The 57671-nt window shown below is 38.6% G+C and carries 44 protein-coding genes and 9 pseudogenes (2 of these 53 only partly in view); 5 read left to right on the top strand and 48 right to left on the bottom strand.

Annotated elements, in window-relative coordinates:
• The 7 genes and pseudogenes from tig to ABKA15_RS01955 form a co-directional block, all read right to left on the bottom strand.
• Positions 1-855 carry the 5' portion of a trigger factor gene (gene tig, locus ABKA15_RS01985; RefSeq protein ID WP_049514177.1) on the bottom strand. The gene continues 429 nt to the left of window position 1, outside the view, so only the first 855 of its 1284 coding nucleotides appear in the window; it begins with the start codon at positions 853-855; the stop codon falls past the left edge of the window.
• Positions 856-972: 117 nt separating this feature from the next.
• Positions 973-1536, bottom strand: a complete 564-nt coding sequence (locus ABKA15_RS01980; protein ID WP_049514179.1) for a TIGR01440 family protein — start codon at positions 1534-1536, stop codon at positions 973-975.
• Positions 1537-1632: 96 nt separating this feature from the next.
• A complete protein-coding gene (locus ABKA15_RS01975; RefSeq protein WP_049514181.1) occupies positions 1633-2100 on the bottom strand; it encodes an ECF transporter S component in 468 nt (155 codons plus the stop codon).
• On the bottom strand, positions 2078-2851 hold the full coding sequence (locus ABKA15_RS01970; RefSeq protein WP_350015370.1) for a bifunctional hydroxymethylpyrimidine kinase/phosphomethylpyrimidine kinase: 774 nt from the start codon (positions 2849-2851) through the stop codon (positions 2078-2080). Before ABKA15_RS01970 ends, ABKA15_RS01975 begins: the two co-directional genes overlap by 23 nt.
• Positions 2841-3590, bottom strand: a complete 750-nt coding sequence (truA, locus tag ABKA15_RS01965) for a tRNA pseudouridine(38-40) synthase TruA (RefSeq protein WP_049514184.1) — start codon at positions 3588-3590, stop codon at positions 2841-2843. The genes ABKA15_RS01970 and truA overlap by 11 nt, the downstream gene beginning before the upstream one ends.
• 464 nt (positions 3591-4054) lie before the next feature.
• Entirely contained in the window at positions 4055-4279 is a 225-nt protein-coding gene (locus tag ABKA15_RS01960) for an IS110 family transposase (RefSeq protein WP_239684966.1), read from the bottom strand.
• Positions 4280-4437: 158 nt separating this feature from the next.
• Positions 4438-5055, bottom strand: a pseudogene (locus ABKA15_RS01955) (IS110 family transposase).
• A gap of 292 nt (positions 5056-5347) precedes the next feature.
• Here ABKA15_RS01955 and ABKA15_RS01950 point away from each other — a divergent pair.
• Entirely contained in the window at positions 5348-9820 is a 4473-nt protein-coding gene (locus ABKA15_RS01950) for a pectinesterase family protein (protein ID WP_053092973.1), read from the top strand.
• A gap of 313 nt (positions 9821-10133) precedes the next feature.
• Here the strand turns inward: ABKA15_RS01950 and dnaJ are convergent, their stop codons facing one another.
• The 14 genes and pseudogenes from dnaJ to ABKA15_RS01880 form a co-directional block, all read right to left on the bottom strand.
• Positions 10134-11273 (bottom strand): molecular chaperone DnaJ, encoded by a 1140-nt coding sequence (gene dnaJ / locus ABKA15_RS01945; RefSeq protein WP_049514186.1) that lies wholly within the window; start codon positions 11271-11273, stop codon positions 10134-10136.
• Positions 11274-11539: 266 nt separating this feature from the next.
• Entirely contained in the window at positions 11540-11710 is a 171-nt protein-coding gene (locus tag ABKA15_RS01940) for a hypothetical protein (protein ID WP_157944423.1), read from the bottom strand.
• A gap of 12 nt (positions 11711-11722) precedes the next feature.
• Positions 11723-13555 (bottom strand): molecular chaperone DnaK, encoded by a 1833-nt coding sequence (gene dnaK, locus ABKA15_RS01935; protein WP_049514188.1) that lies wholly within the window; start codon positions 13553-13555, stop codon positions 11723-11725.
• Positions 13556-13767: 212 nt separating this feature from the next.
• A complete protein-coding gene (gene grpE, locus ABKA15_RS01930) occupies positions 13768-14298 on the bottom strand; it encodes a nucleotide exchange factor GrpE (protein WP_049514190.1) in 531 nt (176 codons plus the stop codon).
• Positions 14299-14358: 60 nt separating this feature from the next.
• Positions 14359-15393: a heat-inducible transcriptional repressor HrcA gene (hrcA, locus tag ABKA15_RS01925; protein ID WP_186832679.1), complete on the bottom strand. Its 1035-nt coding sequence runs from the start codon at positions 15391-15393 to the stop codon at positions 14359-14361.
• A gap of 171 nt (positions 15394-15564) precedes the next feature.
• Positions 15565-15789 (bottom strand): hypothetical protein, encoded by a 225-nt coding sequence (locus tag ABKA15_RS01920; protein ID WP_049514194.1) that lies wholly within the window; start codon positions 15787-15789, stop codon positions 15565-15567.
• A 150-nt stretch (positions 15790-15939) separates the two neighbouring features.
• Positions 15940-16521 (bottom strand): annotated as a pseudogene (locus ABKA15_RS01915) (DUF2812 domain-containing protein).
• On the bottom strand, positions 16521-16835 hold the full coding sequence (locus tag ABKA15_RS01910) for a PadR family transcriptional regulator (protein ID WP_049514196.1): 315 nt from the start codon (positions 16833-16835) through the stop codon (positions 16521-16523). Before ABKA15_RS01910 ends, ABKA15_RS01915 begins: the two are co-directional and overlap by 1 nt.
• A 157-nt stretch (positions 16836-16992) precedes the next feature.
• Positions 16993-17682 (bottom strand): histidine phosphatase family protein, encoded by a 690-nt coding sequence (locus tag ABKA15_RS01905; RefSeq protein WP_049514198.1) that lies wholly within the window; start codon positions 17680-17682, stop codon positions 16993-16995.
• 195 nt (positions 17683-17877) lie between these two features.
• Entirely contained in the window at positions 17878-18513 is a 636-nt protein-coding gene (locus ABKA15_RS01900) for a histidine phosphatase family protein (RefSeq protein ID WP_049514200.1), read from the bottom strand.
• Positions 18514-18712: 199 nt separating this feature from the next.
• Positions 18713-20050, bottom strand: a complete 1338-nt coding sequence (locus ABKA15_RS01895; RefSeq protein ID WP_049514203.1) for a PFL family protein — start codon at positions 20048-20050, stop codon at positions 18713-18715.
• A 12-nt stretch (positions 20051-20062) separates the two neighbouring features.
• Positions 20063-20329: an ACT domain-containing protein gene (locus ABKA15_RS01890; protein WP_049514205.1), complete on the bottom strand. Its 267-nt coding sequence runs from the start codon at positions 20327-20329 to the stop codon at positions 20063-20065.
• Between the two features lie 111 nt (positions 20330-20440).
• Positions 20441-20594, bottom strand: a pseudogene (locus ABKA15_RS01885) (transcriptional regulator); the annotation flags it as partial.
• A 327-nt stretch (positions 20595-20921) separates the two neighbouring features.
• Positions 20922-21224: pseudogene (locus tag ABKA15_RS01880) on the bottom strand (GNAT family N-acetyltransferase); the annotation flags it as partial.
• Positions 21225-21401: 177 nt separating this feature from the next.
• On the opposite strand from ABKA15_RS01880, the pseudogene ABKA15_RS01875 reads away from it, so the two are divergent.
• Positions 21402-23865, top strand: a pseudogene (locus tag ABKA15_RS01875) (LPXTG cell wall anchor domain-containing protein).
• A gap of 244 nt (positions 23866-24109) precedes the next feature.
• Entirely contained in the window at positions 24110-24691 is a 582-nt protein-coding gene (locus ABKA15_RS01870; protein WP_049514206.1) for a TetR/AcrR family transcriptional regulator, read from the top strand.
• A gap of 31 nt (positions 24692-24722) precedes the next feature.
• On the opposite strand, the gene ABKA15_RS01865 is transcribed toward ABKA15_RS01870, so the two are convergent.
• The 5 genes from ABKA15_RS01865 to ABKA15_RS01845 all read right to left on the bottom strand — a co-directional run bounded on the left by ABKA15_RS01865 (position 24723) and on the right by ABKA15_RS01845 (position 34079).
• Positions 24723-28994 (bottom strand): GH32 C-terminal domain-containing protein, encoded by a 4272-nt coding sequence (locus tag ABKA15_RS01865; RefSeq protein WP_350015369.1) that lies wholly within the window; start codon positions 28992-28994, stop codon positions 24723-24725.
• Positions 28995-29700: 706 nt separating this feature from the next.
• Positions 29701-30306, bottom strand: a complete 606-nt coding sequence (locus ABKA15_RS01860) for a CPBP family intramembrane glutamic endopeptidase (protein WP_049514211.1) — start codon at positions 30304-30306, stop codon at positions 29701-29703.
• Between the two features lie 120 nt (positions 30307-30426).
• The gene (locus ABKA15_RS01855; RefSeq protein ID WP_049514215.1) at positions 30427-30894 is read right to left on the bottom strand and encodes a YbhB/YbcL family Raf kinase inhibitor-like protein; all 468 of its coding nucleotides are present in this window, start codon (positions 30892-30894) and stop codon (positions 30427-30429) included.
• A gap of 785 nt (positions 30895-31679) precedes the next feature.
• Positions 31680-32240: an FAD-dependent oxidoreductase gene (locus ABKA15_RS01850; RefSeq protein ID WP_133161046.1), complete on the bottom strand. Its 561-nt coding sequence runs from the start codon at positions 32238-32240 to the stop codon at positions 31680-31682.
• A gap of 150 nt (positions 32241-32390) precedes the next feature.
• A complete protein-coding gene (locus ABKA15_RS01845) occupies positions 32391-34079 on the bottom strand; it encodes a CocE/NonD family hydrolase (protein ID WP_049514220.1) in 1689 nt (562 codons plus the stop codon).
• 122 nt (positions 34080-34201) lie between these two features.
• Here ABKA15_RS01845 and ABKA15_RS01840 point away from each other — a divergent pair, with 122 nt between their 5' ends.
• Positions 34202-34771, top strand: a complete 570-nt coding sequence (locus ABKA15_RS01840) for a TetR/AcrR family transcriptional regulator C-terminal domain-containing protein (RefSeq protein WP_049514222.1) — start codon at positions 34202-34204, stop codon at positions 34769-34771.
• Positions 34772-35015: 244 nt separating this feature from the next.
• Here the strand turns inward: ABKA15_RS01840 and rpsI are convergent, their stop codons facing one another.
• The 15 genes and pseudogenes from rpsI to pnp all read right to left on the bottom strand — a co-directional run bounded on the left by rpsI (position 35016) and on the right by pnp (position 47105).
• Positions 35016-35408, bottom strand: a complete 393-nt coding sequence (gene rpsI, locus ABKA15_RS01835) for a 30S ribosomal protein S9 (protein ID WP_002902303.1) — start codon at positions 35406-35408, stop codon at positions 35016-35018.
• A gap of 19 nt (positions 35409-35427) precedes the next feature.
• Positions 35428-35874: a 50S ribosomal protein L13 gene (gene rplM / locus ABKA15_RS01830; RefSeq protein ID WP_003026230.1), complete on the bottom strand. Its 447-nt coding sequence runs from the start codon at positions 35872-35874 to the stop codon at positions 35428-35430.
• A 181-nt stretch (positions 35875-36055) separates the two neighbouring features.
• Positions 36056-36925, bottom strand: a complete 870-nt coding sequence (locus tag ABKA15_RS01825; RefSeq protein WP_049514224.1) for a DegV family protein — start codon at positions 36923-36925, stop codon at positions 36056-36058.
• Positions 36915-37439, bottom strand: a pseudogene (locus tag ABKA15_RS01820) (NYN domain-containing protein). The gene ABKA15_RS01825 and the pseudogene ABKA15_RS01820 overlap by 11 nt, the downstream one beginning before the upstream one ends.
• On the bottom strand, positions 37436-38164 hold the full coding sequence (rlmB, locus tag ABKA15_RS01815; RefSeq protein WP_049514227.1) for a 23S rRNA (guanosine(2251)-2'-O)-methyltransferase RlmB: 729 nt from the start codon (positions 38162-38164) through the stop codon (positions 37436-37438). The pseudogene ABKA15_RS01820 and the gene rlmB overlap by 4 nt, the downstream one beginning before the upstream one ends.
• A 352-nt stretch (positions 38165-38516) precedes the next feature.
• A pseudogene (locus ABKA15_RS01810) lies at positions 38517-38645 on the bottom strand (GNAT family N-acetyltransferase); the annotation flags it as partial.
• Positions 38646-38675: 30 nt separating this feature from the next.
• The gene (locus ABKA15_RS01805; RefSeq protein WP_049514230.1) at positions 38676-39149 is read right to left on the bottom strand and encodes a GNAT family N-acetyltransferase; all 474 of its coding nucleotides are present in this window, start codon (positions 39147-39149) and stop codon (positions 38676-38678) included.
• A gap of 78 nt (positions 39150-39227) precedes the next feature.
• Entirely contained in the window at positions 39228-39566 is a 339-nt protein-coding gene (locus ABKA15_RS01800) for a type II toxin-antitoxin system PemK/MazF family toxin (RefSeq protein WP_049514234.1), read from the bottom strand.
• Complete coding sequence (locus ABKA15_RS01795; protein WP_049514236.1) at positions 39559-39849, bottom strand: type II toxin-antitoxin system RelB/DinJ family antitoxin; 291 nt, start codon at positions 39847-39849, stop codon at positions 39559-39561. Before ABKA15_RS01795 ends, ABKA15_RS01800 begins: the two co-directional genes overlap by 8 nt.
• A gap of 530 nt (positions 39850-40379) precedes the next feature.
• Entirely contained in the window at positions 40380-41510 is a 1131-nt protein-coding gene (gene ugpC, locus ABKA15_RS01790) for a sn-glycerol-3-phosphate ABC transporter ATP-binding protein UgpC (RefSeq protein WP_049514568.1), read from the bottom strand.
• Positions 41511-41620: 110 nt separating this feature from the next.
• A complete protein-coding gene (locus tag ABKA15_RS01785) occupies positions 41621-42493 on the bottom strand; it encodes a helix-turn-helix domain-containing protein (protein WP_049514570.1) in 873 nt (290 codons plus the stop codon).
• The gene (locus tag ABKA15_RS01780; protein WP_049514571.1) at positions 42480-42884 is read right to left on the bottom strand and encodes a Mini-ribonuclease 3; all 405 of its coding nucleotides are present in this window, start codon (positions 42882-42884) and stop codon (positions 42480-42482) included. Before ABKA15_RS01780 ends, ABKA15_RS01785 begins: the two co-directional genes overlap by 14 nt.
• Positions 42877-44220 carry a cysteine--tRNA ligase gene (gene cysS / locus ABKA15_RS01775; protein ID WP_049514573.1) on the bottom strand — a complete coding sequence of 448 codons (1344 nt, stop codon included), beginning with the start codon at positions 44218-44220 and terminating at the stop codon, positions 42877-42879. The genes ABKA15_RS01780 and cysS overlap by 8 nt, the downstream gene beginning before the upstream one ends.
• A 70-nt stretch (positions 44221-44290) precedes the next feature.
• Positions 44291-44875, bottom strand: coding sequence for a serine O-acetyltransferase (gene cysE / locus ABKA15_RS01770; RefSeq protein ID WP_049514575.1), 585 nt, complete (start codon positions 44873-44875; stop codon positions 44291-44293).
• A gap of 49 nt (positions 44876-44924) precedes the next feature.
• Positions 44925-47105 (bottom strand): polyribonucleotide nucleotidyltransferase, encoded by a 2181-nt coding sequence (gene pnp, locus ABKA15_RS01765; RefSeq protein WP_049514577.1) that lies wholly within the window; start codon positions 47103-47105, stop codon positions 44925-44927.
• Positions 47106-47553: 448 nt separating this feature from the next.
• Here pnp and pepF point away from each other — a divergent pair, with 448 nt between their 5' ends.
• Positions 47554-49353, top strand: coding sequence for an oligoendopeptidase F (gene pepF / locus ABKA15_RS01760; RefSeq protein ID WP_049514578.1), 1800 nt, complete (start codon positions 47554-47556; stop codon positions 49351-49353).
• A 180-nt stretch (positions 49354-49533) separates the two neighbouring features.
• Here the strand turns inward: pepF and trxA are convergent, their stop codons facing one another.
• The 7 genes and pseudogenes from trxA to ABKA15_RS01725 form a co-directional block, all read right to left on the bottom strand.
• Positions 49534-49848 (bottom strand): thioredoxin, encoded by a 315-nt coding sequence (gene trxA / locus ABKA15_RS01755; protein ID WP_049514583.1) that lies wholly within the window; start codon positions 49846-49848, stop codon positions 49534-49536.
• A 15-nt stretch (positions 49849-49863) separates the two neighbouring features.
• The gene (locus ABKA15_RS01750) at positions 49864-50085 is read right to left on the bottom strand and encodes a DUF4649 family protein (protein ID WP_003026254.1); all 222 of its coding nucleotides are present in this window, start codon (positions 50083-50085) and stop codon (positions 49864-49866) included.
• A gap of 162 nt (positions 50086-50247) precedes the next feature.
• Positions 50248-50517, bottom strand: a complete 270-nt coding sequence (gene rpsO, locus ABKA15_RS01745; RefSeq protein WP_003026255.1) for a 30S ribosomal protein S15 — start codon at positions 50515-50517, stop codon at positions 50248-50250.
• A 129-nt stretch (positions 50518-50646) separates the two neighbouring features.
• Positions 50647-51378 (bottom strand): annotated as a pseudogene (locus ABKA15_RS01740) (pseudouridine synthase).
• Between the two features lie 16 nt (positions 51379-51394).
• On the bottom strand, positions 51395-52537 hold the full coding sequence (locus ABKA15_RS01735) for an MFS transporter (protein WP_106388204.1): 1143 nt from the start codon (positions 52535-52537) through the stop codon (positions 51395-51397).
• 178 nt (positions 52538-52715) lie between these two features.
• A pseudogene (locus ABKA15_RS01730) lies at positions 52716-57361 on the bottom strand (antigen I/II family LPXTG-anchored adhesin).
• Between the two features lie 237 nt (positions 57362-57598).
• Positions 57599-57671, bottom strand: partial view of a DUF4832 domain-containing protein gene (locus ABKA15_RS01725; protein ID WP_225620240.1) — the 3' end only. It continues 1214 nt past the right edge of the window; only the last 73 of its 1287 coding nucleotides appear in the window; the start codon falls outside the window, past its right edge; the stop codon is at positions 57599-57601.

Genomic DNA, 57671 nt, shown 5'->3' with positions numbered 1-57671 from the left:
ATCAAAAGCAATTTCTTTTGATTCAGCTAATTCTTTGCGGTATTTTTCCTTTAATTCGTCAAGTGTTTCAACGTCTTCATCAATGTCTTTAGCAAGTTCATCATCTAGTTTTGGAACTTCTTTTTCTTTGACTTCATGAATGGTTGTAACAAACTTAGCATCTTCACCTGCAAGGTCTGTTGCTTGATAGTCTTCTGGGAATGTCACGTTTACTTCTACTGTTTCACCAGCAGCATGTCCAACCAATTGATCCTCAAAACCTGGAATAAATTGACCGCTTCCAAGTTCAAGTGAGAAGTTATCTCCTTTACCACCGTCAAATTCAACGCCGTCAACTGTTCCAACAAAGTCAATCACAACTGTGTCGCCATTAACAGCCTTGTCTTCTTTCAATACAAGCTCTGCCAAATTGTTGCGCTCACGTTCAATTCTTGCGTCTACATCTGCGTCAGATACTTCTTTAGAGACATCAACAGACACTTCTAGATTTTTATATTCACCTAATTTTACTTCAGGTTTTGTAACCACCTCAGCAGTAATGGTCCAATCTTGACCTTTTTCCATAGAAGCTACGTCAAATTGTGGTTGGGCAACAACTTCAATTTCTGCTTCTTTAACTGCAGCTTCATATGCAACTGGAAGAAGGGCGTTCAATGTATCTTGGTAAAGAGCTTCTTCACCAAATTTTTGGTTAAACACCGGACGAGGAAGATGACCTTTACGGAAACCTGGTACATTCAGAGTTTTCTTAACTGAGTTAAACACGCGGTCCAATTCTGGCTTGATTTGTTCTTGACTAATTGTAAATGTCAAAACTCCGCGATTTGTTTCTTTACTTTCAAATGATACAGACATTCTGTCATTTCTCCTTAAAATTTATTGAATACAATCAATTATACCATAAATACACGTTAATTCACAAATTTTCTAATAAAAATTAACGATTTTTCCATCTAATGTCTATTTTTCTCTTTATGCTTTCCGAATTTTATCCTTTTGGTAAGCAGCACGTGCTCCACCGATTAGCTTAGGGCGGCTGGCGAGAGCAGTCACATGCGCTTCTCCGAGTTCTCTCAAAATTGGTCGTACCGGAATTTGGACGTGCTTAATATGCATACCAATTGCCGTATCTCCGATATCTAGCCCCGCTTGAGCCGTGATAAATTCCACCTCAACTGGATCGTTCATATATTTAAAAGCAGCTAACTGCCCGCTTCCACCGGCATGCAGAGTCGGTAGGACGTTGACAATTTCTAGATTTCGTTTTTGAGCCAATTCTCGCTCCACAACCAAGGCTCGATTAACATGTTCGCAGCCTTGAACAGCTAAGTAAAGACCACGCTCGGATAACATATCCAATATGGTTTTGACAATGACTTCTCCTACTTCTTGGCTGGAATTTTTTCCAATATGCCCTCCAATCACTTCACTGGAAGACAAGCCCAGTACAAAAATATCACCAGCAGAAAGGGCTGATTTTTCTAAAACATCTGCTAAAATTGTTTGTGTTTGTTCTCTAAGTTTTTGTAAATTCATGATTTCACCTCGTTTTAATTGTATTATAAATGATTTTTATTGCTTTTACAAACTGAAATTCTTAAAAGTAAAAAGGGCACAACGCCCCTTATTACTTTATTTTTTCAAAATATCCACCAACAGTTTATTCAAGATCACCCCAATAATCATTCCTAAAGTATTTTGGCAGAAGTTAGGAAATATTTCTGGAAAAGCTGCTCCCCAACCATGCATGATTGTGGAAGCAACAGCATACCCCCCTACCATAACAAGCGTCGCCAATACTAAACCAAGATAACGACTTTTCCCTTTAAAACCCGCAAAATAGCCTTGTAGACTATGAAAAATCAGGCTAAAAAACATCCACTGCGGATAACCCGAAATCAAATCAATAAGAAATCCGGCTAAACCACCAACAATTGCTCCTTCTTTTCTGCCAAAATAAAAGGCGGTAAAGAAAATTCCTGCATCAAGGAACGTTAAAATCCCCGTTGGTGTTGGAATTTTTAAATAATATCCCAAAACAACTGTCAAAGCAGTAATCATAGATAAAAGGACAAGTTTATGCGTCTGATTCTTTTTCATATTGAACAACTCCATATTGATCTGAATGTTGGATAGCTTGATAAACAAATTTTTTTGAAATTTGAACAGCATCAAAAGTTGATTTTCCTAGTAATAGCTGACTGGCAATGCTGGAAGCAAAGGTGCAACCCGCTCCGGTATTATTTTTGTCTAAAACAGGCGATTTCAAAATTTGAAATTGTTCTCCGTCATAAAAAACATCTATCGCTTTTTGAACATCTAAGCGATTTCCTCCTTTGATAACAACGGATTTAGCACCCAAGGAATGAAGAAGTTTAGCCGTTTCTTTTACATCCTTCAATGTTCGTAACTCTTTTTGAGCCAAGAGTTCAGCTTCTGGTAAATTAGGCGTGATAATGTTTGTATAAGGAAAAAACTTGATGAGCTCATCTCGAAGTTCCGAAACCTCCACATCATGGGTTTCCTTGCAAACTAAGACAGGGTCTAACACAACGGAAGTCTCTGCATGAGCTTTCACAAAATCCAAAGCCAAATCTGCCACTTCTACATTGGGCAAAAGCCCCAATTTAATAGCTGAGAAGGGTACATCCTTGAGAGAATTGAGCTGCTGAGCAAAGACGGTCGTATCTACAGGAATAACCTCAAAACCTTGCTCTGTCATAGCGGTCAAGCAAGTCACCGCCACAAAACCATGTAGTTGGTTGACCGTGTAGGTTGCTAAATCAGCATGCAGTCCGCCGCCACTAAAAATATCATTCCCTGAAATTGCCAGAATAAGATTATTCTTCATATCGTATCTCCTTTAGATAAAGTCCGTTCGAGGCTGCTGTTGGTCCTGCTAAATGACGATCTTTTTCTGTTAAAATTCTATCAATCTGCTCGACTGGCATTCGACCGTTGCCAATCTTCAGCAATGTTCCGACCATATTGCGGATTTGCTTATATAAAAATCCATTGCCGGAAAAAGTAAAAATCAGAAAGTTGCGTTTTTCATCAAATACCAGCCTCGCTTCTGTAATCGTCCGTATTTTATTTTCCACGCTAGTTCCTGACGCTGTAAAACCTGTAAAATCGTGAGTTCCTTTTAACTTTGTAATGGCTTCCTCCATTAGATTCAAATCAAGTGGATAGGGATAATGCGTTGCATAATGGCGCATTATAGGATTTTTGGGACGCCCGATATCCACTATAAATTCATAGGTCTTGCTGTGTTTGCAATACCTAGAATGAAAATTATCATTCACCTCTTCTACACTGATAAAATCAATATCTTCCGGTGTTTGCGTATCTAGCGCAAAGCGCAGCTTTTCTTCATCTCTTTTTTGCGGCAAATCAAAATGAATAACTTGTCCTAGCGCATGAACGCCACTGTCTGTGCGTCCAGCTCCATGAACGATGACAGGCTTTCCTCTATTGATTTTAGTTAAAGTCTTTTCAATCTCTTCTTGAACGGTTCGCACCTGTGGCTGTCTTTGAAAACCCGAAAAATTGCTGCCATCATAAGAAATAATTGCTTTATATCGTACCATATTTTTATTCTACCATTTCCTAATGCTTTTCTCTAGTCGATCATCAAGAAACTGTACCCATACAGATTTAGCTTAATCATTCTGTTTTCTTGCTAAAGTATTTTTACAATTCATATTATTTGATACTTATTATTTTTTATGATAAAATTATCTCTGGTAATTTTTTATAAAAAGGCATTCTATATTAAAAGTCAAGAGTAAAGTGTAAGAACTTCCTATTTATTTTTCGAGGTATCATCAGAAAATAAGTAGCACAAAAAGACCTGCTAGAAAGCAAGTTTTTGAACTCTTGTATTTTATCGTTTATCTTAGTTTCGCTTCATCAAACGATTGATTGGTTTTGAGCAGATAGAAGATGATGCGGATGAGCTTTTTAGCGATGTGAGATACAGCGACATTGTAGTGTTTACCTTGGGTTATTTTTAGCTTTAGGTAATCCTTGAAATGGGGTGAATAAAGACAAATCAACTTAGCAACCTGTATGAGTGCATAGCGCAAATGGAAGTAGAGATACTTCCTTTTTGGGAGTTTAGCTTAGCAACCTGTATGAGTGCATAGCGCAAATAGGTTGAGCCACGCTTGACCATCCCACCCGTGTTGTCCATCTGCCCCGACTGAAAAATAGCTGGCTCCAGACCGGCGAATGCTTGAAGTTGAGCAGGATTCTTGAAATTATGGATGTTCTTTATCTCCGCCTGGATAATGGCTCCTAAACGATTTCCAATACCTGCAATAGAAGTAATTGGTGAATCTCATTCGAGCATCATGTCGTTAATCTGTTCTTGGACTTGTGCAATCTGTTTGTCGTAATGCCGAATGGTTTCAATCAGTTGTCTCAATTCCAATGTTAAAGCTGATGAAGGTTGCCGATTGTCAGAACCGCTGCTTCTTGTATATTCTTTGCTTTATCGGCTGTGAGATAGCTGATGTTAAGCAAGGAAGACAAGCGAGCCCGCTTGATTTTAGCTGGTGTCGGATACTGAGTTAATAACTCGTAAACATAGTTATTGTGTAGGTCTCCGACCACTGAGTGAAGCTCAGGGAAGACAATATCAAGCAATCGTACATAGAGGTTCTTGTTCTTGGAACGATCCTGTATCAGTCGATTCTGGTAACGTGTCAACTCTTTCAATTCGTTCATTCTCTCATCATTTTGGTAGCGCTCAGGGGTTTCATCCGATCGTAGCTTGCGAGCAATGAGCAGTGCATCCTTGATGTCTGTCTTTGTCTAGGGGTTATAGTGGAAGACAGTATAGCCTAAGTTTCTTAAAAAAGTACTCAGGTTGTAGTTGTAATGTCCTGTAGATTCTAGGGCGATATGAATATCTGTTGTAATAGGAGACAACTGATATAGCTTGTCCTTTAGTTCGGAAAACCCGTGGTGAGAATTAGCGAACTTGAAGTGTTTCATCAGTACTTGACCAATATCCGAGATACAGGCTAGGTCGTGCTTATTCTTAGCCATATCAATTCCAACGTAGAGCATAGTAACTCTACTTCTGATTTATTAGCAGCTGTTGGTTGTCCCACGCACTCTTTGCCTTGTATCCTTACACGAGATAAAACGTCAGAGCGTTATCATTCTAATTACCAATTAGACAAAGAGCTGTGGTTAGAGCCTTTCTATAATCGTCTAAGCGATTGGAGTAACATACTAATCCACAGCGCTGAACTAAGTATAAAACAAATCTAAAAGAAAGGGTTTATACCATCGGGACCTACCCGATAATATAAATATAAGGAGCATTATTAAATCAATGAAAGAAGATAAAATTCGATATAGAGCTTACAAAAAAGGGAAATTTTGGGTGTTCGCCGCCATTGTAACCTCTTCTACTCTTTTGGCTTTTGGCGGAAGAGCTTATGCAGACACTGTCACGAGTACTGAAGATAAGGTATCAATGACTGTCGAAGAACAAACACAATCAACGACAAGCCCTATATCAGATACAACATCTACTGAAGTAACCTCTAAATCTGAAGCTACTGAACTTTCAAGTTCTGAATCTAGCATTTCAACATCAAGTCAGTCAGATCAAATAACAACTGCCGAAACCGTAAATGAGAACGCTAATAAAGTTATTAATAGTGAAAACGAAGCAAGTCTTCAAAACGCATCAGAAACCACTAGGAACTCTAGCGCTAAAAATAGTTGGAGTTTCAATCCTAGCAGTGATGAAAACACCTCTACTGAACTAACTAAAACAGGAACTCTTGAAGGAATAAATGGGAACTATGCTGGTATTGCCATTGATGCCAGCCAAGCCGGTGCTAAGTTTGCTCCTAGACAAACAGATACACAAATCAATGCAGGAACTAAATTAAGCATTCCTGTCAATAAAGCACAGTATGGCGCAGAAGTTACCTTGGTTTTAGCTGGTGGAACCACTAGTTTACACACTCAATTAGGAAACATTGTAAACAGTGGTGGCCCTGTGGTTATTACTCTCCCTAATGGAACAGTCGCAGGTTACCTTGATCTCATTTTCGATCAAACAAGCTATTTAAGTCAAATCAACATTCAATATAAAGAAGCACCTGTTGTTTTCCCCGGGACACCTGAAAATCTTAAAACAGAAAATACCATTTGGGACTTAGCTAACAGCAATCGTCCTAATGCTCAAGGTGATAAGAACCAAATTTTCCAAGGCATTAAAATTGATGCCAGTCAGGACGGTGCCAAGTTTGCACCACGATCAAGTGACACACAAATTAATGCTGCTACCGTGCTTTACATTCCTATCGCAGCTAATCAGTATGGAACAACCCTTTCATTCTCACTTTCAGGAGGAACGACAAGTCTCCATACCGAAACAGATAAGTTAACAAATGTTTCAGGCCTTGTAACACTAACTATTCCAGCTAATGAACATAATCATTACTTAGCCGTTACCTTTGATCAGACAACTTACCTCAATCAGATCCAGCTTTCTTATGACAAAGCTTCAGTTGTCTTCCCAGAAATTCCTGAAAATACAAAAGTAGAAGACACAACTTGGGATTTAACAGCTACAGGCGGACAAAGACCAGAAGCACAAGGAAGTCAGACCGAAAGTTACCAAGGTCTTAAAATTGATGCCAGCAAGGGAAAATTCAGCCCACGTAACACAGATACACAGGTCAATGCCGGTACTATTCTTTATATTCCGGTAGTGGCTGATGCTGCTGGAGCTACCCTTTCCATCAAGGGAAATAACTATAACAACCTTACCGTTACTTTGGATGGACAAGAGATCCAATTAGGCAGCGATATTATTATAAACACGGAAACAACTAGATATATTCCTTTAGTATTTAGTAGTAAGGATGGTTCTGGCAGTGCTTATTTGACATCTATTGATCTTGATTATGCTAGTGATAATACCGTTACTTCACATACAGTGACTGTCGGGAAAAATAGACAATATCAATCCATTCAAGCAGCACTGGATAATAACAAATCATCATTAAAAGATCGTTTAATCCTTGAAATTGACCCAGGTGAATACCGTGAAAAAGTTACGGTTAACCTACCTGGTGTAACTTTCAAAAATACTGATACTACTGGTAAAAACAAGGTTATCATTCGCGCTTCTTACTACTCATCAAATAATTTTGATGCCAACGGTGTTTTTCATCCGAAAGACGCCTATGACCTTGGGACAGACCAGAGTGCGACCGTCATTATCAATGCTAGCGGAACAGGCTTTTCAGCCTATGGCATTACTTTCCAAAATGATTATAATATCACAGATCACCTAGGTGAAAATGAGCAAACACCCGCTGTCGCCTTCAATTCTAAAGCCGATAAAATTACTATTCACGATTCAAGTTTTATTGGACGCCAAGACACCCTCTACTTACAAGGAGATGGCAATCGTGTCGTTATCGTTAACAGCTATATTGAGGGAACCGTGGATTTCATCTTTGGAAATGCTGACGCTTATATCAAAGATTCTTATATCTACATGACCTATTTCCCAGGTCGAAAGAGCGGTTACTTTACAGCACCAAATACCGCCAAAGGATACACTGGTCTTGTCTTTGATAATAGCACCTTCGGTGTTTCAGAAGATTATCCTAGTAAATCAAATATCTACTTAGCTCGTCCTTGGCAAACAGAAATTGCAACACAAACAAAACGTAGCGCCGATGGTTCTACAAAATTGATCAACTACGATCAAAACACCAAAAATCCAACCTACCTGAATACCTCTTCGGCAACAACTATTATAAATAGCAAAATTTCAGAACGTGTCTCAGAACAACGTTTCAGTCCTTGGACACGTAAGGATAATAAGGGTAAATTGATCGATGTCACCTATCACCCTGATGTTCGTTTTGTGGAATTCAACAGTCAAACTTTAAATGGAGAAGCTATAACTCCTCATGATATTAAACTCGGTCAAATCTTAACTGGTGATGAGCAAGCTTACCGCCAACAAGTGCTGCAAGAAATGAAGATTGGCAAGCAAGTTAGTAGTTGGGACGCTGATTTGGCTTCTTATGGTCAAGGTAACATTCGTCTTATTTACTTCGATGAAACAAGCCAGCAAATCCTAGCTAGTCAAGAACTTTCTGGTGATTATGGCAGCCAAGAAACCTATCACACAAGTGACAGCATTCAAAAATATCTAAATCAAGGTTATGTCCTTGTAAGTGATGCTTATCCAAGTCAAGGTCTTACTTATTCACGTGCCAATAAAGGCATGACCTACAAAGTCCGCTTCCAGCATGCCACTAATACCGTTTTAGAAGAAAAAGTGGTGACACAAACTATTCATTATCTCTATAAAAATGGAGAAAAAGCATTGGAAGATCTCGTTAATAGTTTAAGCTTTAACCGTACTGTAACAACTGATCAAGTGACTGGACAAATCACTTATGGAGCTTGGCAAGCCTTAAATGGCACTAGTTTTGAAGCTGTAGTCTCTCCAGCTATTATCGGTTACACAGCTAAGGAAAAGCAAACCAATCGTCTGAAATCTATTACTGCTGATTCTGCTAATAGTGAAGTGACTGTTACTTATCTTCCTAATACTGTAACAGCCCGTGTCATTTTCATTGATGATACCAACAATAAGGTATTAACTACTCAAAAACTTTCTGGTAAGTTTGCTACAAAAACACCTTATCAAACGCATGACACTATTCAAAAATATGAAGCTAAGGGGTATATTTTAGTTAGTGATAATTATCCAACTGAAGGGCTTATTTACAATCAAGAAAATGCTTCCTATGAAGTCCACTTGTCCCACAGTTACACCACTAGCGATGAGACCAAAACAGTCACACAAACCATTCGCTATAGTGATGAGAAAGGAAAACAAGTAGCCAACGATCATGTCGCAACTTTAAACTTTAAACGTACTGCAACTAAAGATAATGTCACTAAAAAAGTAACCTATAGTGATTGGATAGCCATCAATGGTAGCCGCTTTAGCGTTGTCTTTTCCCCAATTATTACAGGTTATACTCCTCAGCAGAGTCAAATCAATCCAATTGACAACATTACTGCCAAAACAGCCGATATGAAAATTAATGTGACTTACACCGCTAACATACAAGAAGCTAAAATCTACTATATTGATAACCTGACGCATAAAGTCATCCTCACCAAAACCCTAACTGGTAAATTCAAAACTAAGAGTAGTTACCATACAGCAACTGATATTAAGGCTCTTAAAAACCAAGGCTATATCGTAGTTAGTGATCATTATCCTAAGAATGGCATTATCTATGATCAATCCGATGTCATTAAGGAATACCAAGTTCACCTAAATCATGGAAAAATTACTGTTTCAGCTAAAAAACCAGGAAAACCCGGTAGTCCTCTTTTCTCTGGAAGCCAAGTTAAATGGCCAGTCGGAACAGATAAGAACTCTCTAACTAAAACTGTTACACGTACCATTGAATACCGGTATAGTGATGGTAGGCAAGCTGCCAAGAGCAGAGTCGAAACGATTACCTTTAATCGAGAACTTGTTTTGGATAGTGTCACAGGACAAATTATTGAAGATAAGGGTTGGAAAAGCAGTAAAAGCGGAAATACGTTCAAGTCAGTAACCTCACCTAAAATCAAAGGTTACAGCGCTGACACTAACACCGTTCAAGCCACTTCTAATATCACTGCAACTACTGATGACATAACACAAACCGTTACCTATTCAGAAGTTTCCAAAACTCCTAAAACATCAAAAACTAAAAAGAGCAAGAAAGTTAAGGCAGTTAAACATAAGAAACATTCTTAATACTGATTTTATAAAAGAGAGAAAATAGATGTCAGCTAAAAAAGTTATTGTAACACTCTTTGAAAATCAAAACTATACGTCATTGACTTCAGCTTACCGTACGCCAGTACTGCCTACGCTTTGTCATCTAGTCTATTTTTGATTTTCTTTGAGTATAACTTTCTCACTGGTCTATTTTCTTTCTCTTGTTCATTTAGTGAAACAAAAAATCGAGACTGGTTTTAGCCAGTCTCGATTTCTATTTTAAATTTCTAAAGATAAAATATCAGACAAGAAAACAGAATTTTGTAATTAAAAATGAAATCCTATTCTCTTATTTTTCGTCAAAGGCATCCTTGACCTTGTCAAAAAAGCCTTTTTTCTTAGGGTGAACTGGATTCATACCACTGGCCTTAGCAAAATCTTGCAAGGCTTCTTTTTGAGCATCATTCAACTTGGTTGGAGTAACCACATTAACAGTGACATGTTGATCTCCTTGTCCATTTCCGCGCAAACGCGGAGCGCCTTTACCTCTAAGACGGAATGTCTTACCTGTCTGGGTACCTGCTGGAATAGCGAGTTCAACATTACCATGAACTGTTGGTACTTCAACAGTATCACCAAGTGCAGCCTGAACAAAATTAATGTTCATGTTATAGTAGATAGTTGAGCCATCACGCTCAAATTTATCACTCTTAAGGACATTAATAATGACAAAAAGGTCTCCATAAGGACCATCATTAAAGCCAGCTTCTCCTTGTCCTGCTAACCGAATTTGTTGACCACTTTCAACACCTGCAGGGATTTTCACATGAACACTATGAGCTTGTTTTTCATGTCCTGTTCCATGGCAGGTTTGGCAAGGGTCTTTGATTTCTTGTCCACGCCCATGGCAGACATCACAAGTGACTTGACGACGCATCATTCCAAGTGGGGTTTGCGTATCCACATTGATGACACCAGATCCGTGACAACGACTACAAGTTATTGGGCTAGTTCCTGGTTTCGCACCCGAACCGTGACAAGTATGGCAGGTAGCCTCACGATTGTATTTAATTTCTTTGTCCGTACCAAAAATCGCTTCTTCAAACTTAAGGTTGACCCGATATTGAAGATCATCTCCTTGACGAGGTGCGTTGGGATTGCGACTTGCACCACCTCCACCAAAGAAGCTAGAGAAAATATCTTCAAAGCCACCAAAGCTAGAACCGTCAAAGCCACTGAAACCGCCAGCTCCACCGCCGAAGCCTCCGTTAGCACCCGCAGCACCATATTGATCATAGGCTGCCCGTTTTTGCTCATCACTCAAGGTTTCATAAGCCTCTTGGACTTCTTTGTATTTCTCTTCAGCACCCGGTTCTTTATTGATGTCTGGATGATATTTTTTTGATAATTTCCGATAGGCTTTCTTAATCTCATCCTGAGATGCATTTTTAGAAACGCCTAAACGGTCGTAAAATTCTGTATTATTCATAATATAAGATACAAAGGGCGTTAAGCGGGCACAGCCAAAATAGGAGTTTTGACGAAGAATCCAGAGATTCTAGGAAAAACTATCTTTTTGGCACAGTCCGTAGCCCGTGTTCAGTTACGAACACTTTCCTTTCGTTTTAATTTAACAGAACGAACTTTTTTAGGGCATGTTCAATTCTAAGATTCCATTATCCAAAAACAGAGGTTGGTTTATCAACCCCTGAATTTATCTGTTACAAATCGGCTACAAGTAAGATTGAGCAAGCACTAAATTATAATCCACAATCCTTCTTGCCAAGATGTGACAAAGGAGGTTTTAGGATTTTCCTGAGGTACTCCTATCTCATCGTTACGACGGGGGTTTCGAGCTAGTAAACCGCCTAGCTCGACCGCCTTATAGTGGCAAGCGTTAGCAGATGAGCTACTTCGAGTAGCCATTGCTTTGGCATCTTACTTCTCCGTAAACTCACCATCTACGACATCATCGCCTTTGTTGTCGCCTGAATTTGCTTGATTTGCACCTTCTGCTCCTGCTTGAGCTTGTTGGGCTGCAGCTGCTTGTTCGTAAAGTTTCACAGCGAGGGCTTGCGCTTTTTCATTGAGTGCTTCAAGTTTTGCTTTCATGTCATCCAAGTTGTTATCTTCTTGGGCTTTTTTCAATTCATCAAGAGCAGCTTGAGCAGCGTCACGTTCTGCATCAAAACCTTTGCCTTCTGTTTCTTTGATTGTCTTTTCAGTTGCAAAGATAGCTTGATCTACTTCGTTGCGAAGATCTACTTCTTCTTTACGTTTTTTATCTGCTTCAGCGTTTGCTTCTGCATCTTTCATCATGCGGTCAATTTCTTCGTCTGTCAAACCGGAGTTCGATTGAATAACGATGTGTTGTTCTTTTTGCGTACCAAGGTCTTTAGCCTTAACAGACACGATACCATTTTTGTCAATATCAAAGGTAACTTCGATTTGAGGAATACCACGAGGAGCAGCAGGAATGTCAGTCAATTGGAAACGTCCAAGTGTCTTGTTGTCTGCTGCCATTGGGCGTTCACCTTGAAGAACATGGATATCAACGGCTGGTTGATTATCTGCTGCTGTAGAGAAGACTTGTGATTTAGATGTTGGAATTGTTGTGTTACGGTCGATGAGTTTTGTAAATACTCCACCCATTGTTTCGATACCAAGTGACAATGGTGTTACGTCAAGAAGGACAACGTCTTTAACATCACCAGTAATCACACCACCTTGGATCGCCGCCCCCATAGCAACTACTTCATCAGGGTTTACTGATTTGTTTGGTTCTTTACCAGTTTCAGCCTTAACAGCTTCTACAACGGCTGGGATACGAGTTGAACCACCAACAAGAATAACTTCATCAATTTCTGACAAGCTAAGACCAGCGTCAGACAATGCACGACGAACAGGTTCTTTTGTGCGATCCACAAGCTCACGAGTCAAGTCATCAAATTTTGCACGTGTCAAGGTCATTTCTAAGTGGAGAGGTCCAGCTTCTCCCGCAGTGATGAATGGCAAGCTGATTTGAGTAGACGTTACACCAGAAAGGTCTTTCTTAGCTTTTTCAGCCGCATCTTTCAAACGTTGAAGAGCCATCTTGTCAGTTGACAAGTCAATACCATTTTCTTTCTTGAACTCAGCTACCATGTAGTCGATAATCTTTTGGTCAAAGTCATCACCACCGAGTTTATTGTCCCCTGCAGTTGCTAGCACATCAAAGACACCGTCGCCTAATTCAAGGATTGACACGTCAAATGTACCACCACCAAGGTCAAATACAAGGATTTTTTCTTCTTTATCTGTCTTGTCCAAACCATAAGCAAGGGCTGCTGCTGTTGGTTCGTTGACAATCCGTTCTACTTCAAGACCAGCAATTTTACCAGCATCTTTAGTTGCTTGACGTTGCGCATCGTTGAAGTAAGCAGGAACTGTGATAACTGCTTTGGTTACTTTTTCACCAAGGTAATCTTCAGCATAGCCTTTCAAGTATTGAAGAATCATAGCTGAGATTTCTTGTGGAGTATATTCTTTTCCATTTGCTGTAACTTTTTCAGAAGTTCCCATTTTTGATTTAATGGAGATAATCGTATCAGGATTTGTCACCGCTTGACGTTTTGCTGCGTCACCAACGATGATTTCACCATTTTTGAATGACACTACAGATGGTGTTGTACGATTTCCTTCTGGATTTGCTATGATTTTGCTTTCAGTTCCTTCAAGAACTGCAACTGCTGAATTTGTTGTACCTAAGTCAATACCAATAATTTTACTCATTATTTTTTCCTCTTTATTTTAGAATTTCTTTTTTGATACTCTTCTTAAGTGGTGGCGCCGTCAGAGCTTGATTAAATCAATCTCTTTATTAAAGTTTGCGCAGAGAGCACCACGGTGAAGAGTGTCGCTAATTGTTCGCTTCGCTCACGGTTTAGCAGAGCGAAAATATATTTTCTTTCTTCATAGTTTACCGTCGTTTCGGACGAGATTTTTTATTCTGCTACTACTACCATAGCTGGTCTTAGGAGACGTTCATGGAGTTTATAGCCCTTTTGGAAAACTTGTGCGATGCTTCCAGCTGGGTGATCATCATCTGCCGGCACCGTCTGAATAGCCATATGGAAGTTGTGATCAAACTCACCGTCTATCGGAACCTCTTCAATTCCTTCATCTTTAAGAGCGGCAATCAAACTTTCCTGTACCATTTCTAGCCCTTTTCGGACATCATCAGTCAATCCTTCAACTGCCAAGGCACGTTCTAAGTTGTCCAGCGAAGGAAGGATTGCTTTTCCTAAGTCTTGGCTACGATATTTCTGCAATTGTTGACGTTCTTCATTTGCTCGGCGCTGAATATTTTGCATTTCAGCAGCTGCACGAAGATATTTGTTTTCAAATTCGTCTGCGCGCTCATTCGCCAAGTCCAATTCAGACTTCTCAGGAGCTACCTCTGTTGTTTCTTCAGACGTTTCTTCTACCGAAATGTCCTCTTTTTTTACTTCTTCTTGCTGTTTTTCTTCTGCCACTAGGCACCTCCTTATAATCTTTTAATTATTTTTCTATCTATAGCTATCAGCTTTGTCGCCTTAATGCACTTCATAATGATTGCTACTCAGATATCTATAAAAATCTGTGAGCTTCATCGTTAAAACGCGATTGACAACATTGAGTTGACTGACAACTCGCTGATAATCTAAATTGACTGGTCCAATGACCGCTAGCATGCCAAATCCCCGGTAAGGAATGAGAAATTTGCTAGAGATGAGCGTCAAATTCGCCAGACTACTTTCTCTGCTATCCGCCACGCGCACCGTCTGCATTTGATCTTCAGCTAAACTATCTCGAATTTCAAAAGCCACTTTTTGCGGTTGGTCAAAGAATTGATAACTCTTTAGATCTGAAAAATTTAGCAACTTCACCTTACCAGATACAATGACATTTTCTTTGAAAATATCACTAAAGATATGCTCGAAAAGATCCATTACATTATCGGTCGTTGTAAAATAACGCTGAATAATTTGTGGAATCTCTGTCCGAATCTTATAGTGAATATCCAGAACTGTCTGTCCTAAGAAACGCTCTTGTATCAATTCTTTCAGCTGAATCAAATCACCTCGCAAAAAATTACGGGGAATCATGAACTGGCTGGTAATCGTATTGGATTCATCCAAAGTAAAGACTGCTAAAGCTGTATGCTGGCTGAGAATCACAGTGTCAAAAGCTGTCAAGCGTTGTTGACTCGGTTCTACATCAAGTGCTACCACCGTACATCCACTTAGCATTGAAAGAACGTCTGCTGCCTGTTGAAAAACATCCTCTAGTTTGAAGAATTCACGGTCAAACGCCTTGATTACTTCGTAGAGTTCATTTTCAGCAAGACGATCAAAGGAAAGGGAGTGTTTGACAAAGTATTGAAAACCCGCAACACTTGGTTTGCGTCCACTTGATGTATGCGCTTTTTCCAAAAGCCCCTGCTTTTCAAGAACAGCCATGTCATTACGAATCGTCGCGCTGCTAGACTGGATTGATTCTTGTAAGGTTTTGGATCCAACCGGCTCGTGAGTCTTTGTAAAGATATCAATGATCAAGTTTAAAATCTCATTCTGACGTTCCGTTACCATGACATCACCCCTTTCAGCTTTGAGCTGGAATATGAGATTTTTTGTTTAGCACTCTACACATCCGAGTGCTAACTTATGATTCTATTATACACGGTTCATTTTTAAAGTCAAGGCAAAAACTCAAAAAATTAGCACTCTTTTTGCAAGAGTGCTAAAAATCAGTCTGAGGACCTAGTTTTTCTTCTTTTTCACAAGCCATATATAAAAGAACAATTCCGCAACTGCTAAAATCGGCAACAACAGAAGTATGACATTTGTTAGCCAGCCTAAAAAATTTAATTTTTCAAAGTTCCAATGGAAATAGTTCGGAAACAAAATGGCAGTAAGCAATAGCAATCCTGTCACATTCGACAGCAAAAATTGTTTTTTATCGTTTATTAAAATTTCTTTTTTCATAAAAAATCCTTTTCTATTTTAAAAATAATTGTACAAAGCAAACCATACCACCTTATAGAAGGTAAACAATCAAGAGAAATCAGGGAAGAATGATGATAATCTGTAAGACAGAATTTCACAATAATCTAAGCTTTTTTCTTTCTCAACATATTAATCATCCAAATTTGTCAGCTCCCTTCTTTTTATCAAGAATCGTCTAACAATATGGATTAGTATTCCCAAAAGAAGTAATAACAGAGTGGAAACAATCACTAGAATGATATAAGTTAGCAAACTAAAGGACGAATGACGTTTCATAATCATCCAAACTGAGGATGAGAGCGCAAGTGTGCCTGCTATAACTGGCAACAAGCGCTGATCAACAATTCGTTTCATCATTCCTAACTTCGATCGAGAATCATTATAAATCTCGAATTCTTCTTCGCTTTTAATTTTTGATACTGGCTTACGAAAATAAGAAAAACTATTGAAATCTAGAACATGTTCCCAGCCATAATCGTCAAACAACTGAAAGTAATGAGCCTGCTCTGCCTTCTCTAAGGGCTGAAAATCCAGCTGATAACTGTAATCTTCTGGTAGGCATTTTTCAAAAGTATATTTTGCCGCTAGCAAAAAAGGCGACAAATTAACTTTAGCTAGCTGCTATCCTGCCTTGTGCATCTTCCGCAAATAGGCTGCTTCTTCGTCGTAATCTGCAATTGTAAAGATTTTATAAGTCGTTTTCTTTTCCATCATACATCCTCCTTGCTATTTTGATAGAGTCGCTCGATTCGCCTCAATTCTATTTCCAAAATCTCTCGTCCTATTTCTGTAATCTGATAAATTTTACGTTTCTCCTCTTCGTGAGAAAAAACAATCAAACCATCTTTCTCCATTTTAGACAAAGTTCCATACATAGTTCCCGGACTAATTACAACCTGCCCTTTTGTCAGTTCTTTTACTTTCTGTGTAATGTTATAACCATGACTTTCTTTTTGCAAGCAAAATAAGATATAAAATCCCGTCTCTGTCATGGGAACATAAATCCGTCTTAATTTATCATCCATACTATTTACCTCGATATATCGAACTTCGATATATACATTGTATCGAAACTCGATATACTTGTCAAGTATTTTTAGCAATAAAAAAGGAGAGAAAGTCGTTCCCAAAAATCAACGCTTATCTCAACCTCTTAAATTATTTTCATTACAAAAACGACTCTTACTCAATCTCATCCAGTATTTTCTTGCCAACCTCACGATAAGACATATCTCCAATGCAGTCAACTGTAAATTGACCATTCTCGTATTCAATGACGGTCACACTACCATTGTCTAAACCATGTGGTCTTGTTTGGTCAATGAGGTACACAAATGTTCCAATGGTCATACCGTGGCTAACAATCAGTGCATTGCCTCCATCAGCAGCTTCGATTTCCTTGGCAATATCTGAAAATCCTTCCCAAATACGGCTGCTCAATTTTTCCCAACTCTCAGCCCAACCAGCTGTATCAACTTCTACCAGGCCTTCAGCCAGCTCAGGGTAACTCAATTGATGAACATGCTCTACATTGAAAACACGGGGCATCACTCCCATAAACAATTCACCATCGTAAGCTCCATCGAAACTACCAAAACACCATTCTCGAATTCGCTTATCTGTGCGATAAGGAATGCACCCTGTCAAGTCAAGTTCTTCTAAAATAATCCCCATGGTTTGAATTGTCCGCCCGCTATCGCTAGAAAAAGCTTTTTTGAATGGAAGTCCTGACTCGCGAAGCCCAATTCCTAGCTCACGAATGCCACGTTCTCCTGCAGCGGTCAAAGGCGTATCAGACCAGCCTTGTGCCCGACCAATTGTATTAAACATGGTTTTCCCATGGCGAACAATGTATAATCTTGTTTTTGCCATATTTCACCTCCGTTTTTCTTACTATATTATATCATTTTTTGCAGAAAATCGTTTGAGAGATGAAAGAAAAATCAGGAGTAAGATGAAAGCCACAATTCGTGAAAATCAACTTTTCTCACATTCCCGTTTTTGCGATTATTTCTGCCCTTCCAATATCTTAGCACCTACTTGGCGATAAGACATGTCTCCTAACGCTTAAATGGTGAATTTCCCATTTGCATACTCCACGACCGTTACACTGCCATTTTGCACGCCAGGATTTAAAACGATAGACGGATCAATCAAACAAGCAAAGGCACCGATTGTCATACTGTGGCTGACGACAAGAGCATTGCCCCCGCCAGAAGCCTCTACATCTTTTGCAATAGCTGTAAAACCTTCTAAAATGCGTCCACTCAATTGTTCCCAAGGTTCTGCCCAGCCAGCTGTATCCACTTCTACTAGACCGTCTGCTAATTCCTGCAAGGTTAGTTTTTTATAATCTTCTACATCCAGCACTCGTGGAATTACGCCATGAAACAGATCGCCACCATAAGCACCGTCGAAACTGCCAAAACACCATTCACGGATTCGCTTGTCAAAAGTATAGGGAATTTTGCCTGTTAAACCGAGCTCTTCAAGGACAATCCCCATGGTCTGAATCGTTCGCCCAGAATCGCTGGAAAATGCTCTTGTAAATGCAAGTCCTGATTCTCGTAAACCAATTCCTAATTCATGGATGCCGCGTTCCCCTTCAGCCGTAAGTGGCGTATCACTCCAGCCTTGCGCCCGACCAATTGTATTAAACATCGTTTTCCCATGACGAATAATGTATAACTTCGTTTTTGCCATTTCAATTTCCTTTTCAAAAGAAGAAGCTTGGACAAAAGTGCTCAGCTTCCTTTGCTTATATAGTCATAATTATAAGACGCAGTGGCTGAGTGAACTCTAATACGTTGATAAATCAACTTTTACAGCCCTACTCAACCGTGCGGAGGTGGGACAGAAATCAAGTTTCTACGAAACTACTGATTTCTGTCCCACTCTCATTTTAATTTTTAAAACTATGAATCGGTGCTGGAATTTGTCCACCACGCGCAATAAAATCAGCTGATAAAGCTTTATTGACTCTCATCACTGGTGCCGTCCCTAAAAGACCGCCAAACTCAATCATGTCGCCTTCTTTTCCTTTTGGAATAATTCGTACCGCTGTTGTCTTTTGATTGATAACACCGATAGCGGCTTCGTCGGCAATCATGGCAGCAATAGTTTCAAAAGGCGTGTCTGCTGGAATAGCAATCATGTCCAATCCAACCGAGCAAATTGCGGTCATGGCCTCTAATTTTTCTAAATTGAGAGATCCGTTTTGAACCGCTGCTATCATACCTTCGTCCTCTGATACAGGAATAAAGGCACCCGATAGACCACCAACCTGATTGCAAGCCATGACGCCGCCTTTTTTGACTTGGTCATTAAGCAAAGCCAGAGCGGCGGTTGTGCCATGCGTACCGACCGTTTCCAAGCCCATTTCTTCCAGAACACGCGCTACCGAATCTCCAACAGCAGGTGTTGGTGCCAAGCTCAAATCAACAATTCCAAATTTCACACCTAGGCGCTCTGAAGCCATTTGACCGACCAATTGACCGATACGAGTGATTTTAAAGGCTGTTTTCTTGACTGTTTCCGCTACTACATCAAAACTTTCGCCACGAACTTTTTCAAGGGCACGTTTGACGACACCAGGACCAGAAACGCCGACATTGATGACGACATCAGCTTCACCGACACCATGAAAAGCTCCTGCCATAAAAGGATTATCCTCGACCGCATTAGCAAAGACAACCAGTTTCGCTGCCCCCATATCAGAAAGTTCTGCAGTTTTCTTGATAACACGTCCCATATCTGCAACTGCCGTCATGTTAATCCCAGACTTGGTGGAGCCAACATTAACAGATGAACAAACCTTGTCAGTTTCCGCTAAAGCTCGTGGAATGGAACGGATGAGGATTTCATCCCCTTTTTGATAGCCCTTTTGTACCAAGGCTGAAAAGCCACCGATAAAATCTACACCGATTTCTTTTGCTGCTCGATCCAGCGCTTTTGCTAGAAGCACATAGTCATCACTATCTGTCGCAGCGCCAATCAAGGAAATCGGGGTCACCGATACACGTTTGTTGACAATGGGAATCCCCAGCTCTGCAGCGATTTCATCACCAACTGCCACCAAATTTTTAGCTTTCCTTGTGATCTTTTGATAAATTTTTTCTGCTGCTCGCTCAATATCCGTATCAATACAGTCCAAGAGTGAAATGCCCATGGTAATGGTTCGAATATCAAAATTCTGCTCCTCAATCATGGAAATAGTTTCAGTAACTTGCTTTATATCCATTTTTCACCTCTGCTAGATATTGTACATGGCATCAAAAATCGCTGCACTTTGAATGTTAATTTTGACATTAAGTGTATTGCCAAAGGCTTCAAATTCATGGCGCAATTCTGTAAAATCTTTCTTCTCTTCACTAGAAACAACCGCCATCATGGTGAAAAATTCATCTAAAACAGTCTGCGAAATGTCATCAATATTCAACCCAAGCTCTGCAATTTTGCTCGAAACTCCTGCCACAATCCCTGTTCTATCCTTACCAACAACCGTAATAATTGCTTTCATTTTTTTACTCCAATCAACATCCTTTTTCCTATTGTAGCATAAGTAAAGGAAATTTGCATAAACCGAAAGAGAAAAATACGACTTTTACCCTTAAGCTCTGCTTAATCGTTATCAATTGATTGTTGATTCTTTCCAATGAATACTACAATCCAGCACTTGTTGTTTTTCTTCTTGATGACGCCCCTCAATCTGGTCAATCAAAATCTTGGTTGCCTACTGGCCTTCTTCAAAAGCTGGTTGGCCTTGTCGTGATACTCGGCGAAGATAAGCTCGTCATCTCGGCCAACGGACTGAACGAAAACTCGTTCACTTCATCCGAGATTCAGACGGGCTACCTGAAAATTGGTTTGCTTCGCCTGAGGGTCGGACAACTTGACTGAAAACTGATTTGCTCTGCCCTAAAGCGTTTTGTCAAGTACTTTTTTTGATTTATTGACGCTTTTTTGTTAGGCATTTCCATTTTTTAGACAAAGACAAAACAGTAAACCCTTTTTGATTTACTGTTTTGTAATTTGCTATATTATAACTTTTATTTAGTTGTTTATGTTTAATAAAACCGAGATTTTTTGAACTTGATTTTAAAATTACTATGCTACAAATTCGTTATCTCAAATACTTCTGTATGTACCCATTTTTTACTAATCCTCAAATCATTTTCTATAATTTTACTAAAGATAAACCCATTTTTTATAAGCACTTTATTAGATGCAAAATTATCTGTTGCTGTTCCCGCAATAATTCTATTTAAACCATAAATATTGAATGCTTTTTCTAAAACGATTTTAACCGCTTCATTTGCATAACCTAAATTAGTATAATTTTCTCCAATTTTATATCCAAGTTCCGCTGTTTTTTTATCACTTCCAAAAACAATTAAATTAATTCTTCCAACAATTCTATTTATTTTGATATATTTCTATTTTCTATCTACACTTTTGATTGAAACCGCTTGCATTTTCTGGCATACTATCTTTGTATACTTCAAATACTAAGGGGAGAAAAATAACAGAGAATAACTAAAAGCTATTTTCGTTATTTTTGATGCCCTCAAATTTCATAAAGGAGGTTTCTTATGAAAGATTCATATAAAAAACGGTTGTACACAAATGTTATCAGCTTGTCAGCTGTCGTTCTTGTTGCAGTTTTAACGCAAGGAACTGCTGCTGCCGATACGCAAGATAGCACAGAGACACAGCCTATCGCTAACAAGACAGAAACTGTCGTCCCTGCCGAAAAGTCAACGAAAACAAACACAACAGAAGCGACAGCAACGCCAGATTCTTCACCAGCTGAAGCTCAGCTTCCCACAACAAACAATCAAGAAGAAGCACAAAAATCAGAAAGCGCTCCTTCAATAGACAGTTCGGCTTCTACTACAAACGAATCCGGAACAGAGACTCCTGCAAAACCAGAAACACGAGCAGCTGAAACAGAAGAAAAAAAGGTTCAATTAGCTAATAGTACAGTCCATATGTCTGAAAAAGCCACCATTACTGAGACTGTGCAGGAACAGGGGGCTACAGCTGGTAAAATTTCTTGGAAATTAGATAACAAGCCAATCGCCGAATGGAAAACTTGGAATATGGAGAAAGGAGATTTTTCAGGAGACTCATTTGTCACCCTTGAGGAAACAACTAATGGCTCTGACCTCAAACTTTCTCTCAAATTCAATGAATTATTTGGAAAGGATTTAAGTCTTCGGACGCCAAATAATATCCGCAGAACTTATCGGCAATTTATCGGAAACCATGAACTCGTTGGAACAGATGAAGAGTCCGGTCTGACGATTCGAAAAACACTTGTTTTCCGACCGTATGAAAACTTCCATACTCACGAAGAAATGTTAGCGGCTATCGAAAAAAGTCGTCAAGAAGCTAAAAATGATCGGCTTGTTAAAATTGAAGACATTGGTACCAGCGCTCAAGGACGGAAAATTAAGTTAGGCATTATCAGTTCTGATCAAAAAAGCATTGATGATTACCTCAATTCAACCAATAAAATGGCGCTGACCAAACCTGCTGAAATGTTAGCTGCCCTCAAAGACGGAAAATTAGACTATAAACTTCCTATCCTCATCAACAATACACATGCGGATGAGCAACCTGCTATTGATATCATTACCGGTTTGTTCAACTCTTTCGCAACCCAAGACCAAATAAACTTTAAAACGACTCAAGCAGATGGAACACAAAAAACCGTAACCCTCTCCGTTAAAGACCTTCTCAAGAAATTCATCTTCCTCTTTGATTTCACAGAAACTCCTGACGGAGATGTTGCCAATACACGTGCACTTGCAAATGGTCTGGATCCTAACCGCGATACGAGCTATCAGACAAACCCTGAAACTCGCACTGTTGCTGGACTTATCAATAAATGGAATCCAATTGCCCTTTATGACATTCACGGTTTTGTCAAAGATTTCCTCATCGAACCTGCTACACCTCCGCACGATCCAAACTTTGAGTATGACCTTTTGGCAGACCTCATGCTAGAAAATGCTCATCACATGGGACGTGCTGGCGTTGCCAATTCTAACTATGATCACTACATCATTCCGAAGTTAGACTGGGGTGACGGTTGGGATGACTCTTTCTCTGGCTATACAGGTGTTTATGGTATGTATCATGGAATTCTAGGGCACACTATTGAAATTCCTGAAGGAAATCAAGAATCCTACAAGGCTGGTTTCCACGCTGTTTTGGGCGGAATTGACTACTTATCTCAAAATCCTGATAAACTCATGGAAATGCGCCTCAACTTCTACCTTCGCGGTGTGAACAAAGTAGAAGATCCAAAAGCTGAAAATGAATTAGTTGGACCAGATGGTAAAGTGGTCGGTCGTATCAAACATGGACAAAAGAAATTCTTCCCAGATTATTATGTGATTCCAATGGGACTTGACAAATCCAACGACTCTCAACAAGCCTTCAATATGATTGAATACTTCAAGAGAAACGGGGTTGTCATTCAAGAATTGAAGGAAGACACTGGCGGTTATAAGAAGGGTGATTTGGTTGTTGACATGGCACAAGCTAAACGTGGCTATGCCAACCATATCCTCTACAAGGGATCCAACGAATCTGCTTGGGCTGCTATATATGCAGAATTGCTGGTTAATTCCCCAGATATGGGAGGTTTTAAGACCGTAGCTGTCTTCAAAGATAAACTCTTTGACGGTAAACTCGGTGAAGTAACTGCTCTTTATTTATGCCGGCAACCCAACAAACCGTCTTCACACGATTCATTTCTACCGTTGGGTATCCAATGCTATCTTTGGCAGTCAATTAGCTCAACTGAAAGATCTTGAGAAAGAACAAAAACCTTCTACTGAAGTTGTTGAAATCATCAATCAAAAACCTCAGGCTGGTCAAGCTACAACCCTACGCTACACTCCTCAACCTCAAATTGTGAATGCTACTCGAAAAGCTCAACTTCCGCAAACAGGAAGCAAAGAAAATCAAAGCAGCTTGGTTATTGCTAGCATGTTCATTCTTGTCAACGGTTATTTGCTCCACTTAAAGAAAAAAGAAGAATAAAAATTCTCTTTTCTAACTCAAAACTTCCTCGGAGTTAATGTTCGAGGAAGTTTGTTTTTATAAATAGAAGACATCAGATGCTCGGTATTTTATTTTTTCATAAAAATCAGCAAGTCCCTATTAAAAATTGAACTGTTTTAATTACATAGAAAGCACCTCAAATTTTCTGACAGCCATTTTTATGCTTTAAATTGAATTCTTTCTTCATTTTCATTATACTAAAAAGAGAGAGGAGTTGTTTTATATGGTAAAAGGTAATCAACAAAAGATTTTGGATGCTTTCTATGACTTGGCAATGCAAAATCCTGATGAAGTCAATCTCTCAATGAGTGACCTCGCCAAGAAAGCTGGCATTTCACGCCAAGCAATTTATAAACATCATTTCCATAATGTTGACGATATTATTGAATCAATTCATGAGAACATTGATAAACCTGTTTACGAGGCTTTTTTAGAATACAATACACTAACAAATAAAGACCCCTTTCTTTTCATTGCAGATAATATTTTCCCTATTCTTTATGAAAATCGAAAATGGCTAAAAATGCTGTATTCTAGCTCAACGGATCCTTATTGGACCAATTATTTAAAAAAGATTTACACAAAATGGGCACTTGAAAATATCCAACCGAATCAATCCCTTGTTGATTTGCCAGATGACTTTATCGTCTCTCTACTGGTGCATTATGTGATTGCCAACATTGAAGTGTGGCTCACCCAAGAAAAGCCACTCCCACCACAAGCCTTTAAAGAAAAATTTTTAACCCTTGTTCATTCTTCTCTTGACCAATACATCTCACTAGACGAAGATGATCATATAGACTAGAAAAAAGAGCCCGAAAAATCGAGCTTTTTTTCTAGTCATTCTTTTTACGTTTATTGACTGCCAAACCACCACCTAATCCTAAAGTAGCAAGTCCTAAAAGAGTAAGAAGTGAATCCTCATGACTTCCCGTACGTGGTAATGTTTCCTCTTCGGGATGTGCCACGCGAAGTGATTGAACCGAGTTCATTACTTGATGACTTGGTTGGCCATCTGTCGGAACTAAACGATGAGGTGAATCAGGTTTGACTTCTTTTGTACCAATTTCTACAATTTCATTTGTTGGTTGTACCATAATAGAATCTTCTACAACCTTTCGACCCTCTCCTGATACTTCAGTTAAAATCATCCGTTCACCATTTGTACCTTCTACTACAACTCGCCGTTGTCCTTTGGCAAGACTTGGATTTTCTCGTAGTTGAGTCTGAAAGGCGATTACTTCCTTCACCACTTCTAAGAAAAGTTTTTCTTCTACTAGATTTTTTACACCTTCGTTAGGGGTCACTTGATGACTAGGTTTGGCAACTAAACCCTTGATAGCTTTGTTCAAATTTTGAGTTGCCAAGTCAATCATTGTTTGATCTGCTGTCTGATTGGCTAGCACTTGTTTAGCTTGTGTTAAAGCATTTTGATAAAACGCAACACTTTCTTGCGTGTATTGCTTTGGATCAATTTTTGTAGCGCTATCCACTAACGTTTGTAATTGTTTTTTATCGGCAACAGAGTCGTTAAGATTCTTTACAAATAAGTTTCGTACTTCCAAATCACCGTCCCAAAGACCCAGACCTACATAGGCGTCATTGTAATATGGATCAACAGTATCAAAGGTATGTTTAAGATATTCCACTCCATCAACAAAAACCGTTACACTATTTTTAGTTTTATGAATCTTGACATGGTGAAATTCCCCATCATTTAGCTTTTTACCATTCATATTTGCCTCAGCAATGGTATCTCCCATAAAACGATAGAGACGAACTTTGTCATTATCTCCGAATTGAATTGAGTAAGCATTGCGTGGATCCACATTTTCAGAAGCATAAAAGACATTTATCAAGCCTTTTTGATACTTAATGTCTACATCTAAATCATATTCCGGATATAGGATTTTTTTGTTGCCCATATAATAGTCATTGGCGCTTGTATTCTTGTTATAAAGACTTTCCCCATCAACATGCCATTTACCTGATACAGAAGTTAGACCTTCAACATTTGTTTTAAAATCATTGCGAGTGATTTCAATCGTAAATTCTTTGAATAACTCTGGCTTTTCTTTAGAAGCAACCCGAATCTTAGCAGTCCCTCGCTTGAGTGCCGTGACATGCAAAGTATTTCCTTCGGCTTTGACAGAAACCAAACTCGGGTCACTAACTGTCCAAGTCACCTCTTGAGAAGCAACTGCTGGCATGACATAAGCTTTCAAATCAGTGTGGTCACCTACATAAAGATTGCTAACTGTGGGAGAAGCCTGAACTAATTCTAGTGGCTTCGTCGCTTTTACTTTATCCGTCCAAATACTCTTTAAAGGATAAAGAGCTATATCAGCCTTGGCATTGCCACCTTCAGAAAACACTTGAACAGCTAAACTACTTGGCGCGGGGAAGATTTGGTTAGCCCCGGCTACAGTATTTCCCTTAGCAAACACTTCTACGCTTGAACGATCAACATAAATATGTAAGTCAATACTGCCATCTGCATTTCTTTTGACAGATTGGCTATCCACTTGAGCAAATTTTTGCGAGAGAATGACACCAGACTTGCTACGATCAATAGATAAGGTTTCCTTTTCCAAATCATAAACGACTCTCGTTACTTCACCATTTCCTACTCGTAAGTTAAAACCAATCTTTTTCGTAGTTGCACTTGGACGAAAAGTCGAAACAATTTCATATTGATCTCCTTTAAAGCCTTTGAGAAGGTTATTTTCTTGAGCGACCGTTACATCTTTAAGAAAGATTGCTTTATCAGTTTCGCGCAAGTTTTTGTAGGCATCAATAGGTGTTTGGACAAGACGGTAACTGCCATCTTGCTGAACAAGACTCATTTTTAAGTTTAAGTTGAATGTTCCATTAAAGCGTTGACCAACAGTATCTCCTACCAGATTACAATAATCTTCCCATGTGTTCATCCAATTGACAGCCACTATATCTGGCAAGGTTGGTTTTGCTTGACTGCCAAAGTCTTGTACATAGTAAGTCATCGCAGCATAGGAATCCTTTCCAAAATTCATTACTTGATCCTGGTTTTCAAATGCTGCATCGGGAACAAAAGTCCATTTGCCATTTACTTTTTTGAAATCACCAACCTTGTAAGAGCGCCCACCACGAGAAAGTACCCATTTAAGCGTTCCATCATTTGCTTTTAATGGATAGAGATCAGGACATTCTGTATGCAAATTGGGATAAGTTGATTCTACATTCCATTCTCGTAAATTATCAGAAGAATATATTCTAAGTGGACCACCAGCTATCACCATAAACCATTTGTTTTCCCAACGAAAAACTTTAGGGTCACGGAAATCTGTAGATTGAAGTGGATCGTTGGTCCAATCAGCTGCAATTTTATCAACCTTAGTCCAAGTTTTCCCTTCATCTTTACTATAAGCAAGCTTGATTCGTTGACCATTTCCGTCCGCAGTAATCAAGGCAACCAAGCCTCCTTTATCATCATCGAATAGCCCAGATGAATTAGTTGTATCTGCCACAATGGCGCCAGAAAACATGGCCCCGTTTTCATCTGGATAAAAGGCAATTGGCTCTTCTTTCCAATGCAACAAATCCTTGCTAGTAGCATGTCCCCAATGCATTGGTCCCCATTTAGTATCATCGTAAAACTGATAAAAGAAATGATAGGTTCCTTTATAATAGACTAAACCATTAGGATCGTTGGCCCAGCCATCTTTAACAGAATAATGATATTGTCCACGGTAAAGCTCATTATAGTAGACTTCATCTGCCTGTCTACGATGAACATTGAGGCGATAGAAGATGCTAATTTCTTGGCCATCCTCATCTACTATACTACTTTTAATGGATAGGATATTAGCTCCAACTTTTAGTGGAATATTTTTAAAATCATTATAAACATGACCTGTAGTATCCGTCACGGTAATCTTGGCATTAGCATTTTTAGGACTAATTTCTAAATCAATCGTTTCTGCATCATGTTTTACATATTGAATAGTGATTGGAGCTGTAAATTGACCTTTCTTTTCGACCGTTCCTTTTGAAGAAGTGACGGTAACGTCATTTAAAGTTGGATTGAGTTGATCAGTAATTTCTTTATAATAAGTATTTTGGAAAAGCAATTCTCCATTCCAATTAAGAAGACCAAAATATCCTTCTGTAATCGCAGTACTTTGTCCCTTATCATCTCTTTGTAAAGTATAATCGCCTGTACTTGCAACCAATACATTATTTACATAGTAAAATACTCTTGAGCCAATCGCTACAACCTTTAATTGATATTTGTTGTCAGCAGTTGGCTCAATATGTTTTTCATTAATAAATTGGTAATCATGTCCATCTTGCCAACGCCAGAATTTGACATTATTGCTGCTTCCATCAATATTCACAGCATAACTATTCTTCTTATCTGGATTATTGTTACTACGAAATACAAGAGCTGCAGCTCCTTCTTTTTTCAAAAATGTGACATCCGTAGAATAAATGAAATTCTTTCCACGACTTTGGGAATAAAAGAAACTATCTCCCTTACCCCTAGCATCGCTATAAAGTCCATCTGAACGTTCCTTCCAAGTTGCACTGCTATCTGGTTTGACATCTTTCAAGTTAGTCTTAAAACCGGTTTGAGCGGTTACATTCAAAGATTTGGTAATAGCTGTGCTATCTGCTTGTTCTGTTTTATTTTGTACTTGATCCTTTACTTCTGATTGTTTGTTGTCTTGTGGAACCGTTTGTCCCGTTTGACCTAAATCAGTTGTTTCTGTTTTTTCTACTTTTTCTTCGGAAATAGCAGTTTCTACCCTACCTGAGGATGCTGTGTCAGCTTTCTTTTCCTCCGCTTCTGACGACAAAGAGGCTGATGGTGTTCCTTCAGATCCGGTCTTTTCTGTTTTCCCTGTAGAAGCAGAAGCCGTTTGACTTTCTGAATCTTGTGTCACAGCGCCCATATCTGCCACATTTTCTACATGATTAACTGTTACAGTACCAACCTCATCTGCACTTGCATTTCCCATTCCAAGCACAAAACTACTTAATGCCACTAAAGCACAACCAAAAATCCAGCGTTTCCCTGATTTTCTCATAAACCAATGTCTACATACTTTTTCTTGATAATCTTTCATGTTCCTACCTCAATATCATTCACGTACTATTTACAAATAATACACTAAACTATGTGTTCTTCTCAATTCCCTATCCTGACATCTTTTCTCCTTTCACAACATTAAAAAATTGAAATAGCTTCTATTGTCTTATCTTATAAGTTGAGTAAAACAGCCTATTTGCAGAATCTTGGATTCTTATTATAACAACAATTAAATATAATATAAGTTATCAGCCTATTTTTGAAACGTTTCAATTTATTTAAATATAACAAATTTTTTCACTAAGTTCATCTAACATTTGTCACACAATCAAAATGACAGATGTCACATTTTTGCAAACGTTAACAAACGTTTCGCTATAATAAAAACCATCCGAAGATGGTTGAAAAACTTAGTTCAATAAGCATTACTAAAAACTGGGTAATTAGTTCTATTGTTATCAGTAAGTCTAAAAATTCTGTCTTCAGTCTTGCTTTCAAATTTGTATATTCATTATTTTTCTTTATTTTATTATAAATTCTTTCTGATAAAGCTAGCTGAGAGTTCAGCCTGATAGCTCCATAGTAATTAGCAATATTATCATACTAGTATTAAATTGAAGTAATTATCCATAAAATAGTTGACTGCTTAGTCTGAACGGTCTATATAAAAAATGCTTTAATGTCACGATTAAAAATTAAACAATTAGAAGGTATTCAGCTACCTAAATATCTTCAAACTGAAATTAAATAATTGAAAATGCTGCATAAATTCCAGAAAATAGGTTTGCAATGGCATGAATAATCCAGCTAGGAATGATTGAACCATTTGCTTCTTTTTCATTGATATATCCCATAAACCAAGCAATAGCACTTGTAAATAAGCAGATTAAAAAGGTTTTTAAAATTCCAACAACCGCAAAAAACATCACTCCATGTAAGAAACCAAATAATATTGCTTGGATTAGATTTGCCCAATTGAATCCAACTATATTTGATAATCTTTTTAGCAGATAACCTCTAAAAAGAAGTTCTTCAGGAAAAGAAGTATTAAACAATGCATGAATAGTAATAGCTGGTATAGCCTTCACCCCAAGCCCATCAAACTTAGAGGTAGCCGTTCCGATATTTCTTACTGAATAAAGTAGAAATGCTCCTACAATTGTGAATAGGATGGATATTATAAAAATATCAGTAACTATTTTCCTTTTTCCCTCAAATTTTTTTAACCCTAACCACTTAAAAAAACTTTGTTTGTTCCTTGCTGTTACAAACCACCATATAAAAGGAATAATTGCAAAAAGTATAATTTGACCTACACTACTTTTAACTGTATTAAGAAAAAGCTTCATAAGTATCTCACCTCCTGAATAACATTTATTTGATGATCGTTATTCTTTGTCCTTTTGTAATTATTATATCATTTTCTTTAGAAAAATGATGTATAATATTAGATCTCAATATAGTGTTGCCTACTCAAAATATCCATAAATACTGCCTTTCTGAAGGATGTGAGATTTTGCTTTACCAAGCACTTTTTTCTTTGTTGAAAAAGGGCTTATGTTTAACATTTCATCTAACGCATAAATAGAAAAACGATATTTATGAGATGTGCCCTTTGGCGGCTTGGGACCTGCATAACGGTGCATACCATAGGCTATCCCTTGTAGGGCACCGTTTAATGCTGTTACAACTTTACCAGAAGCAATAGCTGCGGGGATATTATCCATTGCAGGGATATTCCAAATGACCCAATGCGTGAGATTTTTGATAGGATGGCTCACATCCTCCAAGGTGATAATTAAACTCTTTGTCTGTGATGAAAGATTGTCAATTATAAATTTTGGAGAAATATCTCTCCCGCGTCCTGTATTTTCCAGCGGAAACCTTCCTCCATCCTTCATTTCTACACATCTGAATTCAAGTTGTCTTGTATCCATTTTACATTCCTTTCATGATTTTTAAGCATTTTACAGTTAAGTAGTTTTTTACAAAATTACAAATCATATATAGTATGATTCTTCTCTTTTATTAATTATCATATCATTTTCTATTCTTTTAAGCAGGAATCATCTGTTTAGATGAGTAGAAAAAACACCCAATGAGGTAAGTATTGAGTGTCCGTAATCGTTGATGTAAAGCTGTTCTTAACGTTTTGAGAACTGGCTAGCCTTACGAGCTTTTTTAAGACCTAATTTGGAAAGTATGGGTTTCAGTTGGATTAAAAACAGAGTAATAGCAAGGTTTTTCAGAACGATATCTACTTATTAATTTTTAATTTCATAAAATATGAATCAATATATTCTAAATAGGGGGAATAGTTTAGTTCTGTATGTATTAAAATAATACACCTACAAACCTATTATATCAAATTTTCCCCGTTTTAGAAAAATAGAAAGAGATTAAAACAACATCTAGATTTTCCAAAAATTCTTTGTCAAACACTCATGAAAAGGAATTCAACCATCCATATCATGTAAGGGGAATAGTCCAGACAACGGTATGATGGAGTCCTTATTTGAAGTGCACCCCAAAAGTTAGACACAAAATCTAACTCTTAGGATATTTTTCTGATGAAATTAAGCTATGAAGATAAACCAAAGATTTTTATGACTGATAGATAGAAAAATCAACGGATATACTCTATTATTTATACCTAAAGGTTATCAAAAAATCATGTTACCTGAGCTTATGTAATTGAGGAATTTATTTCCTATAACTATTTCTAATAACCATTAAACGCATCATGAATAATTCTCCTCTTATGAATACCATTTGCCATTAAATCTTCTTTCATACTTTCAAGAACCTTTGGAGCACCTGAATTGAAATAATAGGCTTTATTCCCAAATTCTCTTGCCAGTTTAGTCATCAAATCAATAGCTTCTTGTGAATGATTCAATTTATGATAATAAAAATTATTTAGTGATTGACTTAATTCTAACAACTCATCATCAAATAAATGGTAACCATTCGCAACATAGACAAGATGAACTGGTCGGCTATTTGACTTAGAAAGAGATTTTAACATTGCACGAATAGGTGTAATTCCTACGCCACTTGCAAATAAAACAACAGGCGAACTTTCATCTTGAAATTTAAAGATTCCAAATGGTCCTCTCATTTTTAAGGTTTCACCTTTTTTAAGATTAATAAGTGTTTTCTTAAACTCACTTGCTTCTTTACCAGTCCTTGTGCCTAGTAATACTTCATTTTCGCTTGGTATAGATGCAACGGATAAAGGACGCATCGTTTGTCCTTTGGTCTTAATTCGTGGTAAAGTCACTATACCATGTTCACCAGCTGTCCAATTTAGATTCTCTGGTTTGGAAATATGAATGAGATAATAATCATCATAGGGATTTTCAATAGCTTTAATAACAAGGTCATTTGATTTTAGTAGACCTTTAAAATCTGTAAACTTTATAGCATTCCTTTAGTTTTTAATAAGCGGTAGGCGAACTTGACTATCATATTGTCCACCAAAGTAAATCTTGTGTTGCCCTTTATTGATAGTTGGGACCGGAGGTAGGTCAGGAAATTCTGGTCTGATGATTTGATCATTTGGAGAGATTGTCATTTCAAGAACTTCTCCTTTTTTCCATTTCATACCAAAAGGCCAAAATGGAACTTCAACTTCTACAATTTCATTTTGATTTAATTTCTCTTCTCCTGTTTGTAATAATACTGGATTTAATGGAGTTGATTCAGCTGTATTCAGTTTTCTTTGTGAAACACGAAGACGTCCGTTAGGTCCTGGATAGAAACGATCGGTTACAATTTCTGGTTCTAGTTTTTCACCATCTAGTCCAATTTTACGGATAAAGATAAAGAGATCCATATCGTCGTTTCCTACTGCCTCAACAAATAATTTTGCAGAAAATTGACCGATATATTCGCTACTTTCAGGCATTGTCATCTTGAATGTAATTCCTTCTGAAGTCACATCATAACTAATTGAGTCTTCAGATAATTTAGGGCTATTTGTTAAAGTTAAGTCATCATTTTCTTTGTTTAGATACAATGTTTGGATTGTTTGTCCTTTTGGAGGATAAGATTCTTCCGGACGATTAACAATATCTTCATGCCCAGGATTCAAGACAGTCATACGGACCTTAGGTGTACTCTCCCAACCATTATCTACACCTTTTAAATAGTGGTCAAAGAAACGACGTAGGTCTTCAACATTTTCCGGGTTGTAGTAGTCTGTCCATTCATGAGTATTATGAATACGTAGCCATTTATTTTCTGATTTTAGTTTTGTAAATGCTTCTGTCGCTCCCTTACTGTGAAGAGCATTTGTCCATGAACCTACAAAATAAGCTGGGATTTCAACATCAGATAAGTCTGGTGTCTTATCAGCCCAATAATCATTATAAAAAGGATCAGCCATAAACATAGCACCAGTATCTTCAATTTGAGCATCCGTATAAAGCATACGAGACAGGGTTGCTGAGAAACCTAAATCTGGAACTCCACCTCTAGCCATACTTTCTGCAAATGGGTTAAAAGCTCCTTCCCATGGTGCAATTGCTTTAAGGGCTCTTGGCTTAAGACTAGCAACTTTATATTGGGTCATTGCTAAGAACGATGTTCCTGTTGTTCCAACCGAACCATTTGACCATTCTTGATTTTCAATCCAATTAATCAGATCGTATTCATCTTTTGCGTTTTGACTCCCCCATGCATAAGCATTCCCTTCTGATGAACCAATACCTCTTGGGTCTGGAGAAATAACAATATAATCATTTGATACCCAATATGAAGGATTAGGGGCTTCAAAAGCATTCAATCCATCCTCCCATTCTGGCTTAACATCCATACGTGTTGGATGATTAAAATTATCCATGTTTAACAAACTATTTCTCTTACCATAAGGTGCATACCATAAGACAACTGGAAATTTCCCTGATTTGTTAGGTCTGAAAATATCGATATAAATGTTTGTCCCATCACTTAATGGAACTTTTACATCTTGTTGAACAAGGACATCTGAAGCTAGAGGCATTCTGCCTTCTTTAATAATTTCTCCTTTGTTTAAAACGTACTCAGTTTGATTGAATCCTGGGTAAGGAGATTCTTTTAACGGTAAACCATTGGTAAATAAAATATTTTCTTTAGTCATTTATATTTCCTCTTTTCATTTTTTATATTAAAATAGCACAAGGAATAATGTGGTACAATAGGTTTTAGAGAAGTGCTACAAAGACTATATAACTTGTATCGTTTTACAATGGAGGTAATGTCATGTATCATGTCGGTAATGACAAACGTAAAATTGAATCAGCTCATTTACTTTTGGACTCCCTTTTTCAATTATCAAAACAAAAACCATTTGCAATGATTACCATTTCTGACTTACACCGTATTTCGGGAATTAGCAGATCAACCTTCTATCGTTTATTTGATCAACCTTTAGATATTTTAGCCTACCAATGCGATATTATCATGGAAGATATTATCCAACTACAAGAAAGTAATGGTGATTACTTCACATTTTTAACTATTATGGCTCACAAATGGTATGAAAATGCTAAATTATTAGAATTAATTGTGTGGAGTCAATCTATCGACCTACTCTACCATTCATTTGCAAAATATGAGTCTGAAATTTTAACTTTTATCAAGATTGATAGCCAGGATGAAGTATTAGCTTCCTATATTTTTTATATACTAGTTTCATCACTACTAGGTACCTTACAAGCTTGGATGAAGCATGATAAAAAAGAAAAACCAGAAGAACTCCTAAGTATTATGGCAAGGACATTTAAATTATTTGAACCTTATAAAAAGACCAATGAAGAAATAGGTTTGTAAGATGAACAAACCTATTTCTTCATTTTTTCGTTAGATACGTATAATTTCAACGACAGCACGTCCTGTAACTTTATTTCCTAGATAAGTTCCCTCTACTTGACAAACACCTTCATATTTACTCAATTTATTCATTTTTGATTTAATTTCTTGTTCTTTAATAACAGGTGTAAACTCTAATTCAGCTCAGATATACAAAAAGAACGCCCCAAAAGGTGCTCTTTGTAAGTATAGTAATTCTTTCGAATTAACGTTTACTAAATTGTGAAGCTTTACGTGCTTTTTTAAGACCTGGTTTCTTACGTTCTACCATACGGGCATCACGTGTAAGGAGACCAGCGCGTTTCAATGAATCGCGGAAGTCTGGGTCTACTTGAAGAAGGGCACGAGCGATACCGTGACGGATCGCACCTGATTGACCAGCGTAGCCACCACCATCAACGTTTACGAAAACGTCGTATTGACCAACAGTTGAAGTAACTGCGAATGGTTGGTTGATAACCAAACGAAGGTCTGCGTGTGGGATGTACTCTTCAACATCTTTTTTGTTTACAGTGATTTTACCAGTTCCTGGAACAAGGCGAACGCGTGCAACAGCGTTTTTACGACGTCCAGTACCTGCATATTGTGCTTGTGACATAGCTTATTTGTTCCTTTCCTTAGATAAGTCCTGAAATATCAAGAACTTCTGGTTGTTGTGCAGCATGAGTGTGCTCAGCACCTACAAATACTTTCAGCTTCATACCTTGAGCGCGGCCAAGAGTATTGTGCGGAAGCATACCTTTAACTGATTTTTCAATCAAGCGAACAGCGTTCTTAGAGCGAAGTTCACCAGCAGTGATTGATTTCAATCCACCTGGATACATTGAGTGTGTGTAGTAGACTTTATCAGTTGCTTTTTTACCAGTTAATTTTACTTTTTCAGCATTGATAACGATCACAAAGTCACCTGTATCAGTGTGAGGTGTGAAAGTTGGTTTATTTTTTCCACGAAGTACGCTTGCTACAACGGCAGAAAGGCGTCCAAGAGGTACATCAGTAGCGTCTACCACGTACCATTTACGTTCAACTTCACCTGGCTTAGCCATGTATGTTGTTTTGTTCATGATTTCTCCTATATGAATATCGTTTTTGTTTACAAGGCGGATGTTCCGATCCGCAAGTTATTTGGAAGGTTCCGGGGCCCTACAAATGGGGTAAACAATACCGTTTACTATCATACCAAATTTTAGGGGTAAAAGTCAATATATTTGATAAATTATTTATGAAAGAACGGTTTCATTTTGCTTAATCTTGATTTTCATGGGCAATACTGAATAGTCCCAAAGTTCCAGGACCCGTGTGAGTGGAAATGACTGGTCCTAATGGTAAAATTAAAACTTCATTGACTTGCTCTGACATAAGAAGTTGCTCTTTTAAGACTTGAGCCACCTCTTGGCTGTCTGCTCCAGCATAAGCAATCACCACGCGCGGATCGGCAATATCTTCCAAGGTCATGCGCACCACCTCAGCATGGGCCTTTTTCTTCCCACGGACTTTAGCTACAGAATCCAGCCTTCCATCTCCCTTAACTGCAATGACTGGCTTAATATTGACTAAACTTCCCATAAGAGCTGCGGTCTTTGAAATTCGTCCGCCCCGCATGAGGTGATTTAGGTCATCTACTAGAAAATACGTTTTCACTTTTGGCACTAAAGATTTTATTAAGGCTACTACTTGTTCCAAACTTTGACCGGCAGCTTTCGCTTCCACCGCTTTCATCACCAGAATACCTTCTCCCATAGATGCCGCCTTGGTATCAATAATCCGGATAACCGCTTCTGGAAAATCTTCCAAAACCATATCCCGTGCCATAACCGCACTCTGATAAGTTCCTGACAAGACTGAAGCAAACGCAATATAAAGAACTGGCATACCGATTTCAGCGTAACCACGAAATATATCTTCAAACTGACCGACATTGATTTGGCTGGTTGTTGGTTGACTCCCTGCTTCCATTTTAGAGAGGAGCTGTTCACTCGTTAGCTTCTTCTCTCCGACTGTTTCATAAGTTATTCCGTCCAACTGAATAGTCAAACCAAGGATTTGAACATCATTTCCCAAAGCCCAGCTTTCTGGAAGGTCTGCGGTTGAATCCGTTAAAATTTTAAAAGTCATCTTTCTTTTTCTCCATCATTTTCTGTAAATCGCGCAAGGTTGGATTGTCCATAGGACGCAAAGGTGGTTTTCCCATTTGAAGCTGTTGGCTCATTTGATTCAGATCCGACTTTGTAGCAGCTACTCACTTTTCTAGTTCACGAGCCGATACACGTAAAGCCCTTTATGCGAAGACAGTCCATTGCTTATTTAAGTCGCTCGTTGCCACAGATACTTGATTTATAGGGTTGTTGAGTTCAGCTGCCAAACGCTCAATGTAATCGTCTGCTGTTTCTTCTTCCTCAGTGAACACAACCATAACATTGAATTCATCATAAGTCTGGCGAACTCCCGGCATATACTGCGCATCAAACACACAGATAATTTCTAGCTTTTCAAAACTGGCGTAATTACTGAGTCTATTGAGCAGAATAGTTCGTGCTGCATCTAATCCCCCTTTGTTAAAGAGAGAACGAGTCTCCTGCCAAAATGCTACCATATTGTAGCCATCTACTAATAAAATTTTCCGTTTCATAGACGATTTCTAAATACTTCATACATGAGAATAGCCGCCGCCACACTAGCGTTAAGGCTCTGCACATGTCCATTCATAGGAATGGTAATCATTTCATCAACTTGCTTTTTAATATTAGCAGAAATGCCCTTGCCTTCATTGCCGATAATCAGAGCCAGTTTACCTGCCGTATTCCACTTAGTCGAAGGGGTGCCATTCATATCTGTGCCAAAAATCCAAAAACCTGCATGTTTTAGTTTATCCAGAGCTTGGCTGAGATTGGTCACACGAGCAATGGGAATATGCTCCACCGCACCAGTAGAGGTCTTTGCGACGACCGGCGTAACACCAACCGCCCGATGCTTAGGAATAATGATGCCTGTAACATTTGTCGCGTCAGCTGTCCGTAGAATCGAGCCCAAATTATGTGGGTCTGTTAGACCATCTAAAATGAGCAGCAGAGGATTCTCTTCTCGCTCCGCCATTTTCAACATCGCTTCAAAGTCTGTATAGGCAAATTCTGAAACACGCAAGACAAAACCTTGATGAACGGCACCGTCTGTCATTTCTTGCAGTGTTTTTTTGCTTGTCCAAGAAATAGAAACCTTTTTTTCTGCTGCCAAATCTTTCATATTAGCAACATTTTTCCCACGTAGGTCATCTTGAATATAGAGTTTATTCCCAGTATTGGCCATGAGAGCTTCCATCACAGCATGTACACCGTAGACAATATCGTTATTTTCCATAGCTTTAGTATATCACGGATTTTTAACAATATCAAAACAATTCTCTAAACCGATAGTTTTCACATCTGAAATAAAAAAAGGACATCATCAGTCCACTCTCCGTTTTTCTTAATTCTTTATATTTTTTAGGGGAATTATATAGCAGTTTACACTAATCACAATATGTAGTATTTAAAACAAGATTTTTGTAAATTTGACAACTATACTTTGCGATTGTGTAAACTGCTATATAGTTCCCTAAATTTTTTTACTAAATACTTTTTCTTCCATAAGAATAGCTCCTACTACAAGACTCTGTCATAATAAATAACAACAAATATCTCATATTTATATCTTTACTTAACTTTCCAATTTATAAAGTTCTTTGCAAATACACCGTATCCACTAACTGTACTCCGCACTCATATATCGGATGATTGTAATTGTCAACGAAAAATTTTTCTATGATATGAGAACGAGTAAATCCACATTTTTCATAAAACAGTTAATACAAACCTCACATTGCCAGAAACTAAAGTTTACAAATCATGATATAGTCATCTTCATTTTCACGAGCAACTTCAAAACCTATTTTTTCATACATATTCACTGCATAGTTTATCTTTTGAACCGATAATGAAACTTGCTTATATTCCCGCTCTTTCAAAGTCAATAGAATTTGTTTCATAAGTTCTGTTCCAATGCCCAAATTTCTATATTCCTTGAGAAGAGAGATAGAAAGAGATGGTGTTGTGTCATCAACATGACCATAATCATTAATGATACGAGTCCATACTGCTCCTACTACCCTTCCATCAACTTCTGCAACATAACATACATCATCTTTTTTCTTACCAAAATCAGCAACATATATCTGTAAATCGGGATATTCTATAATATCTTTGGACGGAGCTTGTACTCCTTCAGGAATAAAAATAGCCTCATATAGAAAAGTAGCCAATAAATTGATTTCATTCTGTCTTACTTCTCTAATTACATAATTCATGTTTGCTTCCAATCTATATTCTGTAAATTTATTATTTTACACCACTTTACTTTCTAAATTAATCTTTTTATAAAAACATTAAAACTCTTTACTTCTTATGTATTCTTTTAAACGACTAATGTCACGATTACTCAATCTGCCAATCACCTTAATTTGAAAACCGTCTTTTTCAATATCGTACAACTGAACCATATCAATCCAAGAAGGATTTTTCAACCCAGCTTTGAACCAATCAATAATTTCTAAATATTGTGACTTAATATAATCAGATTTCGTTTCATATTTACTTGTAATCCGAAAAGTACGTATTATTTCATCACCGATTTTCACAACTACCGCCGGATGAATTTTCGATCCTGTTTTATCACTATATTCTATCCGTGTTACCAAAACCGAATAGACCTCAACATCAGTCATTAAATACATCCTCATATTCTGGAAAATCTTCATCACCGAAAAATGCTGCTAAACTTTCCTTATCAGTAGCACTTACCTTTACACTAGGAATCTTTTTATCAATCATTGCCTGAAATTCTTTATCACTTATATTTTGCTTCACCGCAAAAGGAATACTCCTAGTTTGAACAGATTGAATAAGAAACATCTTAACTGCTGTACTCATATCGATTCCCAATGAATCAAATAATTCAGCTGCTTCTGCTTTTAATTTATCATCTACACGAACAGCAATTGTTGACATAATATTCACCTCATCTCTTCCTTGTATATCTATTGTAATACAAATAGCCATACAAATCAAATTTTTAGCATTTTAAGAAGCCACTTATACATAAAAAGCTTCTCATCATATTATGCAACATTTTAACACCAAACAAATTATTCTATAAATACAAAGTAAAATGGGAGTGGGAGAAAAATCGGTAATTCCGAAGAAATTTGATTTTGTCGTCCCACCCCCGCACAGTTGAGTAGGACTGTAAAGGTTGATTTATCAACCGCATAGAACCCACTCAACCACTGCGACTTGCAAGAAACTCATAAAAATCTGACGAGGTTAAGGACTTTTGTCCCAGCCTCACTTTATTTTATAAATATTGACTAAAAATATAACTTGCTTGGTTAATTTTTTCAAAATCTAAAAAGCTTCTTCTTATTTATAAATCACTTTACAGTTAAATCCAAATTTTCTCCTATATAAAAATGCAGGAGTCTTGCATAAAACAAGGCATCCTGCATTTTCTTATTAATTTATTCTAGAGGCGTTGTAAATTAGTAAACTGTCTTTTCTGTTTCTGGATCAAAGAAGTGTGCTTTGTTCAAGTCAAAGCCAAGGTCAATACCTGCTCCAGCTTTGAGGTAATCACGAGCATCTACTTTAGCAATAAATTCATTGTCAGCTACTTGGCAATACAAATGAGATTCAGAGCCAAGCAATTCAGATACAGAGATTTTAGCATGAACTACTGAGTCTGGGAATGTTTCAAGGAAAGCAGCTTCTGTATTGATGTCTTCTGGACGAATACCAAAAATGAGTTTCTTGCCTTCATAGCCTTTTTCACGAAGTACCTTCAAGGCACCTTCTGGTACTTTCAAAGAAAGGTCTTGTGCGACAATTTCATCACCTTTCAAAGTTACATTGATGAAGTTCATCGCTGGGCTTCCGATAAAGCCTGCAACAAATTTATTAACTGGTTTTTTGTAAACTTCTTGTGGGGTACCGATTTGTTCTACACGTCCGATTGTACCCGTTCCTGAAGGGTTTTTCGTTGCAGACATGATAACGATACGGTCAGCCAAGGTCATCGCTTCTGTTTGGTCGTGAGTAACATAGATAGTTGTTGCTCCGATACGACGGTGAATTTTAGCGATTTCTGCACGCATGGATACCCGCAATTTCGCATCCAAGTTAGAAAGTGGTTCGTCCATAAGGAACACTTTTGCATCACGGACAATAGCACGTCCCATGGCTACACGTTGACGTTGACCACCTGAAAGGTCAGCTGGTTTACGATCCAAGAATTCTTTCAAGCCAAGAATCTCTGCTGCTTCATTTACACGTTTTTCAATATCATCCTTGCTGTATTTACGAAGTTTCAAACCAAAAGCCATATTGTCATGCACGGTCATGTGTGGATACAAAGCATAGTTTTGGAAAACCATAGCAATATCACGATCTTTTGGTGCTACATCGTTCACCACGCGCCCGTCAATTGAACATTCACCTTCTGTGATGTCTTCAAGACCAGCAATCATACGAAGTGTAGTAGATTTCCCACATCCTGAAGGTCCCACGAAAACGATAAATTCTTTATCTTTAATATCCAAGTTGAAGTCTTCTACAGAGTAGTGTTCACTGTTTGGATATTTTTTGTAAATGTTTTTTAAATTTAATTCTACCATAAAATGGAACTCCTTTGATATTATGATTTTATTATATATGAAAACGCTTCATCATACTATGGCAAAGTGAACAAAATAAAAAAAATGTTTTGTGCAGGATGCACAAAACATTACACTAAATCATTGATGACAATATGGTAACACAAGGTCAAATCTGTCAGGTCTTTTAGCTGTAAACCCGTCAATTCTTCCCATTTATCAATATGATACTGTAAAGTGTTCCGATGAATATACAACTGCTGGGCAGCTTTTGTCACAACTGCCGTGTTTTCCCACAAAGCTGCAATAATATCAACGAGCTGATCTTGACTTTCAATCAATTGATGAAGTTTTTTCGTTAAAATTGGCAATATGAAATCCTTTTGACCAATCCCCCACAAAAAGAGTTGAGAAAAAGAATACACATTGGAATGTTGAACCTGCTTCCACCATTTGACGAAAAGAGTATGTTCCGCTTGAAAAAGTTCTGAATAACTTTCTTCAAAAATTAGAGGCCAAATTTGCCCGATTTGAATCGTCAGAGTTAAGCTAAAGTCATATTCGATAGCCGATAAAGTATCACGAAGCACATCTTTTACAGGAACTAACCGCGTTTGATCCAGCACAAAGATGTAATCCTGAGAGGATAGCTGAAAATCTGCTATTCTATTGGGCAGTATGGTTCGCATCATTTCCAACCAAGATCCAATCGTTTCATTTTCATAATGGAATAAATGACAATGAACAAACTGTATCTTTTGAACGTTTTGTGGCATTTTGCCACGATTATGAACCAAATAATCATACCAAGGTCCACCATCAAATGCAGACTCTTTCTCAAGCAGTAAAGAAATAAGCTCTTGCTCTCGCTGCGTCAAACTGCTCTTCTTCAATAACAACCATTGATTACTTGAAATGGGAATTGCCACTTCATTTTCGTTTGCATTTGGATTGGATTGAAGCCTCCCTTGAGGGAACCATTTTAAAAAATCAGTTTTTATCATGCTGTGCGCCCTCCACTCTCACAATACACCAATCAATCAGCTCTTCTAAACGCTTGATTTGATCGGTCATGTGCAAATATCCCAGAACGGCTTCAAAACCTGTCGACATGCGATAGGTCACAATATCAGCATTTTTAGCTTTTGTATGGCTATTGGCATTGCGTCCACGCTTGTAAATATCTTCTTCCTTTTCGGTCAGAATTTTTTCTTCCAACATTTGAGAAATGAGGTTAGCTTGCGCGCGAGCTGACACATACTTAGTTGCTTCTCTGTGTAGCTGGTTCGGCTTTGTTAATCCTTGAAAAATCAAGTGACGGCGGACATAAGTTGAGTAGATAGCATCGCCTTCAAAAGCCAAGGCAATACCATTTATGAGATTGACATCAATCACGCATCCACCTCACTCCGTCCTTGGTATCTAAAAGCTTAATCCCTTTAGCTGCCAATTCATCACGGATTTTATCAGCTGTTGCAAAGTCCTTGGCAACACGCGCAGCTTGGCGCTGCTCAATCAAGGCTTCAATATCCGCATCCAGTACTTCTGCTGTAAAGACAATACCAAAAACTTGCAGAAGCTCAGCAAAAGCACTTTTCACCTCTTGATTGTAGTGACCGGAATTAATCCACTTAGCTAGTTCGAAAACGACTGTAATACCATTTGCTGCATTGAAATCTTCATCCATAGCAGTGGTGAATTTATCCAGAAAAGTCTGCAATTCTGTCAGGTCAACCGTTCCCATAAAGGGTTGCTCGTAAGTATTTTTCAGATATTTCAGATTCACTTCCGCATCGTGAACGGCTTTTTCTGTAAAATTGATAGGCTTGCGGTAGTGCTGAGTCGCAAAAAAGAAACGCAAGACTTGTCCGTCAATGGTTTTAAGGGCATCGTGAACCGTTATAAAGTTACCTAGAGACTTAGACATCTTGACATCATCAATATTGACAAAGCCATTGTGCATCCAGTAGTTGGCAAAAGTCTTTCCAGTTTTAGCTTCTGATTGAGCGATTTCATTAGTATGGTGCGGAAATTCTAAATCAGCTCCACCGCCATGAATATCAATCGTATCTCCCAGAATTTCTGTCGCCATGACGGAACATTCGATATGCCAGCCTGGACGACCAGGTCCCCAAGGGCTATCCCAGAAGATTTCACCGGGCTTAGCAGCCTTCCAAAGAGCAAAGTCAACAGGATTTTCCTTGCGGGCCGTTTCTTCATCTGTCCGACCAGAAGCTCCAAGCTCTAAGTCTGCTAGGGTTTTATTGGCTAACTTAGCGTAATTAGGGGACTTTTCAACCCGAAAGTAAACATCCCCTTCTGACTCATAGGCAAATCCTTTATCCACCAAGACTTGTACAAAATCAATGATGTCCGTCATATAATCCACTACGCGCGGGTGCCGGGTCGCTGGTTGAACCCCCAGCGCCGTCACATCTTCCCGAAAAGCAGCAATGTACTTGTCTGCCACTTCCTGAGGTGTGATCCCCTCTTCTTTAGCTCGATTGATAATTTTATCATCCACATCGGTGAAATTGGATATATAAACCACCCCATACCCACGGTACTCAAAATAGCGCCGAATGGTGTCAAAGGCTACTGTTGAGCGAGCATTGCCGACATGGATATAGTTATAAACGGTCGGCCCGCAGACATACATCCTGACCTTGCCCTCTTCCAGAGGGACAAATTTACGCAGACTGCGGGTCATAGTATCATAAATTTTGATCATATTCTAACTTCATTCTTTCTGTTAAGTGGAAACTAACTTTTGGTTCAAGTGCTATTTTTGAGAATAGTATCTACAACTTAGACGAATAATAACTTTCTTCGCGGATTTCTTCTAAATTCTTGATCGTTGGAGCATCTTTTTGCCCGTGAACTCGGACAATTTTAGCTGGAATCCCAACAACAGTCACATCACTTGGCACGTCTGCTACCACAACCGCACCCGCTCCGACTTTGGCATTTTCACCAATTTCAATCGGACCAATTAGCTGCGCATGAGCTGAAATAAGCGCACCTTGACGAACCGTCGGATGACGTTTCCCACAATCTTTCCCTGTTCCTCCAAGAGTGACACCATGATAGAGCATCACTCCTTTTTCTACAATGGCCGTCTCGCCAATCACTAAGCCACTTCCGTGGTCAATAAAGACACCTGAAGCAATCTGTGCCCCCGGATGAATCTCAATCTGAGTCCAAAAGCGCCAAAATTGACTGTGCATCCGAGCTAAAAGTTTACATCCATGATTCCACAGAAAGTGAGAAAGTCGGTGAGCAGCCAAAGCTTTAATCCCAGGATAAGTCAACAGCACCTCAAGTGAGGAGCGAGCTGCTGGATCATTTTCTTTCACAATATCTATCGTCTCTTTCCACCAACCCATGATGACTCCTTTCTAGCTTTAGACTGAAGGCAAACACTTAGCAACCTGTCTAGTCTTGCGCCTTTTCTTCTTGAACAGCTTTATACTCTTTATGTGTTTTATGATGATGTTTTTTTGCTTTCTCTTCTTTAGGAGGACGTGGTAGAAGAGCTTTCATAGAAGCGTCCACACGGCCTTTTTCATCAATCTTAATAACTTTGACATCTACTTCATCACCAAGTTGCACCAAATCTTCAACCTTATTGGTACGCGTCCAAGCCATTTCAGAGATGTGCACCAAGGCGTCTGTCTTGTCAAAGAGATTGACAAAAGCACCGAATTTCTCAATCCGAACAACTTTTGCATGATACACTTCATCTACTTTTGCTTCACGCACAAGCGCTGTAATGATTTCTTTGGCACGGTTAATCGCATCTTGATCGCTAGAGTAAATAGAAACATTTCCTTCTTCGTCAATATCAATCTTGACACCTGTTTCTGCGATAATCTTGTCAATCGTTTCACCGCCTTTACCGATGACAATCTTAATTTTATCAACATCAATCTTGATTGTATCGATTTTTGGAGCGGTTGGAGCGAGTTCTGGACGAGGAGCTGGAATTGTACGCTCAATCAAATCCAAAATTTCAAAACGAGCTTTTTTCGCCTGTGCAAGCGCTTCTTGCAGGATTTCAGCGGTAATTCCTTCAATCTTGATATCCATTTGAAGAGCAGTAATCCCTTCACGTGTACCAGCCACCTTAAAATCCATATCTCCAAAATGATCTTCCAGACCTTGAATATCTGTTAAAATTGTATAATTGCTGCCATCAGAAATGAGCCCCATGGCAATTCCGGCTACTGGTGCCTTAATTGGTACCCCACCAGCCATAAGCGCCAGCGTCCCAGCACAAATTGAGGCCTGTGAAGAGGAACCGTTTGATTCGAGGACTTCTGCTACCAAGCGGATAGCATAAGGAAACTCTTCCAAACTTGGTAATACTTGCGCAAGCGCACGTTCGCCAAGGGCTCCATGACCGATTTCACGACGACCTGGTGCACCATAACGACCAGTTTCTCCTACGGAGTATTGTGGGAAGTTGTAGTGGTGCATAAAGCGTTTCTTATATTCTGGATCCAAACCGTCAACGATTTGTGTCTCCCCCATTGGCGCAAGCGTTAAAACTGACAATGCTTGAGTTTGACCGCGAGTAAAGAGACCAGATCCATGCACACGTGGTAGGTAGTCAATTTCAGCATCCAATGGACGAATTTCATCTACCTTACGACCATCCGGACGAACTTTATCCTCGGTAATCAAGCGACGTACTTCTGCATGCTCCATTTGCTCTAAAATTTCAGCTACATCACGCATGATACGGTCAAATTCTTCATGGTCAGCATATTTTTCTTCGTAAAGGGCTATAACTTCGTCTTTAACAGCTTGAGTTGCGACTTCACGCGCTAATTTTTCTTCTACCTGAACGGCTTTTTGAAGGTCAGCATTATAGCCTGCTACAATTTCTGTTTGCAATTCTTCATCCACATGAAGAAGCTCAACCTCTGCTTTTTCTTTTCCGACTGCTGCCACGATTTCTTCTTGGAAAGCAATCAATTCCTTAACTGCTTCGTGACCTTTCAGAAGGGCTTCCAACATCAGCTCTTCTGACAATTCTTTGGCACCAGACTCAACCATGTTAATTGCTTCTTTGGTTCCTGCAACGGTTAATTCCAATAACGAAGCTTCTTTTTGTTCTTGATTTGGATTGATAACCAATTCTCCATTGACATAGCCGACCTGCACTCCAGCAATTGGACCGTTAAAAGGAATGTCTGAAATTGACAAAGCAAGAGATGAACCAAACATGGCTGCCATAGGCGCTGAAGCATTCGCATCATAAGAAAGAACCGTATTGATAACCTGCACTTCATTGCGGAAACCGTCCGCAAACATCGGACGAATTGGACGGTCAATCAAGCGAGCTGTCAAAGTCGCATCCGTTGAAGGACGACCTTCACGCTTGTTAAATCCACCAGGGTATTTTCCAGCTGCATACATCTTTTCTTCATAATTGACTTGAAGTGGGAAAAAATCACCAGTCGCCATTTTCTTTGACATGACGGCTGCTGTCAAAACAGTGCTTTCACCATAGCGCACCACTACGCTGCCGTTTGCCTGTTTTGCCACTTGACCTGTTTCAACTACCAAGTCTTTACCAGCAAAAGTAGTTTTAAATACTTGCTTTGTCATATATATTCCTCGTTGAGCTTATACTCAATTTCTAATTTTTTTATACGTCTTGCCTACAAAGATCAAGATACAAAGCATTAAAATTGATTGGTACTTAGTACCTAATCCATTTACACTAATCGCTAAATGCCTTGCTAAGTCAAAGCCTCTTGCCAAATAGTATTGATTTAACAAGTTCCTGTCGCAAATCTCGTTAAACGCTCACAATGTTCATCTGCTATACTTTTGAAATAAACAAGGATTGTCTCCAATAAGCCTTTAAATCCTCATCTTTGTATCAAGCACGTATAAACCTTATTTTATCATATTTTCAACTAAAAGAAAAAGCCTTAAAACAGCTTTTTACCAAGAATTTTTGAGAATTTAGCGATAATTTTTGTAATGCTGTCTATTTATTGCGTTTTTCTGCTATACTAGAAGAAAGTTAATGACAAGGAGAAATGGATTTATGGTTGAACAAAAACAACGTTCTGAATTTCCAGAAAATGAACTGTGGGACTTAACAGCCCTCTATCAAGACCGAGAGGATTTCTTGCGTGCGATTGAAAAAACACGCGAGGACATCAATCAGTTCACACGTGATTATAAGGACAACCTTCATACTTTCGAGGATTTTGAAAAAGCCTTCGCTGAGTTGGAGCAAATCTACATCCAAAGAAGCCATATTGGCAACTACAGCTTTATGCCGCAAACAACGGATTACGGTGATGAAAGCTTTGCACATATTGCGCAAGCTGGTACAGATTTTGAAACAGAAGCCAGCGTTGCGCTTAGCTTCTTTGACGCAGCTTTGGTAAATGCCGATGAAAAAGTACTCGACCGTCTCGGACAACTACCACATTTGACTGCTGCAATTCGTCAAGCAAAAATTCAAAAAGCTCACTATTTAGGTGCTGATGTCGAAAAGGCTCTGACAAATCTTAGTGAAGTTTTTTACAGCCCACAAGACATTTACACCAAAATGAGGGCAGGTGATTTTGCCATGGAAGATTTTGAAGTAGACGGAAAAGTTTATAAGAATAGCTTTATCAGCTACGAAAATTTCTACCAAAATCACGAAAATGCTCAAGTCCGTGAAAAGTCTTTCCGTTCTTTCTCAGCTGGACTTCGTAAACATCAGCATACCGCTGCTGCAGCTTATCTGGCTCAAGTAAAATCTGAAAAACTGATTGCTGATATGCGGGGATATGACTCTGTCTTTGACTATCTTTTGGCTGAGCAAGAGGTAGACCGTTCTATGTTTGACCGGCAGATTGACCTCATCATGACTGAATTTGCACCTGTTGCACAAAAGTTCCTCAAACACGTTGCTAAAATCAACGGTCTTGAAAAAATGACCTTTGCAGATTGGAAATTGGACTTGGACAGCGCACTCAATCCTGATGTCACTATTGATGACGCTTACGACTTAGTGATGAAATCCGTTGCTCCGCTTGGAGAAGAATACACGCGCGAAATTGCCAATTATCAAAAAGAACGTTGGGTGGATTTTGCAGCTAATGCCGGTAAGGACTCCGGAGGCTATGCAACTGACCCTTATCGTGTGCACCCTTATGTGCTCATGAGCTGGACGGGTCGTATGAGCGATGTATATACTCTGATTCATGAAATTGGTCACTCTGGTCAATTTATCTTCTCAGACAACAGCCAAAGCTACTTTAATACCCACATGTCAACTTATTATGTAGAAGCTCCTTCTACTTTTAATGAGCTGCTGCTTAGTGACTATTTAGAGCATCAATTTGATAATCCACGTCAAAAACGCTTTGCTTTGGCTCACCGTCTAACCGACACTTACTTCCATAACTTCATTACTCACCTCCTAGAAGCAGCTTTCCAACGCCGTGTTTACAATCTGATTGAAGCCGGTGAAACTTTTGGTGCTGCTAAACTGAACAGTATCATGAAAGAGGTTCTGACCGAATTCTGGGGTGATGCGGTGGAAATTGATGACAATGCTGCACTCACTTGGATGCGGCAAAGTCATTATTACATGGGACTATATAGTTATACCTATTCCGCAGGTCTCGTCATCTCGACTGCTGGCTATCTTCATTTGAAAAATGACAAAAATGGCGCTCGCGATTGGCTCAACTTCCTCAAATCTGGCGGAAGCAAAACGCCTCTTGAATCAGCTCGCATCATTGGTGCGGATATCTCTACCGATAAACCACTTCGTGATACGATTCAATTCCTGTCAGACACAGTTGATCAGATTATTGAATATAGCAAAGAATTGGGAGAGTGACAATAGCTCAAAAAGAATCTGGAACAAAAATCCAGTCTCAAATATAAAAAGCGAACAAAATTTAGTTTTCTGTTAATCAGGACTCTACCTTGCTCGCTTTTTTATTTATTTTTTCAATTCAGATCATTTAATAACAAAGGATTTCTCACAACAAAATTTTTTGTTTCAAACTCTTTATATTTATCCTAATTCTGCCACAATTTGCTTGATTTGTGCTGCTGTATGTACCCCAGCAACTTGTTTTACAACTTGACCGTTCTTTTTAAATAAGAGAGTCGGAATACTCATAATGCCGAATTGCCGTGCAGTTGTTGGATTTTCATCAACGTCTATCTTCACAATTTTCAATTCATCTTCTGGAATTTCTGCGGAAAGTTTTTCCAAAATAGGAGCTTGCATGCGACAAGGTCCACACCAAGTTGCCCAAAAGTCAATAAGAACAAGACCGTCCTTTGTTTCTGCTTCAAACGTTGCATCAGTAATAGCTTTTGTCATCATTTTACCTCACTTTTATTTGTATTGATTTAAATCTTGCTTCATTAGATAAAAGAAAACATCGCCGTAAGTCCCTTGGTAATCCAATTCGTGTCCATTAACAAGCAGCTTTTGAACCGGATAATAATCTGCTACATTGATCAAGCAGGCTTGCTGCGATTGCTCAAATTCTTGATAGCTTTCAAACGTTATAACCCTCTCTTGCTTACTGGCATCCAAATAAGTGATTTCAATCATGGTCATTCTCCTTTTTATTATTCAATTACATTTGTAATTATTTTTATAAATACATTGTATCAATAGCTGTTACAACAGTCAAGGGATATGCTTACTCTACCACATTTCTATTTTCAATGGTAGAAAAAAAGCTCTCATTTTTATGAGAGACTTTTAATTGAATTAACGACGAAGTCCGAGTGAGTTGATCAATTCACGGTAACGGTTAACATCGTTCTTACGCAAGTATGCAAGAAGGTTACGACGACGACCGATTTTTTTCATCAATCCACGGTAAGTAGCGTGGTCTTTTTTGTGTACCTTGATGTGTTCATTGAGGTGGTTAATTTCCCAAGTAAGAACAGCTACTTGTACTTCAACTGAACCTGTGTCACCTTCGTGACGTGCATATTGTGCAATAATTTCATTTTTTTTCTCTTTTGAGATTGCCATGATAGACTCCTTTTCTTTACGCTTCATCCGAGTGTTAGGCTTGGCCCACCTAATACCAAGAAAAAGTTATTTGTCTTTAACGACATTCTTATTCTACCAAGAAGGAAAGTTTTTGTCAACTGATACAAATTATAAGAGTTCTACGCCAAATCGTTTGAGACTTTTTATTTCTTCCTGTGTCAAACGACGAAAAGTTCCTGTTGCCAACTCTTTATCCAAAGTTAATGGTCCCATAGAAAGGCGTTCCAAATCTGTTACCGTTTTTCCGCAAGCCTGAACCATTCGCTTCACTTGGTGAAATTTTCCTTCAGAAATTATAATCTCCACCAGAGAAGTTTGCTGCTCTTCATTCACTTCTAATATGGTCAATTTTGCAGGCTGACAGGTAAAGCCCTTGAGCTCTATTCCTGCTTCAAAATGCTCCACATCTTTTTCAGTTATAATCCCATCTACCTTTGCACGATAAACTTTTGCTACATGCTTTTTAGGAGACAGCATGGCGTGTGCCAAAGCTCCATTATTGGTTAATAACAAAAGACCATGAGTATCAATGTCGAGCCGTCCGACTGGAAAGACTTCTTTCTGGCGTGCATTTTCATCCAGCAAGTCCAAAACCGTTCGTTGCCTAGCGTCTTCAGTGGCAGAAATAACACCTTTGGGTTTATTTAAAAGATAATAGACAAATCTTTCATAGACTAGAACTCGGTTATTAACCGAAATTTCGTCCTAATTTTCATCTATTTGCACTTTCGCTGATGTGACAGCCTTCCTGTTGACCAAAACTTGTTTCTTCTTTAAAAGTTGCTTGACTTCTGTTCGTGAGCCAAAACCCGTTTCTACTAAAAACTTATCTAATCGCATCTTTTAGCTGCTTTTGTTAATGAGTGACAAAAGCAGCTAAAATGGATACTGCTATCATGAGAACCCCTAGTACGCTAAAAATAAAGGTTGGAACAGAAGAAATGATTCCAATCAAGGATAGGACGAATGTTGATACTGAAGCACCACTACTGCAACCCAAGACAACAATCGCTGTTGCGCGATTGACCAAATGAGCAGGAATTTTCTCTGATACAATATGAAATACAGCTGTTAGAGATACGCTATACGCAAAACCAGCCAAAAGGGCACTCACACTTAAGAGCCAAATCTGACTTGAAAAGCCAATCATCACTTGACTGAAACCAAAAATAATTCCCGTTACTGTCAATAAGCGATTTTTCAACATACTCACTAAGCTGGCAAAGCTAACGCCAGCTAGAATCCCGACAAGCTGCATACAGCTGAGAATCAAGCTCGCTGTTTCAGCACTTCCCATTTTATTCTGTAAGACAAGACTTGGAATACGTAAATTGATAGCGACATTAGTACACACAATCATTCCAGCTATAAAAGCCAACAATATGCTTAAATGCACTTGTTTTGTGGCCATTTTCTGAGCAGACTTGAGATGCTCATGTTTATCGACTTTGCTTTTTTCATAAGGAACAAACAAAAGATATAGTGCTAAAATAATAAAGCCAACTGTATAAACTAGAAAAGTTGTTGTCCAGCCAAAACGCAAGAGTTGCCCGACCGCTAAAGTCAACAAAGCCATCCCAACAACTTCTGCTGACCCACGGTAGCCCAACATCTGCACACGCTCTCTCCCTTGGAATCGCTCACTAATAATCGCAATTGCTCGAGGGTTCATCATACCTAGCCCTAAACCAAAAATAAATCGCGAAGCAAAAACGAAACCATAAGCTTGATTGAAAAATGGGATGAGACCACAAAGAGAAAATAACAATAGCCCTAGTATAATCATTTGTCGCTCAGATAAAAAACGCTCTAAAATACTATTAAAAAGCAATAAAGACATAATCCCAATAGACGGCAAGGAGATTAATAACTCTACCTGACTAGAGGAATAATTCTTATAAAACTGAAACATTGCCGGTAAGGCGCTGGAAATTGAAAATGCCGTTGTCAACACAAATGATAAAGCCAGAATACTAGCCTTCTCCATGAATCTTTTCATCTTATCTTCTTTCTAAAATCACACTATCCCTATCATACAGTTTTTTATGAAAAGACGCAATCTGATAATCCACAAAGTTAAAGCAAATACCCCCTAAGTTGCTATTTTTATATCAACTTAAGGGGAAACTTTATATTAAGTAAAGAATTCAAACTTTTTCTACAAAGTCATTTGAGATTCAGTCATTCTCCTCTGCTTTCCGTTTTAACTGTCCTAAGCCTAAAACACTTAACAATGCAGCTACTCCCAAGTAAGGCATATAGCTCGCACTCGTTCCTGTTCTTGGAAGGCTTGGAACAGCTAATGCATGAAGTACTTGCTTCGGTTTAGCTGGAGTTGATGGGGTTGGAGTTTCCAGTTTTGGTGTCGTTGTACGAACCGTATTAGATGCGTAAGTCACACCATTAACCGTATTTACATAGGTATTTTCAAAAGTACCAACTGCAATCCGTTTCATTTGGACATAGCTTTCGGCTTGGAAGGCTGAATCAACTGAAACAGAACGCAAGAAATCTTCCTTGAATTTAATCGTAATGATCCCTTTAACTGAATCAACTTCTGCTTCCGTATACTTCGTTAAATCATCACCTGATTTGATAACTGTTCCATCTTTAAGAGTCATATCAATCTTGGCAAAGACCTTATACTGACCAGTATATTGATCGCCTGTTTGATCATAATCATCAGAGAAACTATATTCAAAGAGCTCTTCTGAATGATTGGAAGGAATGATACCACCGATTAGACGGTAATTAAAGACTGTATTCAGTGGAATAGTCTGACCATCAACATTATTTGTATCAGCCGGATCAAGTGTTAAGGTCACATCTTTCTTAGGGTTAATCTTAGGAACATTATTGATAACGATATTTGATGCATAACCATTACCAAAGTCAATTTGGTAAGCTTGATTTTCATAACTGCCGCCTGTTTGTCCCATTTGTTTTTTAACAACCATTGGTGATACAATCTTCAAATTGATGCCTGTTTTAACATAAGTATCATAAAATTCTCTTGGATTATCGGCACGGAAAATTTGGAAAGCACCTTTAGGTCTAATTCCTGCCTTAGAAAGAACATCTCTAATTTCTTGAGGGGCTGCTTCAAGACTAGTATAATTATCCACACTAACACCAGTAACTTCATTACCATTAGCATCTGTAATCTTCACTAAATCCTGACGCAATTCAAGCGCTTCTTCTGGATAATCATCTACATAGTAAAATCCTTTTTGAATGGTATCTGCTGACGATTTATCTCCTTTGTATTGATCCAAATCCCAAGTTAGTTCATAATAATTCGTTGAACCGGCAAGAACTGTTTTCCCATCAATCACCACACCGTCTTTGTTCTTGTTTACTTTGCTTGGTTTGATGTAATTGTTATTTGGATTATCCGGATCGTTTGGTTTACCCGGTGTTGTCACACGAACGATATTGGATTTAATTCCATAAGCATCATTGACTGTCAGCGTGAAGTTATTCTTATAAGTTGCGCCATCGTTAAGAACTTGTCCGACCACTGTTGGATAAATCGTTGTTACTGACTTGGTCAGATCCGCATTAAAAGCAGCTAAAGTTTGTGCAGTTGCTTTAAAGGTTACTGTATTCGTTGCTGAATCATAGCTAACATCGAAGCCAGCACTAGCTACTTTCGTTGCCTCAAGATTCAATTGATAGCCAGAGGGTAATGGATCGACCAAAACAAAGGAAGTCGTCTCATCCCGTCCAGCTGGTAGATCAGCCGTCTTCAATTGGAATTTAACAGTCGATTGTTTCGCCACTAAGGTTTTATCAATATCTACATCATTATTATTTTTGATTTCTTTATTGACTTGTGGCTGTACGGCTAACTTAAAGTAATGGTAGTGAACAGTCGGTACAGCCGGAGCCGGAGGCGTCTTCTTATAAACAGGATCTGCTGGTGGCGTTGGTAATACCTCATAAGTTGGCTCAACAGGTTTGTTTGGTTCTGGTTGATCTGGTGTCCTTGTCGGTGGCGTTGGCTCTGCTTCGTAAGTCGGAGCTACAGGAGCTGGCTCTAATGGTTTTTCTGTTTCATAGGTCGGCGGTGTGGGTTTGTTTGGCTCTGCCTGATCCGGTGTCCTTGTCGGCGGTGTTGGCTCTGCTTCATAGCTTGGCTCAACAGGTGCTGGCTCCAACGGCTTTTCTGTTTCATAGGTCGGCGGTGTGGGTTTGTTTGGCTCTGCTTGATCCGGTGTCCTTGTCGGCGGTGTTGGCTCCTTTTCATAATTTGGAGCTACTGGTGCCGGTTTTAATGGCTTTTCTGTTTCATAAGTTGGTTTAGTTGGAGCTGTTGGTTTAACCGGCGGTGTGGGTTTTTCCTTGGTAACTTTAGGAACATTAACCGCACGGATTTACCATTTAAAGAATACCAAATATTTGGTTTTTTGCCAGTTTCAATTGCCATTGTAGGATCAGCAGGCACAACAAGTGTTGATGAGATAGCACCCAAAGTCACACTGTTATTAGGGCCAGACATGCGGATAGCACCAGCACCATACCAAGAGTTAGGCGCATCTGAACTATCCCAACCAGATCCCGGTTCGCTAGCTCTGGTATACATGGTCCAACGAGCACCACCTTGACCCTGCCTAAAGTTGAGAGTATCTGTAGCATAAATCATGCCATTCTTTTCACCGATAGATGATCCAGAGATTTTGACAAATTTACCCGTATAATCTTTGGCCATTTCAATAGAATTATTTTCACGGTTAAGAGAAGCTACTGAGAGAAGGGCATTATCAAAATTAATTGGTTTTCCATCTTCGTCATAGAAAGTGAATTCATTTTTAATAAAAATAGAAGTGTTTTTTTCATCTTGACCTGTATAAGCGGAAGCAAAAACACCTAAAGTTGGATCGGTAAAAATACCTAACCAAACCTTTTGACCTTGAAACTTAGATTCAGGATCCACTGTATACTTATAGACAATTTTAGAAATCTTTTTACCATTATAATAAGAATTCTGCAAATTAGTGTATGTAGCTGTTGCGCTTTGACCCCGTTCTAAAAGTACTGATCCCCATTTAACTTCTGTTTTGTTGCCTACATTTGTTGTCCAACTCGATTTATCACCTATATTTCCGTATAATTCCATAGATGAGGCAGTGGCTCCTGCGTTTTCTAGATATTTAACATTAAGGTTATCTAATTGAAGGTTCTTTTTACTATATTGATTTGTATCTTGCTTAAATGCGTTATCCACAGCAGAAGCCTTAAGGAACTTCCCATCTGTTGTCAAAGATAAGTTCGCATTTGGCTCAAGATCATAGACCAAATTTTGAGCAGATGGTTCTGTTAAGTTTCCGTCTTCATTTTTATGTTTTGCAAGTTCTGCCAGTGCAGCTTTAATAGAAGCTTGTTCATCTTCGTATGCCTTTAACTTAACTGGATAGTCTGCTAAATCTTTTTGATATTTGGCAAGATCTGCTTGATACTTAGCAAGTTTTGCTTCGTAATCAGCTTTAGCATCCGCATTGCGCTTCTTAATTGCAGTATTTTCAGCTGTGAGCGCTGCATTTGCGGCATTATTTGCTGCTACAGCTGCTTCATAGGCCGCTTTAGCATCCGCATTGGCTTTTTGAACGCGAGCGAGCTCTGTTTGATAGGCGGTCAATTTAGCTTGATAGTCTGCTTCGTTTGCAGCATTAGCTTTTTTCACCGCTGCCAAATCGGCCTCATATTGCTTGAGTGCAGCTTCATAAGTCGCCTTAGCATTCTCATTGCGTTGCTTAATTGCAGTATTTTCAGCTGTGAGTGCCGCATTTTGGGCATTATTTGCTGCTACAGCTGCTTCATAGGCCGCTTTAGCATCCGCATTAGCCTTTTGAACGCGAGCGAGCTCTGTTTGATAAGCGATCAATTTAGCTTGATAGTCTGCTTCGTTTGCGGCATTAGCTTCCTGAACACGCTTTAGTTCAGCTTGATATTGGGCTAACTTAGTCTCATATTCATCTTTGGCCGTTGCATTACGCTTTCTGATTTCCTCATTAGTAGTCGCAATTTCTTTATTTTTAGCATTGTTAGCAGCTACGGCAGCGTCATATTCAGCTTTAGCTGCTGAATTAGCTTCCTGAACGCGTTTTAATTCACCTTGATAAGCTGCAAGAGCTTTTTGATAGGCTGCTTGATTATCGGAATTCGTCTTTTGTACAACTGCTAAATCTTTTTGATATTGGGCTAACTTAGCTTCATAATCCGCTTTTGCTGCTGCGTTGGCGGCATTAATCCGTTCAACCTCTGCTTTATGAGCAGCCATATCCTTCTCATATTGTTCTTTAGTTGTTTGATTTTCAGCGTTAATCTTAGAAACTTCTGCTTCATGAGCGGCTACATCCGACTTATATTGATCTGTCGTTTTCTTGATGTCTTCAGCTTGTTTGGCATAGGCTTCTTTGATTTCAGTTTCTTTTTGATCAGCCTCTTGAGCTGTCTTTACCGTCCCTTTATCAACCGTTTCATCTTGGACAACATTGACACCAGCAGACTTAGCATCTTTTGCTGCTTGATCAAGATCAGTTTTAGGTACTTCAACTGGTATTGAACCATTTGTCTCTCCAGCTTGGTTTTGACTTTGTTCAGCTTCCTTACTCGCACTCCCTTGAGCCTCTGGCAAATTGGTCGCTGGATTTCCAGTTTGTGTTCCAACTACTTTAGTATCTACATCACTAGTAGTGGTCGTTTCATCGGCAAAAACATTTTGTCCTGCTATAGAGACTGCTGCTACTGTCCCTAGAACAGCGCCACAAAGCGTTTTGCTAATTTTACTTTTACGAAAACCAAATACTTCTCTTTTTTGCATCTTTCTTCCTTGTTTCAAATTATTAGATTATTCAAATTACTTTGAATTTGACACTTATTGTATTTTAGCAGCTTTTCAAAACATTTACAAGTATGTAGCACATTTTTTATAATTGTTCTATTAGTAACTTTGCAGATTAAAGCTCAACTTAGATTAAACTATAACTTGGCTTAAGAATTTATCGAAAAGTAAAAACCAGTGTCATAAATAACATTACAACGCTGGTTTTAATAGTTTCTAATTTTTAGTGTCATCATACAAGGTTAGCAGTTTTTCTCTTTCCTGTCCTTTATTGGCAAATCGAACAGCT

The organism is Streptococcus sp. KHUD_010, from assembly GCF_040207525.1.
Classification (GTDB): Bacteria; Bacillota; Bacilli; order Lactobacillales; family Streptococcaceae; genus Streptococcus; species Streptococcus hominis.
The sequence above is the reverse complement of the archived record's forward strand: the minus strand, read 5'-3'. Positions and strand labels throughout refer to the sequence as shown.

What these genes read in the sequence shown, in the direction of transcription:
- ABKA15_RS01845 (WP_049514220.1), bottom strand. Translation starts at nt 34,079, where the DNA reads ATGACTAAAGAAAATATTTTATTTACCAATGGTTTACCGTTAAAAGAA.
- ABKA15_RS01800 (WP_049514234.1), bottom strand. Translation starts at nt 39,566, where the DNA reads ATGACTGATGTTGAGGTCTATTCGGTTTTGGTAACACGGATAGAATAT.
- ABKA15_RS01980 (WP_049514179.1), bottom strand. Translation starts at nt 1,536, where the DNA reads ATGAATTTACAAAAACTTAGAGAACAAACACAAACAATTTTAGCAGAT.
- ABKA15_RS01795 (WP_049514236.1), bottom strand. Translation starts at nt 39,849, where the DNA reads ATGTCAACAATTGCTGTTCGTGTAGATGATAAATTAAAAGCAGAAGCA.
- ABKA15_RS01865 (WP_350015369.1), bottom strand. Translation starts at nt 28,994, where the DNA reads ATGAAAGATTATCAAGAAAAAGTATGTAGACATTGGTTTATGAGAAAA.
- ABKA15_RS01840 (WP_049514222.1), top strand. Translation starts at nt 34,202, where the DNA reads ATGTATCATGTCGGTAATGACAAACGTAAAATTGAATCAGCTCATTTA.
- rplM (WP_003026230.1), bottom strand. Translation starts at nt 35,874, where the DNA reads ATGAACAAAACAACATACATGGCTAAGCCAGGTGAAGTTGAACGTAAA.
- trxA (WP_049514583.1), bottom strand. Translation starts at nt 49,848, where the DNA reads ATGACAAAAGCTATTACTGATGCAACGTTTGAAGCAGAAACAAAGGAC.
- ABKA15_RS01900 (WP_049514200.1), bottom strand. Translation starts at nt 18,513, where the DNA reads ATGGCAAAAACGAAGTTATACATTATTCGTCATGGGAAAACGATGTTT.
- ABKA15_RS01805 (WP_049514230.1), bottom strand. Translation starts at nt 39,149, where the DNA reads ATGAATTATGTAATTAGAGAAGTAAGACAGAATGAAATCAATTTATTG.
- ABKA15_RS01905 (WP_049514198.1), bottom strand. Translation starts at nt 17,682, where the DNA reads ATGGCAAAAACAAGATTATACATTGTTCGCCATGGGAAAACCATGTTT.
- cysE (WP_049514575.1), bottom strand. Translation starts at nt 44,875, where the DNA reads ATGGGTTGGTGGAAAGAGACGATAGATATTGTGAAAGAAAATGATCCA.
- rpsI (WP_002902303.1), bottom strand. Translation starts at nt 35,408, where the DNA reads ATGTCACAAGCACAATATGCAGGTACTGGACGTCGTAAAAACGCTGTT.
- ABKA15_RS01860 (WP_049514211.1), bottom strand. Translation starts at nt 30,306, where the DNA reads ATGAAGCTTTTTCTTAATACAGTTAAAAGTAGTGTAGGTCAAATTATA.
- ABKA15_RS01910 (WP_049514196.1), bottom strand. Translation starts at nt 16,835, where the DNA reads ATGGATGATAAATTAAGACGGATTTATGTTCCCATGACAGAGACGGGA.
- ABKA15_RS01920 (WP_049514194.1), bottom strand. Translation starts at nt 15,789, where the DNA reads ATGAAAAAAGAAATTTTAATAAACGATAAAAAACAATTTTTGCTGTCG.
- pnp (WP_049514577.1), bottom strand. Translation starts at nt 47,105, where the DNA reads ATGACAAAGCAAGTATTTAAAACTACTTTTGCTGGTAAAGACTTGGTA.
- ABKA15_RS01855 (WP_049514215.1), bottom strand. Translation starts at nt 30,894, where the DNA reads ATGGATACAAGACAACTTGAATTCAGATGTGTAGAAATGAAGGATGGA.
- ABKA15_RS01785 (WP_049514570.1), bottom strand. Translation starts at nt 42,493, where the DNA reads ATGATAAAAACTGATTTTTTAAAATGGTTCCCTCAAGGGAGGCTTCAA.
- ugpC (WP_049514568.1), bottom strand. Translation starts at nt 41,510, where the DNA reads ATGGTAGAATTAAATTTAAAAAACATTTACAAAAAATATCCAAACAGT.
- ABKA15_RS01940 (WP_157944423.1), bottom strand. Translation starts at nt 11,710, where the DNA reads ATGGCTACTCGAAGTAGCTCATCTGCTAACGCTTGCCACTATAAGGCG.
- ABKA15_RS01870 (WP_049514206.1), top strand. Translation starts at nt 24,110, where the DNA reads ATGGTAAAAGGTAATCAACAAAAGATTTTGGATGCTTTCTATGACTTG.
- ABKA15_RS01950 (WP_053092973.1), top strand. Translation starts at nt 5,348, where the DNA reads ATGAAAGAAGATAAAATTCGATATAGAGCTTACAAAAAAGGGAAATTT.
- ABKA15_RS01975 (WP_049514181.1), bottom strand. Translation starts at nt 2,100, where the DNA reads ATGAAAAAGAATCAGACGCATAAACTTGTCCTTTTATCTATGATTACT.
- dnaJ (WP_049514186.1), bottom strand. Translation starts at nt 11,273, where the DNA reads ATGAATAATACAGAATTTTACGACCGTTTAGGCGTTTCTAAAAATGCA.
- dnaK (WP_049514188.1), bottom strand. Translation starts at nt 13,555, where the DNA reads ATGAGTAAAATTATTGGTATTGACTTAGGTACAACAAATTCAGCAGTT.
- cysS (WP_049514573.1), bottom strand. Translation starts at nt 44,220, where the DNA reads ATGATCAAAATTTATGATACTATGACCCGCAGTCTGCGTAAATTTGTC.
- ABKA15_RS01970 (WP_350015370.1), bottom strand. Translation starts at nt 2,851, where the DNA reads ATGAAGAATAATCTTATTCTGGCAATTTCAGGGAATGATATTTTTAGT.
- truA (WP_049514184.1), bottom strand. Translation starts at nt 3,590, where the DNA reads ATGGTACGATATAAAGCAATTATTTCTTATGATGGCAGCAATTTTTCG.
- hrcA (WP_186832679.1), bottom strand. Translation starts at nt 15,393, where the DNA reads ATGGTAACGGAACGTCAGAATGAGATTTTAAACTTGATCATTGATATC.
- pepF (WP_049514578.1), top strand. Translation starts at nt 47,554, where the DNA reads ATGGTTGAACAAAAACAACGTTCTGAATTTCCAGAAAATGAACTGTGG.
- ABKA15_RS01825 (WP_049514224.1), bottom strand. Translation starts at nt 36,925, where the DNA reads ATGACTTTTAAAATTTTAACGGATTCAACCGCAGACCTTCCAGAAAGC.
- rlmB (WP_049514227.1), bottom strand. Translation starts at nt 38,164, where the DNA reads ATGGAAAATAACGATATTGTCTACGGTGTACATGCTGTGATGGAAGCT.
- ABKA15_RS01750 (WP_003026254.1), bottom strand. Translation starts at nt 50,085, where the DNA reads ATGATTGAAATCACTTATTTGGATGCCAGTAAGCAAGAGAGGGTTATA.
- ABKA15_RS01895 (WP_049514203.1), bottom strand. Translation starts at nt 20,050, where the DNA reads ATGGATATAAAGCAAGTTACTGAAACTATTTCCATGATTGAGGAGCAG.
- ABKA15_RS01735 (WP_106388204.1), bottom strand. Translation starts at nt 52,537, where the DNA reads ATGAAAAGATTCATGGAGAAGGCTAGTATTCTGGCTTTATCATTTGTG.
- ABKA15_RS01890 (WP_049514205.1), bottom strand. Translation starts at nt 20,329, where the DNA reads ATGAAAGCAATTATTACGGTTGTTGGTAAGGATAGAACAGGGATTGTG.
- rpsO (WP_003026255.1), bottom strand. Translation starts at nt 50,517, where the DNA reads ATGGCAATCTCAAAAGAGAAAAAAAATGAAATTATTGCACAATATGCA.